52 protein-coding genes and 5 pseudogenes (2 of these 57 cut by a window edge) are annotated in these 57671 nt (G+C 52.9%); 45 read left to right on the forward strand and 12 right to left on the reverse strand.

Annotated elements, in window-relative coordinates:
• The 4 genes and pseudogenes from aspS to ACHHV8_RS06380 all read left to right on the forward strand — a co-directional run.
• Positions 1 to 1409: pseudogene (gene aspS, locus ACHHV8_RS06365) on the forward strand (aspartate--tRNA ligase); it begins 371 nt to the left of the window's first position.
• Positions 1410 to 1549: 140 nt separating this feature from the next.
• Positions 1550 to 2308: a tRNA threonylcarbamoyladenosine dehydratase gene (locus ACHHV8_RS06370; RefSeq protein WP_395157528.1), complete on the forward strand. Its 759-nt coding sequence runs from the start codon at positions 1550 to 1552 to the stop codon at positions 2306 to 2308.
• Positions 2309 to 2651: 343 nt separating this feature from the next.
• A complete protein-coding gene (locus tag ACHHV8_RS06375; RefSeq protein WP_395157529.1) occupies positions 2652 to 3983 on the forward strand; it encodes a replication-associated recombination protein A in 1332 nt (443 codons plus the stop codon).
• A gap of 257 nt (positions 3984 to 4240) precedes the next feature.
• Positions 4241 to 5562 (forward strand): annotated as a pseudogene (locus tag ACHHV8_RS06380) (hemolysin family protein).
• 143 nt (positions 5563 to 5705) lie between these two features.
• Here ACHHV8_RS06380 and mnmA read toward each other — a convergent pair.
• Complete coding sequence (mnmA, locus tag ACHHV8_RS06385) at positions 5706 to 6800, reverse strand: tRNA 2-thiouridine(34) synthase MnmA (protein ID WP_395157530.1); 1095 nt, start codon at positions 6798 to 6800, stop codon at positions 5706 to 5708.
• Between the two features lie 212 nt (positions 6801 to 7012).
• Between mnmA and cymR the strand changes: the two genes are divergently transcribed.
• The 19 genes and pseudogenes from cymR (at position 7013) to ACHHV8_RS06480 (ending at position 25566) form a co-directional block, all read left to right on the forward strand.
• Positions 7013 to 7432: a cysteine metabolism transcriptional regulator CymR gene (cymR, locus tag ACHHV8_RS06390; protein ID WP_395157531.1), complete on the forward strand. Its 420-nt coding sequence runs from the start codon at positions 7013 to 7015 to the stop codon at positions 7430 to 7432.
• A 19-nt stretch (positions 7433 to 7451) separates the two neighbouring features.
• Positions 7452 to 8600, forward strand: a complete 1149-nt coding sequence (locus tag ACHHV8_RS06395) for a cysteine desulfurase family protein (RefSeq protein WP_395157532.1) — start codon at positions 7452 to 7454, stop codon at positions 8598 to 8600.
• A 44-nt stretch (positions 8601 to 8644) separates the two neighbouring features.
• Entirely contained in the window at positions 8645 to 8905 is a 261-nt protein-coding gene (locus ACHHV8_RS06400) for a PRC-barrel domain-containing protein (protein ID WP_395157533.1), read from the forward strand.
• A 29-nt stretch (positions 8906 to 8934) separates the two neighbouring features.
• Positions 8935 to 9168: a PRC-barrel domain-containing protein gene (locus ACHHV8_RS06405; protein WP_395157534.1), complete on the forward strand. Its 234-nt coding sequence runs from the start codon at positions 8935 to 8937 to the stop codon at positions 9166 to 9168.
• An 11-nt stretch (positions 9169 to 9179) separates the two neighbouring features.
• A complete protein-coding gene (locus ACHHV8_RS06410) occupies positions 9180 to 9377 on the forward strand; it encodes a hypothetical protein (RefSeq protein WP_218093074.1) in 198 nt (65 codons plus the stop codon).
• 196 nt (positions 9378 to 9573) lie between these two features.
• Positions 9574 to 10644 carry an AI-2E family transporter gene (locus ACHHV8_RS06415; RefSeq protein ID WP_395157535.1) on the forward strand — a complete coding sequence of 357 codons (1071 nt, stop codon included), beginning with the start codon at positions 9574 to 9576 and terminating at the stop codon, positions 10642 to 10644.
• 228 nt (positions 10645 to 10872) lie between these two features.
• Positions 10873 to 12154 (forward strand): annotated as a pseudogene (locus ACHHV8_RS06420) (ArsB/NhaD family transporter).
• 45 nt (positions 12155 to 12199) lie between these two features.
• The gene (locus ACHHV8_RS06425; RefSeq protein ID WP_395157536.1) at positions 12200 to 12481 is read left to right on the forward strand and encodes a hypothetical protein; all 282 of its coding nucleotides are present in this window, start codon (positions 12200 to 12202) and stop codon (positions 12479 to 12481) included.
• 620 nt (positions 12482 to 13101) lie between these two features.
• The gene (gene alaS, locus ACHHV8_RS06430) at positions 13102 to 15732 is read left to right on the forward strand and encodes an alanine--tRNA ligase (protein WP_395157537.1); all 2631 of its coding nucleotides are present in this window, start codon (positions 13102 to 13104) and stop codon (positions 15730 to 15732) included.
• Between the two features lie 113 nt (positions 15733 to 15845).
• Positions 15846 to 16109, forward strand: a complete 264-nt coding sequence (locus ACHHV8_RS06435) for an IreB family regulatory phosphoprotein (protein WP_395157538.1) — start codon at positions 15846 to 15848, stop codon at positions 16107 to 16109.
• An 82-nt stretch (positions 16110 to 16191) separates the two neighbouring features.
• Positions 16192 to 16611, forward strand: coding sequence for a Holliday junction resolvase RuvX (ruvX, locus tag ACHHV8_RS06440; protein ID WP_395157539.1), 420 nt, complete (start codon positions 16192 to 16194; stop codon positions 16609 to 16611).
• Positions 16612 to 16616: 5 nt separating this feature from the next.
• On the forward strand, positions 16617 to 16922 hold the full coding sequence (locus ACHHV8_RS06445) for a DUF1292 domain-containing protein (RefSeq protein ID WP_395157540.1): 306 nt from the start codon (positions 16617 to 16619) through the stop codon (positions 16920 to 16922).
• Between the two features lie 39 nt (positions 16923 to 16961).
• Positions 16962 to 17252, forward strand: coding sequence for a DUF1292 domain-containing protein (locus tag ACHHV8_RS06450; RefSeq protein ID WP_395163436.1), 291 nt, complete (start codon positions 16962 to 16964; stop codon positions 17250 to 17252).
• 97 nt (positions 17253 to 17349) lie between these two features.
• The gene (mltG, locus tag ACHHV8_RS06455; protein ID WP_395157541.1) at positions 17350 to 18417 is read left to right on the forward strand and encodes an endolytic transglycosylase MltG; all 1068 of its coding nucleotides are present in this window, start codon (positions 17350 to 17352) and stop codon (positions 18415 to 18417) included.
• Positions 18418 to 18615: 198 nt separating this feature from the next.
• Positions 18616 to 19545 carry a peptidase U32 family protein gene (locus ACHHV8_RS06460; protein WP_395163437.1) on the forward strand — a complete coding sequence of 310 codons (930 nt, stop codon included), beginning with the start codon at positions 18616 to 18618 and terminating at the stop codon, positions 19543 to 19545.
• A 42-nt stretch (positions 19546 to 19587) separates the two neighbouring features.
• Positions 19588 to 20874, forward strand: coding sequence for a peptidase U32 family protein (locus ACHHV8_RS06465; protein ID WP_395163438.1), 1287 nt, complete (start codon positions 19588 to 19590; stop codon positions 20872 to 20874).
• A gap of 703 nt (positions 20875 to 21577) precedes the next feature.
• The gene (locus ACHHV8_RS06470; RefSeq protein ID WP_395157542.1) at positions 21578 to 23596 is read left to right on the forward strand and encodes a methyl-accepting chemotaxis protein; all 2019 of its coding nucleotides are present in this window, start codon (positions 21578 to 21580) and stop codon (positions 23594 to 23596) included.
• 166 nt (positions 23597 to 23762) lie between these two features.
• Positions 23763 to 25331, forward strand: a complete 1569-nt coding sequence (locus tag ACHHV8_RS06475) for a peptidoglycan D,D-transpeptidase FtsI family protein (protein WP_395157543.1) — start codon at positions 23763 to 23765, stop codon at positions 25329 to 25331.
• Positions 25324 to 25566 carry a penicillin-binding transpeptidase domain-containing protein gene (locus ACHHV8_RS06480; protein ID WP_395157544.1) on the forward strand — a complete coding sequence of 81 codons (243 nt, stop codon included), beginning with the start codon at positions 25324 to 25326 and terminating at the stop codon, positions 25564 to 25566. Before ACHHV8_RS06475 ends, ACHHV8_RS06480 begins: the two co-directional genes overlap by 8 nt.
• Here the strand turns inward: ACHHV8_RS06480 and ACHHV8_RS06485 are convergent.
• On the reverse strand, positions 25560 to 26849 hold the full coding sequence (locus ACHHV8_RS06485; RefSeq protein ID WP_395157545.1) for an ATP-binding protein: 1290 nt from the start codon (positions 26847 to 26849) through the stop codon (positions 25560 to 25562). The genes ACHHV8_RS06480 and ACHHV8_RS06485 overlap by 7 nt on opposite strands.
• A 116-nt stretch (positions 26850 to 26965) precedes the next feature.
• Positions 26966 to 28018: a metallophosphoesterase family protein gene (locus tag ACHHV8_RS06490; RefSeq protein WP_395157546.1), complete on the reverse strand. Its 1053-nt coding sequence runs from the start codon at positions 28016 to 28018 to the stop codon at positions 26966 to 26968.
• Positions 28019 to 28215: 197 nt separating this feature from the next.
• Between ACHHV8_RS06490 and ACHHV8_RS06495 the strand changes: the two genes are divergently transcribed.
• The 4 genes from ACHHV8_RS06495 to ACHHV8_RS06510 all read left to right on the forward strand — a co-directional run bounded on the left by ACHHV8_RS06495 (position 28216) and on the right by ACHHV8_RS06510 (position 30825).
• Positions 28216 to 28602 carry a DoxX family protein gene (locus tag ACHHV8_RS06495; RefSeq protein ID WP_395157547.1) on the forward strand — a complete coding sequence of 129 codons (387 nt, stop codon included), beginning with the start codon at positions 28216 to 28218 and terminating at the stop codon, positions 28600 to 28602.
• Between the two features lie 226 nt (positions 28603 to 28828).
• Positions 28829 to 30052 carry a DUF2157 domain-containing protein gene (locus tag ACHHV8_RS06500; protein WP_395157548.1) on the forward strand — a complete coding sequence of 408 codons (1224 nt, stop codon included), beginning with the start codon at positions 28829 to 28831 and terminating at the stop codon, positions 30050 to 30052.
• Positions 30049 to 30579 (forward strand): GDYXXLXY domain-containing protein, encoded by a 531-nt coding sequence (locus ACHHV8_RS06505; protein WP_395157549.1) that lies wholly within the window; start codon positions 30049 to 30051, stop codon positions 30577 to 30579. Before ACHHV8_RS06500 ends, ACHHV8_RS06505 begins: the two co-directional genes overlap by 4 nt.
• A gap of 96 nt (positions 30580 to 30675) precedes the next feature.
• Positions 30676 to 30825, forward strand: a complete 150-nt coding sequence (locus tag ACHHV8_RS06510) for a hypothetical protein (protein ID WP_395157550.1) — start codon at positions 30676 to 30678, stop codon at positions 30823 to 30825.
• A 102-nt stretch (positions 30826 to 30927) separates the two neighbouring features.
• Here ACHHV8_RS06510 and ACHHV8_RS06515 read toward each other — a convergent pair whose 3' ends face one another.
• The 6 genes from ACHHV8_RS06515 to ACHHV8_RS06540 are packed head-to-tail and all read right to left on the reverse strand — an operon-like array spanning position 30928 to position 36751.
• A complete protein-coding gene (locus ACHHV8_RS06515) occupies positions 30928 to 32682 on the reverse strand; it encodes a hypothetical protein (protein ID WP_395157551.1) in 1755 nt (584 codons plus the stop codon).
• Between the two features lie 39 nt (positions 32683 to 32721).
• On the reverse strand, positions 32722 to 32847 hold the full coding sequence (locus ACHHV8_RS06520; RefSeq protein ID WP_395157552.1) for a hypothetical protein: 126 nt from the start codon (positions 32845 to 32847) through the stop codon (positions 32722 to 32724).
• Positions 32844 to 33959, reverse strand: coding sequence for an efflux RND transporter periplasmic adaptor subunit (locus ACHHV8_RS06525; protein WP_395157553.1), 1116 nt, complete (start codon positions 33957 to 33959; stop codon positions 32844 to 32846). Before ACHHV8_RS06525 ends, ACHHV8_RS06520 begins: the two co-directional genes overlap by 4 nt.
• Before the next feature lie 44 nt (positions 33960 to 34003).
• The gene (locus ACHHV8_RS06530; RefSeq protein WP_395157554.1) at positions 34004 to 35587 is read right to left on the reverse strand and encodes a DHA2 family efflux MFS transporter permease subunit; all 1584 of its coding nucleotides are present in this window, start codon (positions 35585 to 35587) and stop codon (positions 34004 to 34006) included.
• 41 nt (positions 35588 to 35628) lie between these two features.
• Positions 35629 to 36282 carry an efflux RND transporter periplasmic adaptor subunit gene (locus tag ACHHV8_RS06535; protein WP_395157555.1) on the reverse strand — a complete coding sequence of 218 codons (654 nt, stop codon included), beginning with the start codon at positions 36280 to 36282 and terminating at the stop codon, positions 35629 to 35631.
• 37 nt (positions 36283 to 36319) lie between these two features.
• A complete protein-coding gene (locus ACHHV8_RS06540) occupies positions 36320 to 36751 on the reverse strand; it encodes a MarR family winged helix-turn-helix transcriptional regulator (RefSeq protein ID WP_395157556.1) in 432 nt (143 codons plus the stop codon).
• A gap of 232 nt (positions 36752 to 36983) precedes the next feature.
• On the opposite strand from ACHHV8_RS06540, the gene ACHHV8_RS06545 reads away from it, so the two are divergent.
• Positions 36984 to 37430, forward strand: coding sequence for a MarR family winged helix-turn-helix transcriptional regulator (locus ACHHV8_RS06545; protein ID WP_395157557.1), 447 nt, complete (start codon positions 36984 to 36986; stop codon positions 37428 to 37430).
• 16 nt (positions 37431 to 37446) lie between these two features.
• Positions 37447 to 38277, forward strand: a complete 831-nt coding sequence (locus ACHHV8_RS06550) for a lipoate--protein ligase family protein (protein WP_395157558.1) — start codon at positions 37447 to 37449, stop codon at positions 38275 to 38277.
• 80 nt (positions 38278 to 38357) lie between these two features.
• On the opposite strand, the gene ACHHV8_RS06555 is transcribed toward ACHHV8_RS06550, so the two are convergent.
• Complete coding sequence (locus ACHHV8_RS06555) at positions 38358 to 39083, reverse strand: alpha/beta hydrolase (RefSeq protein WP_395157559.1); 726 nt, start codon at positions 39081 to 39083, stop codon at positions 38358 to 38360.
• A gap of 210 nt (positions 39084 to 39293) precedes the next feature.
• Here ACHHV8_RS06555 and pdhA point away from each other — a divergent pair, with 210 nt between their 5' ends.
• From pdhA to ACHHV8_RS06580, 5 genes and pseudogenes are all read left to right on the forward strand, one after another.
• Positions 39294 to 40367 (forward strand): pyruvate dehydrogenase (acetyl-transferring) E1 component subunit alpha, encoded by a 1074-nt coding sequence (gene pdhA / locus ACHHV8_RS06560; RefSeq protein WP_395157560.1) that lies wholly within the window; start codon positions 39294 to 39296, stop codon positions 40365 to 40367.
• Positions 40368 to 40384: 17 nt separating this feature from the next.
• Positions 40385 to 41365, forward strand: coding sequence for an alpha-ketoacid dehydrogenase subunit beta (locus ACHHV8_RS06565; RefSeq protein ID WP_395157561.1), 981 nt, complete (start codon positions 40385 to 40387; stop codon positions 41363 to 41365).
• 561 nt (positions 41366 to 41926) lie between these two features.
• Positions 41927 to 43256: pseudogene (locus ACHHV8_RS06570) on the forward strand (dihydrolipoamide acetyltransferase family protein).
• 3 nt (positions 43257 to 43259) lie between these two features.
• Complete coding sequence (gene lpdA, locus ACHHV8_RS06575) at positions 43260 to 44675, forward strand: dihydrolipoyl dehydrogenase (protein ID WP_395157562.1); 1416 nt, start codon at positions 43260 to 43262, stop codon at positions 44673 to 44675.
• Positions 44676 to 44802: 127 nt separating this feature from the next.
• The gene (locus tag ACHHV8_RS06580) at positions 44803 to 44937 is read left to right on the forward strand and encodes a hypothetical protein (protein WP_395157563.1); all 135 of its coding nucleotides are present in this window, start codon (positions 44803 to 44805) and stop codon (positions 44935 to 44937) included.
• Positions 44938 to 45159: 222 nt separating this feature from the next.
• Here ACHHV8_RS06580 and ACHHV8_RS06585 read toward each other — a convergent pair whose 3' ends face one another.
• Complete coding sequence (locus ACHHV8_RS06585) at positions 45160 to 45927, reverse strand: IclR family transcriptional regulator (RefSeq protein WP_395157564.1); 768 nt, start codon at positions 45925 to 45927, stop codon at positions 45160 to 45162.
• Between the two features lie 306 nt (positions 45928 to 46233).
• Here ACHHV8_RS06585 and ACHHV8_RS06590 point away from each other — a divergent pair, with 306 nt between their 5' ends.
• The 5 genes and pseudogenes from ACHHV8_RS06590 (at position 46234) to ACHHV8_RS06610 (ending at position 51341) form a co-directional block, all read left to right on the forward strand.
• Entirely contained in the window at positions 46234 to 47349 is a 1116-nt protein-coding gene (locus ACHHV8_RS06590; RefSeq protein WP_395157565.1) for an ABC transporter substrate-binding protein, read from the forward strand.
• 22 nt (positions 47350 to 47371) lie between these two features.
• Positions 47372 to 48490, forward strand: coding sequence for an ABC transporter ATP-binding protein (locus tag ACHHV8_RS06595; protein ID WP_395157566.1), 1119 nt, complete (start codon positions 47372 to 47374; stop codon positions 48488 to 48490).
• A gap of 3 nt (positions 48491 to 48493) precedes the next feature.
• The gene (locus ACHHV8_RS06600; RefSeq protein WP_395157567.1) at positions 48494 to 49360 is read left to right on the forward strand and encodes an ABC transporter permease; all 867 of its coding nucleotides are present in this window, start codon (positions 48494 to 48496) and stop codon (positions 49358 to 49360) included.
• Complete coding sequence (locus ACHHV8_RS06605; protein WP_395163439.1) at positions 49360 to 50160, forward strand: ABC transporter permease; 801 nt, start codon at positions 49360 to 49362, stop codon at positions 50158 to 50160. Before ACHHV8_RS06600 ends, ACHHV8_RS06605 begins: the two co-directional genes overlap by 1 nt.
• Positions 50161 to 50203: 43 nt before the next feature.
• Positions 50204 to 51341: pseudogene (locus tag ACHHV8_RS06610) on the forward strand (M20 family metallopeptidase).
• A 197-nt stretch (positions 51342 to 51538) separates the two neighbouring features.
• Here the strand turns inward: ACHHV8_RS06610 and ACHHV8_RS06615 are convergent.
• Positions 51539 to 52204 (reverse strand): hypothetical protein, encoded by a 666-nt coding sequence (locus ACHHV8_RS06615; RefSeq protein ID WP_395157568.1) that lies wholly within the window; start codon positions 52202 to 52204, stop codon positions 51539 to 51541.
• A 184-nt stretch (positions 52205 to 52388) separates the two neighbouring features.
• Between ACHHV8_RS06615 and ACHHV8_RS06620 the strand changes: the two genes are divergently transcribed.
• From ACHHV8_RS06620 to ACHHV8_RS06645, 6 genes are all read left to right on the forward strand, one after another.
• Positions 52389 to 53090, forward strand: coding sequence for an HD domain-containing protein (locus ACHHV8_RS06620; RefSeq protein ID WP_395157569.1), 702 nt, complete (start codon positions 52389 to 52391; stop codon positions 53088 to 53090).
• Between the two features lie 55 nt (positions 53091 to 53145).
• A complete protein-coding gene (locus ACHHV8_RS06625; protein WP_395157570.1) occupies positions 53146 to 53931 on the forward strand; it encodes a DUF429 domain-containing protein in 786 nt (261 codons plus the stop codon).
• A gap of 272 nt (positions 53932 to 54203) precedes the next feature.
• Positions 54204 to 55229 (forward strand): MFS transporter, encoded by a 1026-nt coding sequence (locus ACHHV8_RS06630; RefSeq protein ID WP_395157571.1) that lies wholly within the window; start codon positions 54204 to 54206, stop codon positions 55227 to 55229.
• Positions 55112 to 55489, forward strand: coding sequence for an MFS transporter (locus ACHHV8_RS06635; RefSeq protein WP_395157572.1), 378 nt, complete (start codon positions 55112 to 55114; stop codon positions 55487 to 55489). The genes ACHHV8_RS06630 and ACHHV8_RS06635 overlap by 118 nt, the downstream gene beginning before the upstream one ends.
• Positions 55490 to 55955: 466 nt before the next feature.
• Positions 55956 to 57494: an extracellular solute-binding protein gene (locus ACHHV8_RS06640; protein WP_395157573.1), complete on the forward strand. Its 1539-nt coding sequence runs from the start codon at positions 55956 to 55958 to the stop codon at positions 57492 to 57494.
• Between the two features lie 92 nt (positions 57495 to 57586).
• Positions 57587 to 57671 carry the start of a helix-turn-helix domain-containing protein gene (locus tag ACHHV8_RS06645; protein WP_395157574.1) on the forward strand. Its footprint extends 2231 nt past the window's final position, so the window shows 85 of its 2316 coding nt (coding positions 1-85); it begins with the start codon at positions 57587 to 57589; its stop codon lies off the right edge, out of view.

Raw genomic sequence — 57671 nt, forward strand, 5'->3', positions numbered from 1 at the left:
GCTGCGTTTGAAATACCGCTATTTGGACCTGCGCCGTCCGGAAATGCAGCGCACGCTGTTCCTCCGCTCCAAAGCGGCCAAGATTTTCCGCGATTTCCTGGATGAGAACGGCTTCCTTGAAGTGGAAACGCCGATTTTGACCAAAAGCACGCCGGAAGGCGCACGGGATTACCTTGTGCCGAGCCGTGTGCATCCGGGCGAGTTTTTCGCGCTGCCGCAATCGCCGCAAATCTTCAAGCAGCTGCTTATGGTCGGCGGTGTAGAGCGTTATTATCAAATCGCCCGCTGCTTCCGCGACGAGGACCTTCGTGCCGGACCGTCAGCCTGAATTCACCCAGGTCGACATCGAGACCTCGTTCCTGTCCCAGGATCAGCTGCTGGACATGATGGAAGAGCTGGTTGTGAAGCTGATTAAGCAAACGACGGGCAATGACATCGCGCGTCCGTTCCAACGCATCAGCTATGCGGATGCTATGGGCAAATACGGCTCCGACAAGCCGGACCTTCGCTTCGGCCTGGAGCTGAGCGACGTCTCCGATATCGTAGCGAACTCCGGCGTCAAGGTATTCGCTTCCGTTGTTGAAAAAGGCGGTCAAGTCAAAGCTTTGAACGCAAAAGGCTGCGGCAGCTGGAGCCGCAAAGACATCGACGATCTGGGTACCTTCGCTTCCCGTTACGGAGCCAAAGGCTTGGCATGGGTTGTGCTCAAGGACGGCGAAATGAAAGGGCCGATCGTGAAGTTCTTCACGGAGCAGGAGCTGGAAGCGCTGAAGGAACGTCTCGGAGCGGAAGAAGGAGACCTGCTGCTGTTCTCGGCCGATACGAAAAAAGTCGTTGCCGACGTGCTGGGCAACCTGCGTCTCAAAATCGGACGCGATCTGGGCTTGATCAACGAGAAGGAATTCAAATTCGCATGGGTAGTTGACTTCCCGCTGCTTGGCTATGATGAGGAAGCCAAACGTTATGTTGCGGAGCATCATCCGTTTACCCGTCCGAAGGAAGAAGACCTCCACTTCTTCGACACCGATCCGGGCCAAATTCGCGCCCAGGCGTATGACCTTGTACTGAACGGGTACGAAGTCGGCGGCGGCTCGATGCGGATTTACAAGCGGGAAGTACAAGAGAAAATGTTTAACGCGCTGGGCTTCTCCCAGGAAGAATCGCAGGAGCAATTCGGCTTCCTGCTCGAAGCTTTCGAGTACGGCACGCCTCCGCACGGCGGCATCGCATTCGGCTTCGACCGTCTGGTTATGCTGATTGCAGGACGCACGAACCTGCGTGAAACGATTGCGTTCCCGAAAACAGCGAGCGCGACGGATCTTCTGATGGATGCGCCGAGCGAAGTGGATAACAAGCAGCTGGAGCAATTGTCGATCCGTTTGGCATTGAAGCAGCCTGCTTCCAAGTAAGCAGCCGGCAGGGCAAGGGGAAAAGCGGATTGAGCGGTCACTGGCAATACAAAAGTGGCGGCTTGATCCGCTTTTCCGGCACCAGCCGTCCCCGGCGGGGGAACGCGCTGATTCAGCTTATTTAAAGGAGGGCAGCCCGAATGCTGCATCAATTTTCAAGAACGGAGCTTGCCATCGGTCCGGAAGGACTGGAGGTTATGCGCAACAGCTGCGTAGCGGTGCTGGGCGTCGGGGGCGTCGGCTCCATCGCAGCGGAAGCGTTGGCCCGGACAGGCGTCGGACGCATTATACTGATCGATAAAGACGTGGTGGATATCACCAATATTAACCGGCAGGTGCATGCGCTGTTATCGACCGTGGGTCAGCCGAAATCGGATCTGATGCGCGATCGTATCAAAGAGATCAATCCCGAGTGCGATGCGGTGTCGCTGCGCATGTTTTATACCGAAGAAACGTATGAACAGCTGTTTGCGTATCCGCTGGACTATGTCATTGACGCCTCGGACACGGTCAGCTACAAAATCCATGTCATCAAGCAGTGCCTGCAGCGGAAAATCCCGATTATTTCGAGCATGGGGGCTGCCAATAAAATGGATCCGTCGAAGTTCCAGGTGGGCGACATTTCAAAAACGACGGTCGATCCGTTGGCCCGCGTCATCCGTCATAAGCTTCGCAAGGAAGGCATCAAGAAAGGCGTGAAAGTGGTGTTTTCCACGGAGGAGCCGCTGAAGCCGCGGCCGGATGTAACGCAAAAGATCGTCCCGGACAATGCGCCGGATATCCGCAAAGCCCAGCAGCCGCCTGCGAGCAACGCTTTCGTCCCGCCGGTGGCGGGTCTCATCGCGGTCAGCGTCGTAGTAAAGGATTTGCTGGATAAAGCGGCTAAAGCCGGATCGTAAGCGAGGTTCCGGATGCCGCCGGCCAACGGATGGCGTTCACGGCCTGGGGCCGAATCCCGAAGCGATAAGCTTTTATAAATAGCCAAAAAACATGACGTTAGGGCGCAGGCCTTCAGCGTCATGTTTTTTTGATTTATTTTCCAAACGGACTGCCGAAATTACCGCTTCGTATTTCCTCATAGGACCTGCCCGGAGCGTATTATGCAATTTGTCTGCAGGGAGCAGGCAGGGCCGCCGGAGCCCTCAAACTCGCAGCATATTGGTGTTTCGGGCGGGCGGGCCTTATAATATATAATGAAGTAACTGCAGCGCAGAAGTCTGCAGGATAAAGGTTGGGATTACGATGGCTTTCGATTTGTTTACATTTGCCGCGGAGGAGAGTCCGCAGGGAAAATTGCTGGCTGACCGGATGCGTCCGGTTGCGCTTCATGAATATATCGGGCAGGAGCATATCGTCGGACCGGGAAAGCTGCTGAGACGCGCGATCGAAGCGGATCAGGTGACCTCGATCTTGCTGTACGGCCCTCCGGGGACGGGCAAGACTACGCTTGCCAACATCATCTCCCGCGCGACGCAGGGGGAGTTCGTCAAGCTGAATGCAGTCGACGCGTCGGTCAAGGATGTGCGCGAGGTCATTGAACAGGCGAAGAACAATAAAGACCTGTACGGCCGCAAAACGATTCTGTTTCTCGACGAGGTGCACCGCTTTAACACCTCGCGCCAGGACGCGCTGCTGCCGGCGGTCGAGCAGGGCATCATCGTCTTTATCGGCGCGACGACGGAGAACCCGTTCCACCATGTGAACGGGGCCCTGCTGTCGCGCTCGACGCTTTTCGAGCTGCACGCGCTGACGCACGAGCATTCGCTTGTCGCGCTGCGCCGCGCGCTCACCGACCGCGACCGCGGCCTCGGCTTTATGCCGCTCGAGGCCGTGGACGAGGCGCTCGAGCACATTGCGCGCATGGCCGGCGGAGATATCCGCCGCGCGCTCAATGCGCTCGAGCTCGCCGCGCTGACCACCCCGCCGGATGCGGACGGGGTGGTGCGCGTAAACCTGGCCGTCGCCGAAGAGTCGATTCGGCGGCCGACCGTGAAGGCCGACGAGTCGACGCAGTACGACGTCTTGTCGGCCTTCCACAAGAGCGTGCGCGGCTCGAGCGACGCCGCGCTGTTCTGGTTCCTGTATGCCGTCGAGAAGCTCGGCATGGACCCGATGACCTTCCTGCGGCGGCTGATCGTTGCCTGCAGCGAGGATATCGGTCTGGCGAACCCTCAGGCCATGGTGCAGGCGGTGACGGCGATGGACGCCTACCACAAGATTGGCTGGCCGGAATCCAAATATGTTATCGCGCAGGCGATCTTGTTTGCGGTGGAGAGTCCCAAATCCAATGCGATTCCAACGGCGATTGCCTCGGTGATGGGCGCTTTCGATGCCATCGGGGAAGCTTCCGTTCCGCTGCATCTTCGCGATGCCCATTACAAGGGAGCGGAGAAGCTTGGTCACGTAGGATATCAGTATCCGCACAATTTTCCGGGGCACTATGTCGATCAGCAGTACCTTCCGGACAAGCTGGACGGCGCTCATTTTTACCAGGCCACAGAACAGGGGATGGAAGACAAGATTCGTCAAAATCAGCAGAGACGGAGAAGGAAATCGCACCCAAAACAGCCGTAACGGGGCGTGAGGGTCCGATTTTCGGCACGATAAAGGCGTTTTCGCTTGGTTTTGTCAAATAGTTCAAGCTTTTTAAGGGAATATTCCGTAATTTTGAGCATAGCACGAGCTTTGACTGTATAACTTATTAATATATAATTTATTTAATATAGTTTAAACTTCTTTTTTAATGCATCACAAATCGAAACCTAAGGGAGGTGTACCTATTCACCTAAACGAGGGGAATAGGAAATGTATTGGATAGTGACCCGTTACCGATGCTGTTGAATTTTGGTTTAGTATTGCTTTTGGTATTTTTGAACGGTTTTTTCGTGGCAGTCGAGTTTGCCATGGTCAAAGTCCGCAACAGCCGTCTTGAAGTGCTGGCGCAGGAAGGAAGCCGGAATGCCAAATTTGCCAAATTGATGATGAGTAACCTGAACGGCTACTTGTCAGCCTGCCAGCTCGGCATTACGCTTGCATCGCTTGCGTTAGGCTGGATTGGCGAACCAGCAATTGCTAAACTGCTTCAGCCGGTGCTTGAGCCGCTACAAATCCCTAATTCGGTTGAACATACGATTTCATTCGTTATCGCATTCACGCTGATTACCTCTTTTCATATTACGCTCGGCGAGCAGTTCCCCAAAACGTACGCCATTCGGATGTCGGAGCAAGTCGCATTGCTATCGGCCAGTTCGCCATGATCCTATTCTACAAAATCATGTACCCGTTTATTTGGTTCTTGAACGGGACTTCCAACTGGATGCTGCGCAAAGTGGGTATTGAACCGACGGCGGAGCATGACTCGGCGCATACCGAGGAAGAAATTCGCGTCTTCATGAAAGAAAGCAACAAGAGCGGTTTAATCGATAATACCGAGCTGACGCTGGTGGACAACATTTTTGAGTTTGCCGAAACGAATGCCAGGGAAATTATGATTCCGCGAACCGAGATGGAGTGTCTATACGCGAACTTAACCTATGAAGAAAACCGGCAAATTGCCGTTACTCAAATGCATACCCGCTATCCGGTCTGCGATCCGGACAAAGATAACATCATCGGATTCGTGCACATTAAAGACCTGCTGAAAGCGGACGGCAGCCTCGATACGATCAAGAACATCATGCGGCCGATCACGAAGGTGCCGGAATCGATGCAGATCAGCGCGCTGCTGAAGCTCATGCAGAAGAGAAAAACGCAGATGGCCCTGCTGATCGACGAATACGGAGGCACCTCCGGATTGGTTACGTTCGAGGACATCATTGAAGAAATTGTCGGTGAGGTGCAGGACGAATTCGATGAAGAGCGTCCGCAGATCGAGAAGAAGGATGAGGCGACGCATTCGATTGACGGCAGATTGTTGATCGAAGAGGTAAACAGTTATTTCGGTATTGAAATCGAATCGGACGACTACGATACGATCGGCGGGTGGATTTACTCCCAGGTGGAGATGCCGCCGAAGAAAAACCAGCGTATTCAATATAACGAGCAGTTTGAATTTATCATTGACGAGACCGATCATCTGCGTATCTCACGCATCGTGGTGCGCAAACGCACCCAAGGACAGCAGGCGGCAGGCTCTATAACCGCAAGCATGTAAGCTTGAGCAGTCATTGAACTCCTTTATTTCATACTCGACACGAAAATAAGAAGCGGACTTCCCTTCTGCCCGGACGGCAGCTGAGAAGTCCGCTTTATTTAGTTGATTTGCTACAATTCGGTACGGGCTTTGCCGGTATCTGTCTAAGCTTGAAGAACCGTATCGATCGTGGCGCCGCCCAGGCAGATTTCGCCGTCGTAGAACACAACCGCCTGCCCCGGCGTAATCGCCTTTTGCGGCTGGTCGAATGTCACCTCACAGGTGGTGCCGTCGGCTCCGAAGGCAACCGTAACGCCTTGATCCGGCTGGCGGTAACGGAATTTCGCCGTACAGCGGATCGGCTCTTGGGGCAGAAGCCCGCTGATCCAGTTGACATCGGTGGCCCGAAGGCCGGAGGTATATAGACTAGGATGCTTCTCGCCTTGGACGACGTACAAAATGTTCTTCTCCAGATCCTTGCCCGCCACGAACCAGGGCTCGCCGCTTCCTGAGCCGCCGATGCCAAGTCCTTGGCGCTGTCCAAGCGTATAGTACATCAGTCCGTCATGATGTCCTTTGACTTCGCCTTCAAGCGTGCGCATTTCACCGGATTTGGCGGGGAGATAGCCGCTAAGAAATTCTTTGAAATTACGCTCTCCGATGAAGCATACCCCGGTGCTGTCTTTCTTTTTCGCTGTGGCGAGTCCGGCTTTTTCAGCCAGGGCGCGTACCTCGGGCTTGGGCAGATGACCGATAGGGAACATCGCCTTGGACAGCTGATACTGGTTCAGTGCGTTAAGGAAGTAGGTCTGATCCTTATTGTTGTCCACGCCTCTCAACAGCTGGAATCGGCCATCGTCACCCTGTCTGACTTGGGCGTAATGGCCTGTAGCGATATAATCTGCGCCCAGGTCCAGCGCTTTTTGCAAAAATTCGCCGAACTTGATTTCGCGGTTGCACATGACGTCCGGATTCGGTGTTCTTCCTTTACGGTACTCGTCAAGGAAATACTGAAACACCTTGTCCATGTATTGTTTTTCAAAATTTACCGTATAATAGGGAATACCAATCTGCTCGCATACGCGGCGAACATCCTCGGCGTCGTCTTCAGCGGTACAGTGGCCGAATTCGTCGGTGTCATCCCAGTTTTTCATAAAAACCCCGATGACCTCGTAGCCCTGCTCTTTGAGCAGAAGCGCAGACACGGAGGAATCGACCCCGCCCGACATCCCGAGCACAACGCGTGTTTTTTTATTCATCCTGCAACCCTCGCTTTTACTGCTTGATCTATGCGGGTGTTCAACACATTGAATACAATCTGCTGGACAAGCTCATAGCATGTATTATACATAGGTTTGGTCAAGAATAAAATATTTCATCAATATGTCACGGTTTTACTCCCATAATACGGGGTTTTATGATAGGATATAATTGAAACAAAAATGTATGAAATGTGAACGAGGTGCTTTATTTGAAGATATCTACCAAAGGCCGATATGGTTTAACCATTATGATGGAACTGGCAACTAGATACGGAGAAGGCCCCACCTCTTTGAAAAGTATCGCGGAAAAGCATCAGCTTTCCGAGCATTACCTGGAGCAGCTGGTTGCTCCATTACGAAATGCAGGTATGGTCAAGAGTATTCGGGGAGCTTACGGAGGGTATATCTTATCCAAGGTTCCAGAGGATATTTCCGCCGGGGATGTGATCCGTGTATTGGAGGGGCCAATCAGTCCGGTGGACTTTACCGAGGAAGACGACCCGGCCAAGCGCGATTTATGGGTACGTATCCGCGACAGCATCGCAGAGGTGCTGGATTCCACCACATTGCAGGATTTGATCAATTTCAAGGATGATGGTTTGACAGACAATTACATGTTCTATATTTAAGTTCAGTGGAGTTTTGAAGATGACACACATTTACTTTGATCATGCAGCGACAACTCCGGTTCATCCGGAGGTTGTCCAGGCTATGCTGCCGTATTTCACACAAGTATTCGGGAACGCCTCCAGCACTCATAGCGCAGGAAGAGAAGCGCGTGCCGCTATCCATCAAGCAAGAGAGAGCATAGCTTCCTTTATTGGCTGCGCGCCTCCCCAGCTGCTGTTTACCAGCGGCGGAACGGAGAGCGACAACACGGCTATTTTCAGTACGGCCCAGACCGGGGCATCCAAAGGCCGGCATATCATTACTTCGCAGATCGAGCATCACGCCGTTCTTCATGCCTGCGAACACCTGGAGCAGCAGGGCTATGAAGTGACGTATTTGCCGGTAGATCAGACCGGTCGCGTAGATGTCGGACAGCTGGAGCAGTCCATCCGTCCCGACACGATATGTATCAGTATTATGTACGCCAACAACGAAGTGGGAACCATTCAACCTATACACGAGATTGGAACGATCGCGCGTGCGAAGGGCATTCCTTTTCATGTGGATGCTGTACAGGCGCTTGGACATATACCTATCGATTTGCATGTGCTGCCGGTGGATATGATGAGCTTTTCCGCCCACAAGGTGCAAGGCCCCAAAGGGATCGGAGCTCTCTACCTGGCGAAGCAGACCCCTCTTCAGCCGATGCTTCACGGAGGGAACCAAGAACGCAAACGCCGGCCCGGTACGGAAAATAACGCGGCTGTCGTCGGTTTTGCCAAAGCATTGCAAATCTTGGCTGCCAACGCGTATGAAACGCAACAAAAGTTGGAAAAACTACGTCTAGATATGGTGACAAGGCTTACTGAGCTTTTGGGAACGGAGCAGGTGGTCGTCAACGGACACGCTGTGGAGAGGCTTCCTCACATCCTGAACGTGAGCTTTCCCGGCGTCTCCACGGAAACGATGCTGATGAACTTGGACCTGGAAGGCATCGCCGCCGCGAGCGGATCAGCCTGCACCTCCGGTTCCTTGGAAGTATCGCATGTACTGAAGGCGATGCACCTGCCGGAGGAAGTTCTGAAATCGGCCGTGCGCTTCAGCTTCGGCGAAGGAAACACACCGGATGAGATCGAAATAGCCGCCGAAAAAATTGCAACCATAGTCAGACGTATCCGTAATAAATAGGAAGCAGCTTGAGATTGTTTAGCTGCTTTTGGGAGGCAGCACGATTGAAGAGAGCACGGGACGTCATCGGTTTGCCGGTTATCAGCGTGCAGTCGGGCAAACAGATCGGTACAGCGAAGGATATTCTGCTGGGGGAAGACTGGAAAATCAAAGCGGTGCTGCTGGAAACGAAGCATTGGTTTACTTCTCCGAGCTGTATTTTATGGCACGAACCTTGTAGCTATCGGCGACGATGCCATTACGATCGAGCAGGAAGAAGCGGTCACCCGGTTGGATGCATTGCAGGGCTGTACGTCCCTCGTTAACGGGGACCCGCAAGCTCAAGGGACTTCCGGTGCTGACGGCGAACGGACAGCAGTTAGGTATCGTGGATGACGTTTATTTTGACCAGAATTTGGGTATAAAAGTAATAGGATATGAGTTAACCGAAGGGTTTATATCGGATTTGAAAGAAGGCCGTAAATGGCTGCCCTTACCAGAATCAGTGACAGTGGGTGAAGATGCGATAATTGTGCCTGTGCATTGTCAGGATGCGTTGGAGGATAGCTTCATACCAAAAGAAGAATAGGGTGATAAATGATGTTACGTTGTCCAAATTGCAACTCCAAGGATATCGGGAAAATCGGTTCCCACCAATTTTATTGCTGGGGCTGCTTTATTGAATTAACCGTCAACGGCGAAAAAATGTCCGTCTACCAAGTGGAAGAAGACGGTACGCTCAGCTCGCTGGATGATTTGTTCTTTGAAGAGGAAATCCCTCAAGTTCATGCCAACTAATTGGATGCAGAACTTTCTATAAAGATACGAATAGTATCGCACCGGCTTTTTCCGTATTCATGCGGGAGGGGAGGGTGCGATTTTTTGTTGCTTTCCGGCGGCCGGGGCCCACAAGCTGAGTAATAATGACAAAGAGTACACATACTGTAAGTGGAAGTTGCGAGGCTTACCGAATGCTTAGGGCAGGTGAAACCGGATGGAGCCATTTTATAAAAAGCGGATGTTTACAGTCCTTATATATATTATCCTATGCTTGCTTATCTTGTTTATGCTGCTGCAGATCAAGCCGATGCTGCTGGGGATATACCGTTTTCTGAAAGAAATCTTGACCCCGTTTATCATTGCGATGATCATCTCCTACGTGCTGAACCCGGTCGTCTCGATTCTGAATGCGCGCAAGATGCCGCGGCCTGTCGCCGTGCTGACGATCTATACGGTGTTTATCGTTTCGGTTACCGTCGTTATGATGAATATCATTCCGATGTTCATGAAGCAGCTGCAGGAGCTGAATGCGCACCTTCCGCAGCTGGCGATGAAGGCGCAAAGCATCGTCGATGGCGTAAATCATGAGAAATCGATTCCCGACAGCATCCGTTCAGGGATTAACCAGGCGCTGGCCAAATTGGAGAACAGCATTACCGCCGCCATTTCCGAATATATCAACGAGATCGGCAGCACGATTAACATGCTGTTCGTTGCATTCATTGTCCCGTTCCTGGCCTTCTACATTTTGAAGGATTTTCAATTGATCGAGAAAACGGCGCTGGCCATCGTGCCCAAAACCCAGCGGAAGCAGGTCATCACCCTGCTGGTGGACATGGATACGGCGCTGGGCAACTACATCCGCGGCCAGTTTCTCGTCTGCGTCATCATCGGCGGGCTGGCTTACGCAGGGTACTGGCTGATCGGCATGCCTTATCCTCTGCTGCTGGCGAGCTTGGTTGCGGTCTTTAATATTATCCCTTATTTAGGGCCTTTCTTTGGCGCCGCGCCGGCCATTATTATGGCTTCCACCGTTTCACTGAAAATGGTGCTTCTCGTCGTGGTCGTCAATACGATTTGCCAGGTGCTCGAGGGGAATGTTATTTCTCCGCAGGTCGTCGGACGATCTTTGAAAATGCATCCCCTGGTCATCATCTTCGCCCTCCTGGTCGGGGGAGAAATAGCCGGTGTACCGGGGCTGATCCTGGCCGTTCCTTTTTTCGCGGTGATGAAAGTGATTTTGCAGCATGTATTTATGTACTATATTCACCGCCGGGCGGTCTAATCCGAAAAAAATGACGGACTGGCGAAACCGGACAGCGATTCCTGCGTATAAAAGGTGGACTGAAAACACGAGGAAAGAAAAAGTTCATAATAGCATTGGTATTTGGAGGAGCCTGTCACCAAGGGCTCTTTTTGTGTTTTTTCGGGGATACATGAAGCTTGTCCGCGGTGCGCCAGGGTTGTCTCGCTTTTTCTTGAACAAGTGCAGTGCAGACAAGGAGGGGTCCCTATGGATCAACAAGCATGGATGGCTATCGGTATTTTTTTAATTATTTATGCATTAATCGTTTCAGAGAAAATTCATCGGACGATTGTCGCCATGATCGGCGGCCTGCTAATGGTAGGGCTTGGCATCGTAAGCCAGGAAACAGCCGTGCATCATATCGATTTCAATACGCTGGGCCTGCTGATTGGGATGATGATTATCGTCGGCATTACCGCGGAAACCGGGCTGTTTAAGTACATTGCCATATGGGCCGCCAAAAAAGCGGGAGGGTATCCGGTACGCATTCTCGTAGTGTTGTGCCTGGTGACCGCCGTAGGCTCGGCGTTTCTCGATAACGTGACGACAGTGCTGCTGATGGTGCCTGTCACCTTCAGTATTACGCGGAAATTAAATGTAACGCCGATTCCGTTCCTGATCTCGCAGATTATGGTGTCCAATATCGGAGGGACTGCGACGCTGATCGGAGACCCGCCGAATATTATGATCGGCAGCGCTGTGAAGGAGCTTACCTTTATGGCTTTTATCAACAATTTAAGCTTGATCGTGCTCGTTATTTTAATCGTTACGATTCCGTTCTTCATTCTGATTTACCGCAAGCAAATTCAAACGACGGAAGAGCTGCGGCTCCGTATTCTGGATCTGGATGAGAAGGATGAAATCAAGTGACCCGGCGCTGCTGCGCAAATGTCTTGCCGTGCTGGGGCTGACCATCGGCGGTTTTTTCGTCCATCAGCTCGTTCATCTGGAGTCGGCAACGGTGGCGCTGGCAGGCGCATTTCTGCTTCTGCTGCTGACCGGAGAGCATTATTTGGAGGAAGCGTTCCGCCGTGTCGAGTGGGCTACGATTTTTTTCTTTGTCGGCTTATTCGTCCTTGTGGCGGGCCTGGTCGAGACGGAGGTTATCGCAGCGCTCGCGGATTATGCAATGGGCGTCACGGGAGGAGACGTCGCCAAGACGGCGATTCTGATTCTTTGGCTCAGCGCTGTAGCCTCGGCGTTTCTGGATAATATTCCGTTTGTGGCAACCATGATCCCGATGATTCAGGAAATGGGGACGATGGGGATAACAAACTTGGAGCCTTTATGGTGGAGCTTGGCTTTGGGCGCCTGCCTGGGCGGCAATGGCTCCCTGATCGGGGCAAGCGCGAACTTGATCGTTGCGGGCATTGCGGGCAAGGAGGGGTATCCCATTTCGTTTATGTCTTATTTCAAAATCGGATTCCCGCTTATGCTGCTGTCCGTTCTCATCGCTACCGTGTATATTTACTTCCGTTATTTAATATGAGAAGATGAAGTTGACCGGTAACGCGTTGAGGAGGATTTAAAGAGGATGTTGACTTACGAGTATGACCGTTCGCGGTTTACTATAACGGAATCGAAGCAGGAGCGGGATGTGGAGATTCATTTTCACTGCCACCAGGAGGAAGCGTCGGTGCATCAGGCTTTCCATCGGATGAGGCAGTATTTCGATGGGAATAATGAAATTACCGATGTGCTGCTGTACGCTCATGCCCATGAAGAATATCACTGGATAGTCCGGGACGACTTTTATGTCGAGTTTGTGATGAGCCTGTTCAAGCACAAGCTGATCACATCCGTAGCCTGGAGCTGAGTTCAGTTGACATGGCCTGCACATAACGTATATAATTTCCTATAACTAACATCATATCAGGTAACACGTTGATGAAATTAAGTACGCCATAGACCATAACCCAGAGAGAAGGTTCGGCATTCCGCTCTAAGCGGCTGCAGCTGGAAGAACCTTTATTATGAAGGATGGCGGAAAGCTCATTTCGGAGTGCGGATCAAATCCGCCGGATGGACTCGTTATAAGTCTGAATAAGGAGATTGTGCTGGCATTCTGCGCACGGAAGGCGCGGACAGCATAGTAACCAGGGTGGTACCGCGATCCATTCGTCCCTGTTATCAGGGGCGATTTTTTGTGTTTCAGGGATGTTTTTGCGTTGGCTTATGGAGCAAGAAGCATGGCAAACGACGTGTTCAAAAGGGGGCGCTGCAGGATAGAAATATGTCTCCGATCGCTGTTGAAATCGTGAATAGATTATTAGAAACAGCAAGGTATATTCACGATTTCAAAGGCGAACACTTCGTTTCTACGACATATTTCCATCCCTTCGCCGGCTTTTGAGTCAGAACTTTATTGCGCCAGCCGTTTGTTCCCAGCCATCCCAAAAACAGAAGCTAGAGTATAAGTAGGAGGAAGATGTAATCATGAAAGCTAGTGAAATCCGTTCCAAATGGCTGGCCTTCTTCGCCAGCAAAGGACATAAAATCGAGCAGAGCGCTCCGCTCGTTCCGCATAACGACCCGTCGTTGCTGTGGATCAATGCGGGCATGGCGCCGCTGAAGCCGTATTTCGACGGACGCGTCGTACCGGACAATCCGCGGATTGCCAACTCGCAGAAGTGTATCCGTACCAACGACATTGAAAATGTCGGAAAAACCCGCCGCCACCATACGTTCTTCGAGATGCTGGGTAACTTCTCCATCGGCGATTACTTCAAGGAAGAAGTCATCACCTGGGCATGGGAATTTCTGACCAGCCCGGAATGGATCGGCTTCGATCCGGAGAAATTGTCGGTGACCGTATATCCGGAGGACACCGAGGCATTTGAATATTGGAATAAAAAAATCGGCTTGCCGGAAGAACGCATCTACAAGCTGCAGGATAATTTCTGGGATATCGGCGAAGGCCCTTGCGGCCCTTGCACCGAGATTTTCTACGACCGCGGCGACGCTTACGGCGATCTGAGCGATCCGGAATGCTGGCCGGGCGGAGAGAACGAGCGCTTCCTGGAAGTATGGAACCTCGTATTCTCCCAGTTCAACCACAATAAGGACGGCAGCTACACGCCGCTTCCGAACAAGAACATCGATACCGGCGCGGGCTTGGAGCGTTTTGCTTCGATTCTGCAGAACGTGGATTCCAACTTCGATACCGACTTGTTCCAGCCACTCATTCAAAAAACATGCGAGCTGGCCGGCGTAAAATATCACGAGAACAACGAGCACGACGTTGCGCTAAAGGTGATTGCAGACCATATTCGTACGGTCGCTTTCTCCGTCGGCGACGGCGTGCTGCCTTCGAATGAAGGCCGCGGCTATGTCATTCGCCGTTTGCTCCGCCGCGCGGTTCGCTACGGCAAAGTGATCGGCATGGATAAACCGTTCCTGTATACATTGACGCCGATTGTCGGCGAGATCATGGGCGTCTACTACCCGGAAGTCGTAGAGAAACGCGAGTTTATCGAGAAAGTCATCCGCACCGAGGAGGAGCGCTTCCACGAGACGCTGTCCGACGGCTTGGCTATTTTAGGAGACATGACGGAGCAGGCCCGCAAGGAAGGCCGGACTGAAATCAGCGGTCCGGACGCGTTCAAGCTGTATGATACGTACGGCTTCCCGTTTGACCTGACGGAAGACTTTGCTGCGGAGAAGGGCATGACCGTCGACCGCGAAGGGTTCGACCGCTCGATGCAGGAGCAGCGCGACCGTGCAAGAGCGGCCCGCCAGGATTCGGACAGCATGAAGGTCCAAGGCGGCCCTTTGGCCGATTTAACGGTTAAAAGCGAGTTTGTTGGATATACTGATTTGGTAACAACTGCTAAAGTCGAAGCCATCGTACATGAAAATCAGCTGGTGGATCTGGTGGGCGTCGGCGAAACGGTTCAGGTTGTACTAGACCGGACTCCGTTCTATGCGGAAAGCGGCGGCCAAGTAAGCGATCACGGCTATATTACGGCAGGCGACCTTCGCTTGAAGGTGGAGGATGTGACGAAAGCTCCTCACGGCCAGCACGTGCATACGGGAGTGATCGAATCCGGCGTACTTCGCCTCGGAGAGCAAGTGCATGCTGTCGTAACGGAAGCCATGCGCGAGGACACGATCAAGAACCATACGGCCACGCATCTGCTTCATAAAGCGCTGAAGGAAGTGCTCGGCGAGCACGTAAACCAAGCCGGCTCCCTGGTTGCGCCGGAGCGTCTGCGCTTCGACTTCTCCCACTTCGGCAGCATCAGCTCCGAGGAGCTTCAGGACATCGAGCGCCGGGTGAACCAGCAGATCTGGAAAAGCACGGAGCTGAACATTTCCTTAAAGCCGATTGCGGAAGCGAAGGCGATGGGGGCGATGGCATTGTTCGGCGAGAAATACGGCGATGTCGTCCGCGTCGTACAGGTCGGCGGCTACAGCCTGGAGCTGTGCGGCGGCTGCCACGTCAAGAACACGAGCGAAATCGGGCTGTTCAAAATCGTCAGCGAATCGGGCATCGGCTCCGGCGTACGCCGGATCGAAGCGGTGACGGGACGCAACGCTTACGAATATTTGGATCAACAGCTGCAGCTGCTGCGTGACGCGTCGGCGCTGCTGAAATCGAACATCGCCGATGTGCCGAAGCGTATCGACGGCCTGTTCGGCCAGCTGAAGGAGCTGTCCCGCGAGAACGAGTCGCTGAAAGCGAAGCTCGGCAAGATCGAGGCGGGCTCTCTGACCGACCAGCTGAAGGACATCGGCGGCGTACCGGTGCTCGCGGCGCAAGTGAGCGCAGGCGATATGGAATCGCTGCGCAACATCGTGGACCAAATGAAGGCGAAGCTTAGCTCCGCGGTTATCGTACTGGGTGCCGCGGCCGAAGATAAGGTGAACCTTGTCGCTGCGGTGACGCCGGATCTGGTGGCCAAAGGCTACCATGCCGGCAAGCTGATCAAGGAAGCGGCAGCGGCAGCCGGAGGCAGCGGCGGCGGCCGTCCGGATATGGCGCAGGCCGGAGGCAAGGATGCCTCCAAGCTGGGCGATGCTTTACAAGCGGCTGAACAATGGGTTGCTGCTCAGGCAACCGTTTAAAATATTTTGCTTTCTCAACAGGAATTTTTCGACAGCTAGCGAATATGTAAGAAGATATCAGCTATTGCTATAACATAATGCTTTTCCATTTATGTTTCTAAGGGGGTGTTGGGATGAGTTCGATGGATAAAACGATGAAATTCAACGTAAAAGCGGAAGAAATCGAAACATCACCCAAGGAAGTCATGCTGGCGGTATATGATGCTCTTCAGGAGAAAGGCTACAATCCGATCAACCAGATTGTCGGATACCTTTTGTCCGGAGATCCGGCCTATATACCCCGCCATAACAACGCAAGAAGTATGATCCGCAAGCGGGAGCGCGACGAGCTGATTGAAGAGCTGGTTCGTGCTTACCTGCAGCAGCATAAATCTTAAATGAACGTAAACGGGCAGGCCGGGGCATAAGCTTCCTTTAGCGCCTGCCCGTACTTTAGGGCTTAGGGGCTAATTACAAACAATGAATCGTCTGATGGGCTTAGATTACGGAGATAAAACGATCGGTGTCGCGGTAAGCGATGAACTGGGATGGACGGCTCAAGGGCTCGAAGTGATCCGCCGTTCGACGGTAGAGCGGGATCTCTCCCGGCTTCGGGAGCTGATTGCCCAGTACCAGGTTCAGGAGATCGTCGTCGGCTTGCCGAAGAATATGAATAACACGATCGGGCCGCGTGGAGAAATTTGCATCGCATTTGCCCAATCCCTGCATGAAACACTAGAAATGCCCGTTCACTTATGGGATGAACGACTGACCACAGTCTCCGCGCAGCGGACGCTGATCGAAGCTGATGTGAGCCGCAAAAAACGCAAGCAGGTTATTGATAAAATGGCGGCTGCGCTTATTTTGCAAAATTATATGGATTCCAAAACGAAGAGGTGATGTTCATGTCTAAAGAAGAACAACTCCAGGATGAACCCGAAATTATTTTTATCCCGGACGAAGAAGGCAACGAAGAAGAGTTTGAGGTCATCATGAAATTTGAAGTGGACGGTTCGGATAAGAAATATATGATGGTTGTCCCGGTGGACGCCGAAGAGGAATCCGATGAAGTGTATGCTTTCCGTTACGAAGAAGACGGCGACGACCTTCAGCTGTACACTATTGAAGACGAAGAAGAATGGAATGTAGTGGAGGAAACCTTCAATACGCTGATGGATGAATTTTCCGAGGATGAGGAAGACTCCCGATAAACCGGCACAGGAGGCCCGCTTTTGTACGAATTCAAGGATATGAAACCGACGAATCAGTTGCGCGAAGCATACGGAGATGATATTATTTTGTATGATGACCGTGAACAATCCGTTGTTTATAAGCTGCTCGCGGAGTTTCGGCTGGGCGACCAAGGGTATGCGGTGCTGCAGCACGAACGCGCCAAGAAGGAGGATGAGCCTGAAATCTTCAGGGTCACTCCGGGTGAAGACGGCGAGCTTGAACTGGAAACGATAGATGATGACGACGAATGGGAGAACGTTTCTGAGCTGTATGATGAAATGACTTTCCCGCAAGACGATGTGTTGTAGACTACAACTTGTTTTGTAAACGGAAGCGAGCGGAGACGATCCGCTCTTTTCGTTGTTTATAAACAATGGGACGTAGCCATAGCAGGAAGGAGCTCCGGTGGAGGACAAAAAGCAAATGACGACGAAGAGCAAGCTCGTCATCGCAATATTCATTTTCTTAATAGCGGCGGGGAGCGCGGCCGTTCTATTCGTCAGGCAGACGCTTCAGCCCGTGCCTTCTTCCCCGGAGCCTCACCGGATAACTATCGCTCCGGGCACGGGCTCGGCGAAAATCGCCGCCATGCTGGAGCAGGCCGGTCTGATCCGCAATGCGCAGGCTTTCACCTATTATTTGAAATGGAAAGAGCAGGGAAGCAAATTTCAGGCAGGGGAATATGAGCTGCAACCCGGGATGACGCTGGATGAAATCATAGCTGCGTTTAACCAGGGGCTGGTCGTTAAGGAAGAGGGAACGAAGGTGACGATTCCCGAAGGCTTCACCGTCCGGCAGACGGCCGACAAGATTCATCAGCAGTTCGGTGTCGATCCGGCTGTGTTCCTGCAAACGGCGCAGCAGTATAGGCAGTTTACCGCCAAATCGTTTGCGCAAATTCCGAACGATGCCCAGCTGAAAAACCGGCTGGAGGGCTATCTGTTTCCGGAGACGTACGAATGGACGCCGGATACGAAGCCGGAGGACATGCTGGACCGGATGATGCTCGAGCTGGACAAGAAGCTGGAATCGCTGCCCGCTTCATGGCAGCAGACGCTGGCGGACAGGAAGCTGACTTTTCATCAGATGATGACCGTCGCTTCATTGATCGAGCGGGAGGTTGCCGTCGAGGAAGAGCGGACCCTCGTCTCCGGAGTCATTTATAATCGGCTGAAGAAAGGGATGCCGCTGCAGATCGATGCAACGGTTCAATATTTATTCGACAAACCGAAAGACCGGCTGTTTGAAAAAGATTTGCAGCTGGAAAGCCCTTATAATACTTATTTGCATACCGGCTTGCCTCCAGGTCCGATTGCAAGCCCGAGCTTTGCTTCCATTCAGGCGGCGATCTATCCTGCCGAGACGAAATATTTATTTTATGTAACGAAAAAGGACGGCAGCAAGGGGCATTTATTCGCTGAAACGTATGAACAGCACCAGCAAAATATAGCGGCCAGCAAGAAGAACCCGTAAGCCAAACGCGCTGAAGTAGAAGTGCGGTGAATGCACAGAGTCGAGGATATTGATGAAAAGCGCTGCGTTCGCTTTTGCACCCGATTCAATGGAGGAAGCGTTCTGCTTACTCGATCCTGGAAGCGGGTATCCATTTACAGCGGACTGTATTCACCGTTCTTCTACCTGAAATATTGCACAAGAAGGGACGAGCAAGGGATGAAAAAACCGGAGCTGTATATCACGGCAGGTTCAACGGAGCAGATCCGTAAATATATCGAGGCGGGAGCGGATGCGATCGCCGTAGGAGAGCATCGTTTCGGCATGCGTCTGCCCGGCGAGGTGACGCTGGATGAATTGGAGACGTGGATCCCTTGGGCCCACGAGCGCGGCGCCAAGGTTTATATCGTCATGAACAAGATCATGGATAACGAACAGCTGCCGCAGCTGCCCGATTATTTGCGGCGCGTGCAGGAGCTGAAAGCCGACGCCGTTATTTTCGGAGACCCGGGCGTTCTTATCGCGATCCGGCAGGCGGCGCCAGGCATGCCTCTGCATTGGAACGCCGAGATGACCTCGACGAACTATGAGACGGCAAGCTACTGGGGCTCGAAGGGAGCAACCCGCGTCGTTCTGGCGCGTGAGCTGAATCTGGAGGAAACGCTGGAGATCAAGAGCAAGCTCCCGGCGATGGAGGTTCAGGTTCAAGTACACGGCATTACCAACATCTATCACTCCAAGCGGAGCCTCGTTTCCAATTATCAAGCCCATCAAGGCCGCGAAGAAGCGGCGCTCAAAGGCTTGGAGGACGGTTTGTTCCTGATTGAGCAGGAACGTAAGGATGAGCGTTACCCTGTGTATGAGGATCAGAACGGGACGCATATTATGAGCTCGGACGACATCTGCATGCTGGAGAACCTGCATGAGCTGATGGAAGGGCATATCGACAGCTTCCGCATCGAAAGCCTGCTGAAGCCGGTTGAATATAACGAGACGGTGCTGCGCGGCTACCGCCAAGCAATTGATGCTTACTGCGCAGATCCCGAGCAGTATGAATTTCAGGAAGAGTGGCTTGATGCGATTCGTGAACAACAAGATCCGCGGCGCGAGCTGACGTTCGGATTCTTCTTTAAAGAGCAAGTCTATTAATCATTACACATTAAAAAGAGGATAGGGGTGGAACTTGTGACCATGTTACAACAGGATTTACTCGGCAAGCGCGTTCGCCTGGAGAAGCCGGAGCTGCTGGCGCCTGCGGGAAGTCTGGAGAAGCTGAAATTTGCCGTTCATTACGGGGCGGACGCTGTCTATATCGGCGGGCAGCAGTACGGGCTTCGCTCGAATGCGGATAACTTTACGTTCGAGGAAATGCGCGAAGGCGTGGAGTTCGCAGCACGTTACGGTGCCAAAGTTTTCGTCGCTACGAACATTTATGCGCATAACGAAGATATCGCCGGGCTGGAGGCCTATTTGCGCGGGATTGAAGCGACGGGAGTGGCAGCCATTATCGTGGCGGACCCGATCATTATTGAGACGTGCAAGCGGGTGGCGCCGAAGCTGGAAATCCATCTGAGCACGCAGCAGTCAACAATGAACTGGCAGGCCGTCCAATTCTGGAAGGAAGAAGGCGTGGACCGGGTCGTGCTTGCGCGCGAAGCCAGCATGCAGGAAATCGTCGACATCAAGCAGAACGTCGATATGGAAATCGAAGTGTTCGTGCATGGAGCTATGTGCAGCTCCTGGTCCGGACGCTGCGTATTGTCCAACCACTTCACGGACCGGGACTCCAACCGCGGCGGCTGCTCGCAGTCCTGTCGCTGGAAGTACGATCTGTTTACGACGGAGGAAGACCGGTCCGGCTCTCAGATCGGGATAAAAGAGCTGCCGTTGTTTAACGACAACGACGATGCTTTCTCTATGAGCTCGAAGGATCTTTGCATGATCGAGCATTTGCCTGAGCTGATCCGCTCGGGAGTGGACAGTTTCAAAATCGAGGGACGGATGAAAAGCGTTCACTACGTGGCTACAGTAGTCAATGCTTACCGGCAGGCAATCGACGCTTATTTTGCCGATCCGGTAAATTACGAATTGAAGCCGGAGTGGCTCTATGAAGTGCAAAAAGCGGCCAACCGCCCGCTCAACACCGGCTTTTTCTTTGATACGCCGGATCATGAGGATCATATTTTCGAACCGGAAGATAAAGCCGCTCCTTATGATTTCGTCGGGGTGGTCATGGAGTATGACGAAGCGACAGGCACCGCAATCATTCAACAGCGGAATCACTTCAAGCCGGGACAGGAAATTGAATTTTTCGGTCCGCAGGGCACCTTCTTTAAACAAACGGTCGTCGACATTTTCGACGAGGCGGGTATTCAGCTGGATGCCGCGCGCCATCCGCTGCAGCGGATCCGCATGAAGGTGGAGCAGCCTGTGAAGCCGTTCGATATGATGCGCAAGAAAATGGGCAAAGCCAAGTAATGAATCGAAAATGACCAAAAGAGCCGCCCTTCGGGGGGCTTTTAGGCTGTCGAGAAAGCCGTACGAAGTGAACCATGCGTAGCAACGGAGGCGGGGGATCTTCCGGAAGAGTTTACGTCCGCCTTTGAAATTCGTGAAAATACCTTCAAATCTAATTCAATTCACGGATTTCAACAGCGGCTGGAGGAGGATACCCCACCGGAGTCCCACCGGAGTTTCACACATATTCGCGGTTTCTCGACAAGCTCAGAGCCTCCCTTCGGGGGCTTTTTTGCGTTTCCTGCCAGAGAGCTGCCGCGCATATTCAGTTAATCCGGGCGGCGGAAGCGATGGCTGGGACATTTGGCCCATGGACAAAACTGGAAAAAACAATTAAGATGCTACGTGTCGAAAAAGAAAAGAAATGGAATGGAATTCTAAGGCGATGGTACTATATTTTTGCAATGTAAGCGATTAAACAAGAGGAAATGGAAAAATCGTGTCGAATAGTACTAGAGCAAGAAGAATCGTCCTTCAAGCAGCAATCTAACAAATTAGGGTGGTGATTCCTTTGAAAGGAAAACTGTCTAAACTTCAAGAGTGGACAGCTAAGGTTGGTCAATGGTTCTCAGCGAAGACGGCCAATGGAAAAGCATCAGGTAAAGGAATGGGACTCGCGAATGCCTCGGGCGGTTCCGTAGAAGGATTCAAGCTGGAAAATCCCATGAAATCAGTGGGCATGAAGCTGTTTCTTATTTTTCTGATCAGCATCCTGTTCTTCGTATTGACGGTAGGTTTTACTTCTTACAGCATTTCTAAAGGGGTCGTTCAGAAAAAAGTTGCCGATGCCTCGGAGCAGACGATTACGCAGGCCGGGCAAAAGCTGGATTTGCTTTATGCAGTTTATGAAGACTTGTCCATGCAAATTTTGCTGGACGAAGACATGAAGAGAATGCTATCTGATATCGATACGCTCAATAGAGGGGGCTATGATTATTTACAAACGAGGCAAAAAATCGGGGATAAATTAAATGTTTATTCTTATTCCAACAAAACGATCAAAGCACTTCACCTGATCAATGCCAAGGGAGAGCCGATCAGCTCGTCCGGCAACCCGCTGAACAAAGATAACGTATCCCAGGAAGACTGGTACAAGACCGTTATGGACAACAACGGCCGCGCTACCTGGCTTGAAGCAAGAGCCAAAGGCTTCTCGGAAGGATCGGGCAGCGGAGCGGCAACCTTCGGATTGGGACGCGTGCTGAAGAATACTTCGACTAATACCCAGCAGGCCGTTCTCCTTATCGAAATCAGTCTGGATGCGGTATCGAAGGAGCTCGCCGATATTCAGATGGGCGAAGGCGGACAGACGCTGATTCTTTCGCCGGATTTAAACGTAGTCTATGCCAAAGACCTGAATACGATCGGACAGAAAACATCGATTGCTATTACCAAAGAAGGGCTTCCGGACGAGAACAAAAGCACGCTCAGTACGGATAAAGCAATGCAGCTCGTCTATTTCAAATCGGCCAAAACCAGCTGGTACCTGATGGGGGCAATGCCGATTGCAGAGCTGGTAAAAGACGCGAAGGTCATTTCCAACATTACCTGGGTTATGGCAGGGATTGCCGCGCTGATCGCTATCGTGATCGGTATTGTCGTTGCTCGCATGATCGGTACGCCGGTTATCAAGCTCCGCAATCTGATGAAGGAAGGCGAGCAAGGGAACCTTACCGTACGGATGAACGTATCTTCCCAGGATGAAATCGGCCAGTTGGGCCAAAGCTTTAATCAAATGATGGAAAAAATTACGGCACTGGTACAACAGACGAACCGTTCGGCCCAGGAAGTTCTGGAGACGGCGGCCGAGCTGACCGATGCCTCGAAGAAAACGGCGATTTCCGCCAAAGAAATTGCGGTCGCAACCGAAGAAATCGCAGGGGGCGCTTCCAGCCTGGCGGTTGAATCGGAACGCGGGAACGAGCTGACACATAATATCGGGATGCAAATGAAATCGGTGATCGATTCCAATGTAGTCATGGGAACTGCCGCTTCCGATGTGCAAAAGTCCAGTGAGCAAGGGATCGAGTACATGTCCGAATTGATACATAAGACGAATGCTACGGAAGCGATGACCCGGGATATGGTAGAAAAGGTCGATAAGCTGAAGGAAAGCACACGTTCGATCCGCAAAATTCTGGATGTACTGAACAATATTTCGAAGCAAACGAACATCTTGTCCCTGAACGCTACGATTGAGGCGGCCCGCGCAGGCGCGGCAGGTAAAGGCTTCATGGTCGTTGCCGACGAGATTCGCAAGCTGGCGGATCAGTCCCGCCAATCGATCGAAATTGTCGGTCAATTTACGGAAACCATTCAAAAGGAAATCGACGAGACTGTTTCCGTACTGTCCAATGCGTATCCGATTTTCCAAGAGCAGATCGTTTCCGTCAAGGAAGCCGATTCGATCTTTAAAGAGGTTCAGAACCACATGGGCGGCTTTATCGGCAGATTGTCGGAGGTAACCGAATCGATCAGCAATCTGAATACGTCGCAGCTGGTTCTTTCCGATGCGATGTCCAACGTAAGCGCCGTTGCCGAAGAGTCCTCCGCAACTTCCCAAGAAGTCGCTTCGCTCAGCGCAGAGCAATTGAACATCAGCTCCGGCCTGGTTCGCTTGTCCGATAAGCTGGAGCAATTATCTACATCGCTGCAGGAATCGTTATCCAAGTTCGATGTATAATCGATCTCTATAAATATAATATTCGAACGAAAGAATCGTTTTCATGGTGTATCCGCACTATGAAATACGATTCTTTTTTTGTTTGAGCTGACGTATGGAAGCCAATACTGTTTACTATTCACATCATCTTACATCTTAGCGAAAGATAAGGGGATGTCAGCAGCCGATGAAGTCACCCAGTTTGAAGAAGCATCGCCTATTTTATATTCTGCTGTGCTTTATTGCAGCTTTGGTCCTGCTGAATGTAAGACTGTTCTGGATTCAGGTTGCGGCCAGCCGGAATTGGTCCTCCCATGGCGTGGATCTGGTTCAAAACTCTGTAATCCAGCGCGAGCAGGGAATTGTATTGGATAGCGGAAGAGGCGATTTCTACGACCGTAACGGCGTGCCGCTAACCGGCAGTGAGCGGAATGTATTGACGGTATTCCCGTTTCCCGCCGAAGAGCCGGAGGATCATTTCCCGGAAAATAATCCGGCCGCGGCAATCGCCTCTATTCTAGGCGTATCGGAGCCGGAGTGGGAGCGGTTCACAGCGTCTTTAAAGGCTCCTGAGGTGTGGAAGCAAGCAGGTAAGCCTGTGGATCTCAGCGATGCTCAAATTGCTCAAATTCGAGCCTTGCAGACACCGCAGCTGGCGGTGACCAAGCTGAAGCAAAGATATGCCGATGAGCAGCCGGCCAGCCATCTTATCGGGTATATCGGCCAAAATCCGGAGCGTATTACCCGGCAGTTTACGGATCAGTTTCACCGCGGAGAGCTTCAGCTGACGAGCAAAATCGGCGGAGCCGGCCTGGAAAAAACGTTCGAGCCTTGGCTCCAGGGGATTGGAGCGACTACTTTGTCGTTGTTTATGGATGCCGCCAAACATCCGCTGCCCGGTCTGGATGCCCGGACCGTCCTGCCGTCCAATGCCTACTATCCCTTGAAGGTCATCACCACGCTGGATGCGTCTGTTCAAAGCAAGGTTGAGCAGGCAATGCGAAAACTGCAGGTTAAGGAGGGGGCGGTGGTCGTGCTGGATGCCGCCAACGCGGATGTCGTTGCCATGGCAAGCCAGCCCGGATTTAACCCGGAGCATATCGATTTGGCAGGAGGCACCTGGACGAATAAGGCGCTCAAAGCGACGGCGCCGGGGTCCATCTTCAAGACGGTTACCGCAGCGGCTGCGTTGGACGAACACGTTGCCCGTCCGGACGAGACGTTCCAATGCGATGGAGAACTGGGTAAGTATGGGTTAACGTGCTGGAAGAAGGATGGGCATGGCATGCTTACTTTCGAGGAAGGATACGCGCAGTCGTGCAATATTGTATTTGCCAAGCTGTCCGAACGCTTAAGCGGAGCGCAGCTGGAGAGCTATGCGGAGCGGCTGGGGCTCGGCGTGCAGGTTGGCTGGGCGGATGCCTTCATGGAGCAGCCGGATTTTCACCAATGGGACGGAGAGGAGACGGGGCAGGTGTTCGCTGCGGCGACACCGAAGGAGGACGGAGGCGTGAAGGCACAGTCTTCGATCGGGCAGCGCGATGTCCAGGTTACGCCGCTGCAGGCGGCTAACCTGGTCGTTACTTTGCTGAACGGAGGAAAGGTTGAAGCGCCGCGGGTTGTGAAAGAGGTGCGCTATCGGAACGGCAGATTGCTGGAGGCATTAAAGCCGGAGGAGGTACGCGGCTTGCCGGAGCGAATAACGGACCTGGACCGCGAAGCGGCTTGTGACCTGGATGCAGGATGTGGTGCATGAAGGAACGGGCACGGCGCTGCAGCAAGCCCGCTGGCCCGTCGCCGGTAAATCCGGTACGGCTCAGGTGACGGATGCGCGCGGGAGCAAGCTGGTCAATCAATGGTTTATCGGCTACGGCCCTGTAGAGAAGCCGAAGTATGCCGTCGCCGTCCTCGTACAAAATGTCCCGGAAACGGACAAAAATAAATCCATCCCTCTCTTTCGTGAGGTGATGGATCAATTGGCCGATCAATGATAAGACTTGACGGGCAGCGAAGGAATGAGCAGGGAAAAGCAGGTTCCTTTACCGACCTCGCTGGTGACGTCGATTTTGCCTTGGATCATCTGGATGACACGGTAGGTGACCATCATGCCGAGTCCGGTTCCCTTATCGCGCGTCGTGTAAAACGGCGTTCCCAGCCTGCGGATTTCCTCCTGCGTCATGCCGACTCCATGATCGATAATGTCGATGCAGACACTCTGGTTCTGGACGGTGCCGATGATTTGCAGCTTGCCGCCGTCCGGCATCGCCTCGATGCCGTTTTTGAACAGATGCGTCATGCATTGAATAAACTTATCGCGGTTTGCGCTGATGATAAGCTTATCGTCAAGCTGGGTCTCCACCTCGACATGGTACAGGTCGGCAAACGGCTTGATGCTCTGCACCGCCTTTTGAATTAAAGGCTTGGCGTCAAGCAGCTCGATCGCTTCGAGCTGAGGTTTGGCAAACGTTAAATAATCGTTGACGATCGTCTGGGCTTTATCGATTTCTTCGACGACCATGCTTGTATAAATTTGGCGTTTGTCCTCGGAAATGCCGGGCTGCTTTAAAATCTGCATAAAGCCTCTGGCTACCGTCATCGGGTTGCGGATTTCGTGCGCGAAGGAAGCGGCCAGTCCGCTCAGCACGTTGATTTTATCCGTATCCTGCGATTGCTTGCGGAGCAGCATGTTTTCTTTAATCTGCTCGACGATTCGAATGACAAAGCCGAACGTAACGCCTTGCAGCAAACTGTAGACCAAGTAATAAAGAGGATAAACCGGCAGCATGGTGACATCGACCCATACCTGGATACAGTAGGTCAGGATGGAGGTGACGACGCCCAGCATAAATCCGATGGCAGTGGCATTCACCACATTGCGAGTCCGATTGTCCAGAAGCATCCATGGCTTGCAGCATAACACCAGAACGCCGCAGCAAATACAGGACAAGAGATTGCCGTACAGCACGACTGTGCTGCCTCCAATATAGAACAGATAGACGGCGATGAAGGCAGCTACAATAAGCGCAGGTCTCAAATGGAGATAGAGTAAACAGAGCGCTAACGGAATGATGCGAAAATCAAACTGCAGGCCTTCCGTTAGTTTCATCGGATGGGACATGCAGAATAAGGCGGCTAATGAACAGAGTACGGCAAAAATAACCTGATTCAGCAAAGCGTCCATGTTCTGCTTTCGGTTGATCCAAAAAATTTGAAAAAGCGTGATGGCAGAAATGATGATAAGCATGTTGAGCAGAAGCTGATTAATAAAGTTCATACAATCACCTTGGATACAAAATGAAGTTCATAATGGATCTTCTTCATCATGTATTCGACAATATTTTTTTATTTCCTCTACTTTTTTAGCCCGGACATGCATTCTTTTTTCGACAATCAGACGATGGGGATGTTCCAATCGGCGGAATCAATCCAGGTGCGGTCGCTGAATTCTCTGCCCCGAAGCACGACTTCCTGCGGGTACACCTGAATGAATAACCCTTGCGCGGCTGTGCTGGCCTGGCCGGGAAGAACACTCCGGGTTCTGCCGACAGAAGCATTGTTAAACCAGTGAAACGAGTTTTGCCGGTTATAATGATTTTCGTTGACGAAGCTTCTATGGGTATGTCCGGACAAGACAAACACGTTGCGGTAAGGCTCCAATATTTCGCGGAACGCCTTGGCGCGGATCAATTGATGGGTCCGCCCGTCGCTGCCCGGTTCAGGCAAAGGCTGATGAATAAATACGAACGCAGGCTTGCCGTCCTCATGTGCCTTCATCGTCTCCCGCAGCCAATCGAGCTGCTCATCGGAATACCAGGCCCCTTCGCCCACATCGGGCTTCTCTTCCACATAGGCCTCCTGTGACACCATGATCAGATGAACACCGTTTACCCACACATCCTTATAAGGCTTACCGCTATAACCGATGAAGCTCATAAACCGTTCCCTGGACATGGCATCCGTTTTGCCGTTCGGAACGGTGTCTGTTGAAAAAGCCCCCCGCTCATTAAGCCAAATATCGTAATAATCATGATTACCCATATTGCCGTACATTGGCGGCAGCGGATATTGATCGAGAATCCGTTTCAGCAGCTTATAGTCGCTATCGCGCCCGAAATCCGTCAAATCGCCGCCGAGCACAATCGTATCCAGCTTGGTTTCCCATTCGCTGATATCTTTCAGCGCCAGATGAAGCTTATCCGACATGGAGGATTCGCCGACTGAAATGTGCAGGTCGCTCAGCAGGAACATCGTTAACAGAGGCGGCTTGGGCAGCGAAGCCTCCTCCTGCAGCTGGAGAGGGGGAGGTTCGATTTCATTCATTGCCTTCTCGGGCTCCGCTTCAGCGAACCAGCGCCGTACGAAAGGAATGGAAGCCGCGGCGCCTGCGGTAAGCAAGCCGAGAGAGAGCAGCATTTTTTTAATAAAACGTCTTCGTGACATCATGACCAATCACCCAATTCCAGGAGTACTTTCATAGTTAAGTATACCTAGGAAGCAGGCGGACATAAAGATAGATCTTGGATTGCAGCCCTTAAAAAGGATATATTTTTTTCGAAAAAAAAGATTGACTTAAGGCATGTACAACATGTAATATACTAACATAAAGTAAGTTGTTGAATAAACTTAAGGGAGTGTTGAATGTGGTTAGTACAGGACTTTTAATTATTCGTTTGGTTGTGGGGTTGTTATTTGCGGGGCACGGCGCACAGAAGCTGTTTGGCTGGTTTGGAGGTCACGGGTTGAAAGGAACCGGCGGCTGGTTCGATTCCATCGGTTTAAAGCCAGGCTTCCTGGTGGCTCTGCTGGCAGGCTTGGCTGAGCTGATCGGCGGACTGCTGTTCGCCGCGGGAGTGTGGACTTCGGTAGGAGGCATTTTGATTGCGCTGACTATGATCGGGGCGATTATTACCGTTCACGGGAAAAATGGCCTATGGGTGACCTCGAACGGAATTGAGTACAACCTGGTGCTGCTAGCGGTCGCGATCGGCGTCGCATTGATCGGCCCTGGGGCTTATGTTCTATTCTGATCCAACCACAGCCTTGAATCGGAATTGGAGCAGGATATTCCGCGGGGGTACCGCTTAAATCCATCGGTTTCTCAACAAGTTCGAGCTTCCAGCTTTTTAGCTGGAGGCTTTTTTGTGTAATAAGTTGTATGGAAGCCGACCGGTACTAGAGAAAGATAGTACTTCTTTTTATGAAAGGAAAGGCTATACTGAAAACAAAGGTACTGGAAGAAAGAGGTGTTCTGCAATGAGTCGGAAGTGGGTTGAAAAGGAAGGACTGGGATGGGTAGAGAAAAACATCATCTCGCGCGAGCAGTATGACCAGATCGTTCAATTATACGCGGAGCAAAAGCATGCGATCGGCATGCTCCCTTTACTCGGCAGCGTTTTGCTGGGACTGGGCATTCTGAGCTTCATCGCCGCCAACTGGCAGGAAATTCCGCAGCTGCTCCGTTTGTTGATGATCGTTGTGGTAATGGTCGGATTTTATGCCGGCGGCGAGCAGTTTTTGCGTAAGGGGCACGGCAAGCTGGGAATAGCGCTGACGGCGCTGGGGCTAGTATCGTTCGGCGCTGGAATCATTCTGGTCGGACAAATGTTTCATCTGGTTGCCTATGACCTGACCTCGTTCACTGTGTGGGGGCTGGCAGGAATTGTTCTAACCTATATGTACCGGAGCCGGTTCCTATACCTGATCAGCCTGCTTATCTTCACAGGGGCTCAATGGTACAGCACGCTCGAGCTGCATCAATTCAGCTATGCCGCTCTGGTCATCATGGCCGTCGGCCTCGGTTATTTCACATGGCAGCGTCAAAGCACGCTGTTGACCTGGTGCTACAGTCTCAGCTTTGTACTGCAATGCCTGATGCTGGTTTTTGTCAAGGACTGGCCGCTGCTGTGGCTGTTCATTCCGGTGATGGCGCTGTACGCCGCAGGCGATTGGATTCGGGATCGCAGCAGCGGCTATGCGGTACAGACGGTGCCATTGATTGCGGCGTATGTATTCGCTGTCTCTATGGTGCTGCTATGGGATATTAGATCTTCTTCCGATCTGGATGAAATTCTCGCCCAGCCAGCCTATTATTTGATTGCATTGGTGGTGCTGTTCGCTATTTCGGTATTGGGCAAGCTGCGGCAGGCAAGGGGCTCCAGTGCTTTTGAATGGATCCTGCTTGCGCCGTTCGTTTATTTGCCGGGCGGGATTGAAGTGCTGTACCTGCTGGCCTTGTTCTTCTTCTCGTTCTATGTGCTGTGGCGCGGCTATATGGAGCAGTGGCGGTTTAAAATTAACTTCGGTACCGTCTTGTTCCTCTGCAGCACGATGGTTGCCTACGGAAAGCTGACGTGGGATTTCATGGACAAATCGTTGTTCTTTATTATAGGCGGGCTGCTGCTGCTTGCTCTCAGCTGGGTGTTGAACCGGCGCAAAAAACAAGTGCTGGAGGATACCAAGGGAGGGAAAACGTCATGAGCCAAAAAACAATCGGCCGCTGGACTCAGCTGATCATCCTGCTTGTTCTCCAGGTGCTGTTTCTAGGCGGGATAGCGGGATCTTATTACGCCGTTGGCTGGTTCGGTCAAGAAATCCGGATCAAGACAGCGCCCGTAGACCCGAGGGATCTGCTGTATGGCGATTATGTCACCTTAAGCTATGAAATCAGCCAGCTGCGTCCTGAGCTGTGGAAGGATCAGGCGCCGGTTCCTGCGCGGGGAAGCAAAGTTTATGTTCTGTTGAAGCAGGGAAGCGGGAATCCCGCTGTTTATGAGGCGGCAGGGCTGTACGGCTCCAAACCGTCTGCACAGCCTGGAGAGGTCATCCTGCAAGGACAGGTGGACAGCAGCTGGGATCAGGCGATCCGGGTAACATACGGAATTGAGAAATATTATGTGCCGGAAGGCACGGGAAAAGAGCTGGAGAAGGAAGCCGGAAACATGATTGCCAAGGTGAAAATCGCATCCTGGGGGCAGAAGAAGCTCGAAGGCTTGGAAAATTTTTAGAGCGGGGCGGCCGCGTTTCTTAACGTTGTTTTAAGGTTCCTTTCATGCTTCTATGCCACAATAAAGGCAACGGCAAAGGGAAGGGATGGGACGACAATGGAACTAAAGAAACGAAGCATACGCTTGGTTATGGCCGCTTTTATCTTATTCGGGGCGACAGTCGGTATTTATGAATGCCACGAGGCAGTTGCGTCGCACGCGGCTAACTCGGATCTGCTGCTGAAGCAGGAGGTTCCGTCCCGATAATGCGCGCGATGAATTCCCGTTACTATAAGAAAATAAACCAAAAAACTGGCTTGTGACCACCCGGGTAGAGGTCTCGCCAGTCTTTTTGGATTTTAGCTGAAATTATTTTGCTTGATTAAGCGTTCCGACGAGTCTTCTGGCCGGTTCGCTCGGCGTATCGATCACTTCATACATATTCAGCGTTAACGGATATTCCAGCTGATCGGATTGCGTATCTTTGAAGTAGATCAGCTGCTGGCCGGTCGTCAACCGGTTTTCTCCGTTCAAGTCGAGCGTTGTAGACGCTATCGTGCGGCCGCTTGCATTCTCAAGCTCCATCAGAAGCTTGCTGTACTTCGCGTCCACCATTACAGAATCATTGCTGATTAAGTCCATGTTAATACTCAGCTTGTAGTTGTATGCATAGGATTGCGTCGTTTGGTTGATCCCGGCAATGGTGCTCAGAGCCCAGTCATGAATGTTCAACTCGTAAGGATACATGACCAGATGCAGAGGCTCCTGCGAAGGGTGGGAAACATTCAAGATCGCTTGCGAGAAGGTGACCTTGTAAGGTGCCGCCGTTTTATCGTCGATAAGCTTCAGCACATACTGCTCTTTGGCGTCTTTCAAAGGAAGAACGAACGCATACGTCACGACATAATCGGTGCCGGGCACGACCAAGGCTGCGGCTGCATTCGTGCGAACGCCGGCATAGGAGAAGCCGCTGCCCACCAGTTCAGCCGCGAATTGCGGAACCGGGAGCGGCTTATCGCTGCGATTCGAAAACTTCAGCTTGACGACGCCGGTCTGGTAGCCCATGCCTTTGTTTTCATACATTTGCAGATCAACGACAGACACGGAAATATTCGGATTGACCACATTGTTGATCGGATCAATAGGCAATGGAGTATTCATCGTATAAGAAACCGGCTGCGTGCTGTCATTCGTCGTTTGCTCGGCGGTTGGAAGTCCGATGCTGAGACGGCCGATAGTATAGCTGACATTGGCGGCAGCATCCGTGCGGTTAGGCGAAATATAGGACTCCGTGGTCGACAAAGTAAAGCTGTTCAGCTGCGTATCCAAATCGGTCGGTATCGAGAAGTAAATGTACTTTTTCCCGCCGGGATCCAGCGAACTGACATTCTGATCGGACGGGCTGCCTTTGTAAATCTGAGAAGCCGATTTGCCGTTCAAAGTAATGGCCGGGATCGTCTCGGTCTGAATCCCCGGATTTTGTACGAGCAGCTTGACCAGCTGTACAGGATTCTGCCCCTTGAAGTCGGTTGTCAAGCTTACCGGAGTGTAGGTTAAAGCTGAGTCGACGGAAGGAATCGTAAACGTTTCGCCCCAGGCTTTAACAGCCGATGGGTCGGTCACAGCCGAATTATCGCCGTACCAGACCAGGTTGCTTACCGGCAGGTCCAGCATCGTCGTCTCTACTTTCGGGTAAACGTCCTTGTTGACGTCAATCCAGATAAGATCCGTGGGCTTCACGTCCACGGGCAGATCCACCTGCGCCAAATAACTCAGCGTGCTGTTGGACATCGGCGGAACGGAAACCGGGTTGTCGGCACTGCCCCGCAGCACATATTTCGCGCCGTTTTCCGTCAGGACACGAACTTCAAAGTCCGGGACGCGGACCGTGTCGTTGGATACATTATACATTTTGACCTGTACGCCGATACGGGTGCCGCTTAGTGTATGCTCGCTCAGCAGACCGTTGATTTTGACCTGCAGCGGTCCTTGCAGCGTAGCGGGATACCGGTTGTCGATCGCGATTTCCTGAGCGCCGTCCGCGAAGACGGCTGCGCCTTGGAACGTCAGCAGCGCGGATGAAATAAGAGCGGCCGTCACGGCCTTTTTCAACATGATTTTCATGGTTCTCCTCCAATGATATGCTTACGGCTCCAGCAAGTCTTACTTGCGAACCTCGACTTTATCCTGATCCTTCAGATCCTGCACGCCGGAGACGACGATCTGTTCGCCATCCTTCACGCCGCTCAGCACTTCCTTGGCGGAATCGACGCTGCGTCCCAAAGTCACTTTTCTTTCTCGGCCTGCTCGCCGTTTACCACATAGACATAGCTGTCGTTGCCTTCTTTTACGATGCCGGCGGTAGGTACGGTCACGATATCCTGAACCGTATCCTCGCCGAGCTGCAGCTTGACGCGCATCCCGCTTTTCAGCTTCAGGTCGGGATTCGCCGTACTCAGCTCAAGCACGAAGGTTTTGCTCTGCGGACTCATCACGTCCGCCAAATAACTGACGGTCCTGGTCCATGTATCGCTGCTTCCCGGTACGGTAAATGTCAGCTCTTTCTTGCCGCGGACAAGCTTGACCGCAGTTTCCGTCAAATCGGCATGGATTTTGATCGGATTTTGCTGCTGGATAACCCCAACGACGGAGTTCGCCTGCACGGTAACGCCTTGCTCGGGACTCAGCTCAGTCAAGATGCCGCTGATCGGCGCTTTAACCTCGAAGTCGGAGAGCGTCTTGTCGATATCCTGCAGCGATACGTCCGCGGCTTCCAGCTGAATTCTCAGTGAGGCCAAGGGATCGGTGGCATCGAGATTGGCCAGCTGCTTCTGGGCCGTATCAAGATCAAGACGAGCGGTTTTCAGCTGGGTCTCCACTTTCTCCATCTGATTCTTGGTAGCAAGACCGGCGTCGTAATCGTTGCGCGTGTTATTGTAGGTCTTTTCCATATCGGCGATACTCAGCTTCAGCTTCTCGACCGTATTCTGAAGAACGCCGCGGTTCGTGGCGAGATCCTCTCGGGTTTTATCGATTTGCGCCTGCAGGTTTTGCTTGGACAGCTCCGTCTTGGTCCGGGCTCTTTCCGTATCCTCCGTGTCGAGCGAGAACAGCACCTCGCCCTGCTGGACGGCATCCCCGCGTTTTTTCAGCATGTTTTTCACGTCGCCGCCGGCTTTGGCTATGACGTTGACTTGAGAGGAAGACACGACATCCGCATCAATCTCCTGCTTTTCATTGACTTTCTGCTTCGCGGCCAGAGCCGTTTTGACGGATTTGACGCCGCTGCCGCTTGCTCCGCTGACGGAGCAGCCCGCTGCGACCATGCCGCTCAAAGCGACAATCATACCGGTGAGAAGCATGTGGTTCAAGCGGTTACGTTTGGAAATCCTACTCATCATTTGGATATGTACCCCTTTACAATAAAATCGTTGCGTAAATCGGTTTATTCACCCATCACATGGGCTTTAGGTCCGCCTGCGGACTTTGTATTTTTCAAGAAGATGGAAAGCACAGCCGCTGCAAAAGAGAGCAGGGAGGTGATAACAAATACGTCCTGCAAGCCCATAATGGTCGACTGCAGCTGCACCTGACCGCCTAAATAGCTCAGTGCGCTGACGTGTGCCTGGGCGGCGGACTGCCCCATGCCCATATACTGATTCTGCAGCTGGGCAAAATGCGTGGACACACTCGTTGAAAACATATTTAACTGACTGGATAAATCGGCGCTGTGAAACGTCGTCCGCTGCGAGAACATCAGTCCCAGCCAAGCGATGCCGAAGGAGGCGCTGATTTGGCGGATCGTATTGGAGAGCGCGGTGCCCTGGCCCATCTTGTGCATCGGCACCTGGTTCATCCCGGCCGTTTGAATCGGCATCATCATCAGCCCCATGCCGACGGCGCGCAGCACCAGCCAGAAAATGAGCGTCGAGAAGGCGGTCGTGATATCGAGCGCCGAGGAAAGGTACAGCGAGATGCCCGTAATCGTCAAGCCGATGACAGCAATCAGCCGCGCGCCGATTTTATCGAACAAAGCGCCGGCAATCGGCATCATGATGCCTGACATGACAGCCTGCGGCAGCAGGATCAGACCGGTCTGAATCGCCGACAGACCCGATAAATTTTGCAGAAACACCGGGAGCAGGAACAGAACCCCCATCATAATCAGCGTAGCGATACTTGAAATAATAAGCGAGAGCGTATAAGTCAAATTTTTAAGCAGCGACAAATCCAGCAGAGGATGATCGATCGTCAGCTCGATGACGACGAAAATGACAAGACAGACCAAGCCGATCGTAATAAAAGTGACGACCTCCGAATCGGACCAGCCCTTCTCCGTTACTTTGCCTACCCCGTACAGCAGTGAGGCGAGGCCTCCGCTGGAGGTGATAAAGCCCCACAAGTCAAATTTCTGAATGACGGGCGCTTTGAATTCTTTGAGCACGGCTAGCGCCAGGAAAAAATCGATAATACCGATAGGAACATTGATCGTATAAATCAGGCGCCAATCCAAATATTCAACGATATAGCCGCTGAGCGTCGGGCCCGTTGCAGGCGCGAACATGATGGCGATCCCGAACAAGCCCATGGCCATACCCCGCTTCTCGGGAGGGAACATGCGGAAAATCATCGCCATGCTGATCGGCATCAAAGCGCCGCCGCCCAAAGCTTGAACAATGCGGAACAAGATCATGCTGTTGTTGCTCCATGCGACTCCGCACAGACCGGAGCCAATGGTGAATACGACCATCGAGATGAGAAACATGCGTTTATAGCCGAAGCGGTCGCCTAAATAGCCTGTGGCTGGGACGAGGGCGCCGCTCACAAGCGCGTAGGCTGTAACGACCCACTCAATCTGGGACTGGTTTACGCCGAACACCGACATCATCTTGGGAATGGCCACATTGACGATACTCGTATCGAGAATGGCCATGAATACGGCAAGGATGACAGCCAGCATAGGCAGAGCGACGCCGCCGGATTTAGCCGTTTGCGGCACGCCGGCCGCAGGGGCAGCAGTAGAAGCCAAGCAAGCTCCTCCTTCCTGTAAGTGCATTTACTTGCGAAGCGTTATTTTTCAATCTTGACGGTGACGTTTAAGCCCGGTACGAGACGCTGCCCTTGATAGCTGTCCAAGGCGATGCGGACCGGGATACGCTGGATCACTTTGGTGAAGTTTCCGCTGGCGTTGGAAGAAGGCAGCAGGGAGAAGGACGCGTTCGTGCCCAGCCCCAGACGCTCCACATGGCCGGTAAGGACGGCGCCCGGATAGGCGTCAACCGTAATGGTTACGGGATTGCCCACCTTGGCATCGGCAATTTCCGTTTCCTGGAGATTGGCGGATATGTACAGCTGGTCCAGGTTCGCGCTCATTGCGATAGCGCTGCTGGAGGATACCATCTGATCCTGGATCCCGTTAAACTGCAGAATCGTACCTTCCTCCGGAGCAATAATGTCCTGCGTCTGCGCAGGCGTATTTCCGTGTGCAGGAACGGTCTCGACAATACCGAGCACGTCGCCTTTCTTGAAGGAGTCGCCTTCCTTGTAATTCCATTCGATTAATTTACCGGCTCCCGGCGGGTAGATGGCGCGCAAATCCCCCTGGATGCGGGCATCCTCCGTGCTGATGTATTTGCTGGCAATCGCGTAATAATAAGTGCCTCCGGCCCCGCCTCCGAGTAGAATCAACACGAGTACCGTCAATAAAATGACCTTTTTCTTCATTGCTTGTGATGCTCCTTTCCTGTCCGGAAAAATAAAATTATTCTGGATCTTTAATGCGGCTCAGCATTTTGCAGGTGATGGCAAGAAACTGATCTACCTCGGCCTCCGTCAAATTGCTGAACATACGCAGCAGCAGCGACCTGCGGAAGCTTCTCAGCTCATTGAGCATCCCTGTCCCCTGTTCTGTCAGTTCAACCCAAACCACTCTTCGGTCCGAGACGTCCCTTGTGCGCAGTATGTAGCTGTCGCGGACAAGCCGGTTGACGGCAATCGTTGTGGCGCTCGGTGAGAGGTACAGCTGTTCGGCCAAATCGCTGATGGTCATGCGGCGGTGATGGTTCAGGGTAAACATCAATAGAAACTGCTGCTTCGAGAGCGTATGCTCAGGCATGCTCCATTTGTTGGTTTGGCACATTGCCCGTTGAACAAGCTGCTCGAACTCGTCCAGTTTGTCCTCCAAGTGCCCCAAGTCGGCTCCCCCCTTTCAATAGGCATGGAACATTTTTACCTTTAAAAAAATAAAAGACAAAAACATTCATACTTATAAATTTTTATGTTAAAACTATTTATGGAAAAAATATCATGCGAACAGGAGAATCGTCAATATATTTTTGTGTGAAAAATTCGTGAAACAATTTCGGGACATCTTCGTATTACATGTTAAAATAGTTCTAAGCCCATTACAGAAAGGAGGCAGCCTCTTGACAGATCACCGCCATCTATTTGAATTCGAAGAGATCTTCCGGCAGTTTTTCCGGACAATGACCAGCTCGTGGAACAAATTCAGCGAAAACGGAATGACCGCGGCCCAAGGCTTTTTTCTTGAAAAGCTGGAATTGGAAGGACCGCAGAAGGTGTCACAGATTGCGGAAGCGCTGTGCTATACTTCAGGAGCCATTACGGCGCTGACGGATAAGCTTATTGCTTCGGGTTATGTGGAAAGAGAACGTAACGAGGAAGACCGGAGAGTGGTTTATTTGACCATAACGGAGGAAGGCCGCAAAATGCTGGGCTCCATCCGTTCGAGACGCAAAGCTAACGTTGAAAAATATTTCGGCGATTTGCCCGATGAAGATATAGATCACTTAATCCGTATTTTTAAACAAGTGCTGTACAATAATGAAATGAGAAACGAGAACAAAGAGTAGGGAACAGAGGAGCACGATGGTGGAAGAGGAAGCATGGTCGTTACCCGGCAATATTTTAATTTGGGACCGGACGCAGCACTTGGAGCAGGAAGAGGTTTTGTATTCGTTTGCGCTTGAAGAGCTGCTCTGCCGTCAGGTCGGAGAAGGCGGAGCGCCGCTGATTCATCTATGGAGACACCCCAGGGCTCTGGTGATGGGCTTAAGAGACAGCCGCCTGCCGCAAGCTGCAGACGCCAGACATTGGCTGGAGGCGCAAGGCTACTCGGTAGCGGTAAGAAATTCCGGCGGCGCAGCCGTTCCGCTTGACTTAGGCGTAGTGAACGTATCGCTCATTCTCCCGAAGAAGCAGGGGCAGATCGATTTTCGGAGCGATTTTGAAACGATGTACCGCCTGATTCAAGCGTCGCTGCTGTCTGCAGCGTCGGATGTGGCCAAGGGGGAAATCGCAGGCTCTTATTGTCCGGGAGATTATGATCTCAGCATCCGCGGGAAAAAGTTTTGCGGCATTGCCCAGCGCCGGCAGGCGAAGGCGATCGTCGTGCAGGCTTTTGTCGTGATTACGGGCAGCGGCGCCTCGAAGGCTGAGCTTGCGCGGGAGTTTTACCGCCGAGCGGCGCAAGGAGCCGAAAGCGGCAGCTATCCTCATGTAACCGAGGATAGTATGGCGAGTTTGGAGGAGCTTGCGGGGATTTCGGATCCCGTGCGGTTTATCGATGCGGTGAAGCAGACGGTCAGAAGGCATAAGCTGCCGGCTGCGGATGACCGGCCTGTGCAGGCGCCGGAGCTGCCGGCGGAAGAGCAGGTTTTGGAAATGATCGACGCTATGAAGACCAGATATGGCATTTAAATAAAAAACTCTCCTGTTAGGGCCGGCGGCCTTCTGCAGGAGAGTTTTCTTCGTTTCGGGGCGAAATAGCGCGTGCCCTTTTATAGAAAAAGCTTCATGGCGGCAGGCAGCTCATTCTGCCAGAAGCCCCACAAATGCTTGCCGGGCTTTTCCTCATAGGTCATGCGGCAGCTTTTGGCTTCCAGAATCGTCCGGGTCTGCCGGTTGGCATCGAGAAAATCGAAGGTTCCCCTCTCGGTGGTGACCTCCAGTTCGTCGAGACCGATCAGCATATACAGGCGCAGCCAGGATAAATCCGCCTCCCGGCCGATCCGCTCCCGGGTCGACTGCAAAAATGCGCCGGACAAGGATATAACGTTCGAAAATAGGCTAGGATAATCTAAGGCAAGGTGCAGCGAAACCGTTCCGCCCAAGGAATCGCCGGCCAGAATCCGCTCGGCGGGCTCGGTGCGTACGGAATATTTGCTCTCGATAAAAGGAAGCAGCTCCTCGGCGAAAAATTGGCAGTAAGCTTTAAATCGTGACCCCTCAGGCGCATATTCCGATGTACGGACGGCGGTATTCACATCTACGCCTACGATAATGGCGGGCTGGACATCCTCATCGAATATGAGCCGGTTCATATGGGTAACGATCCGGCCGAAGTTAAAGAACTGTTCTCCGTCCTGACAATAGATGACAGGATATGACACGATTTCCTGATAGCCGGGCGGAAGAAACACGCGAACCGCTCTTTCTTCTCCCAGGGCCTGAGAGGGAACCAGCTCTTTGACCACGGTCCTTTTATAATAAATACTGTCGTCCATACGGGCTTACCTCCAAGTGTATTATAATAGTTTGCTCGCTTTTTGTTATCTGTACCATATGTTTTTTATAACTGTTATATACGTTGTTATTGGGAAAGTTCATATTTTTCAAGTAAGTAGTTGTGTTATTAGAGAAAACAGGTTTATAATACTACTATAACAGAAACAATGCTTTCAAGGCATCAAAATCTATCGTTGAGGTGAATGTACATGAGTAAGCCATATGAAGTGGCAGTGTCCAAGGTGCAGCCTTTATCTGTTTTAGCACCGGACGGTACCGTGGTAAACGAACAAGAAATGCCGAATTTGTCGGATGATCAGCTAAAAGAACTTATGAGACGTATGGTGTTCACACGTACGTGGGACCAGCGCGCAGTTAACTTGACTCGTCAAGGACGTCTTGGTTTCTACGCTCCGGTATCCGGACAAGAGGCTTCCATGGTCGGCAGCGAGTTCGCTTTGAATAAAGATGATTTCATTTGCCCGGGATACCGCGACATGCCTCAAATCGTATGGCACGGTCTTCCTATGTACCAAGCCTTCTTATATTCCCGCGGTCATCAGCACGGCGGTCAAATTCCTGAAGATGTACATGTATTGATGCCGCAAATCATCATCGGCGCACAAATTCTGCACGCGATGGGCGTTGCAATGGCATTCAAAAAACGCGGACAAAAGCGCGTAGCGATCACATATACAGGCGACGGCGGTTCCTCCGAGGGCGACTTCTACGAAGGCTTGAACTTCGCAGGCGCATTCAAATTGCCGGCCATTTTCGTAGTACAAAACAACGGCTATGCCATCACGACTCCTTTCGCTAAACAAACGGCTGCGGAATCCGTTGCGCACAAAGCGGTTGCTGCCGGCGTAAAAGGCGTTCAGGTAGACGGTATGGACGTATTGGCTGTAGTCAAAGCAGTTCAAGACGCAGCAGAGCGCGGCCGCAACGGCGAAGGCGCTACACTGATCGAAGCTATTACTTACCGTTTCCTGCCTCACTCGATGTCCGGTGACGATCCGTCCAAATACCGTACGAAAGAAGAAACGGCAGAGTGGGAAGCGACGAGAGATCCGTTGACCCGTTTCCGTACGTACTTGACGGCAAAAGGCCTATGGTCCGAAGAAGAAGAGAACAAAGTAGTGGAAGAAGCAAAAGCGACTGTAGCTGAGCAAATCAAAAAAGCGGAAGAAACCGAGAAAATGACGGTTCCAGGCTTGATCGATAGCATGTTCGAAACGACACCGGCACATTTGGAAGAGCAAAAAGCCGATTATATCGGGTAAAGGAGAGGAACGTACCAATGGCTCAAATGACAATGATTCAAGCGATTAAGGACGCCATGCGCGTAGAGTTAGAGCGCGATCCTAACGTTGTTGTATTCGGGGAAGACGTAGGTAAAGTAGGCGGCGTGTTCCGTGCGACGGAAGGCCTGCAAGCAGAGTTCGGCGAAGAGCGCGTATTCGATACGCCGCTGGCGGAGTCCGCTATCGGCGGTATGGCCGTAGGGATGGGGATTCAAGGCTTCCGTCCGGTAGCCGAGATCCAATTCGTCGGTTTTATTTATGAAGCGTTAGACCAAATCTGTGTTCAAGCAGCCCGTATGCGTTACCGTTCCGGCGGACGCTACAATGCTCCTATTACTTTCCGTACGCCTTTTGGCGGCGGCGTAAAAGCGGCTGAGCTTCACACGGACCCGTTGGAAGGCTTGCTGGTTCAAACGCCTGGTATTAAAGTGATTGTTCCTTCGAACCCTTACGATGCCAAAGGCCTGCTGATCTCCGCGATCCGCGATAACGATCCGGTGTTCTTCATGGAACATTTGAACTTGTACCGTTCTTTCCGTGCGGAAGTGCCGGAAGGTGAGTACACGGTGCCTATCGGTAAAGCGAATGTCGTTCGTGAAGGCTCCGATGTAACGATCATCACGTACGGCGCGATGGTTCATACTTCCCTGAAAGCTGCAGAAGAAATCGAAAAAACTCGTGGCGCCAAAGTCGAGGTTATCGACCTGCGTACGCTGATTCCTTTGGATATCGACACCATTGTTGAATCCGTGAAGAAAACAAACCGCGTCATTATCGTACAAGAAGCGCAAAAAACATCCGGCGTTGCCGCTGAGGTTATCGCGCAGATCAACGAAAAAGCGATTCTGCACCTGGAAGCTCCGGTGCTTCGCGTTACGCCTCCGGATACAGTATATCCGTTCGCGCAAGTCGAAGATCAATGGCTGCCTAACCCTGCCCGCATCGTAGCCGGTTTGAATAAAGTACTGGATTTCTAGGAGGGCGCTCCTGATAGGGAGCGGCCTGCTGACAAAAGCCCGGAGGACTGCGAGCGGGCTGCGTGGTTGGAACATATTTGCCTCCGGCCGCTGTTGAAATGGTGAATCATTTATTGCATTGTTCTATTGTGGATTCACCATTTCAAAGGCGGACGCTTTGCTCCTGCGGCAAATATGTTCCACCCCTCCACGCTTCGCGGCCGGTTTTGTCAAAAACGCTCCCCTTATCAGGGAGCGTTGATATATAGGTAACGTTTGCGGAGACAAGCAAACGGGTATTTTAACTAAAAGCGTAGCGGGAGCTGACGCGTGGCTTTTGCAGTGAGCTAAAACCTTGCGATGAGCGAAGGTGGAGGCATGTGTAACCGCCGGAGAGTTTACGCGCCGCCTTTGAAAACGGGCTTTACCCCTTAAAGGGGCGTACATATTCAAGAAGCCCGTTTTCAACAGCGGCCGGAGGCGGTTTACACATGGCGGAACCGCAGTTTCTCATCGCATACCGGTTTAAACTTGCTGCAACCCCACCTCCTCCCGGTACGCCATCCCTTAGGAGGTTGTATCGTGGCGATTTTTGAATATAAGTTCCCAGAGCTGGGCGAGGGGATTCACGAGGGCGAGATCGTCAAATGGCTTGTCAAGCCAGGCGATGTTGTAGATGACGAAACAATCATCATGGAAGTTCAAAACGATAAATCCACAGTAGAAGTACCTTCTCCGGTAGCAGGTAAAATTGTGGAAATCAAAGTGGCCGAAGGCACCATGTGCACCATCGGCGACCTGATCGCAACGATGGAAGTCGAAGGCGCCGTGCCGCAGCAAGCGGGCCACGGCCACAGCGAGAGCGCAGCTCCGGCGGCACCTGCTGCTCCTGCAGCGGCGGCGGCGGCTCCAGCTGCGCCGGAAGCAGCTCCAGCGGCACCTGCGGCCGCAGCACCGGCACCGACAGCGGCAAGCGGCGCGGGTCCTGGCAACCCCTAGCGTGCGCAAGCTGGCACGCGAAAAGGGCGTCAACATCGCGCAAGTCACAGCTACCGGCCGCAACGGCCGCGTGACGAAGGAAGATGTACTCGCTTTTGCCGCAGGCGGCGCACCGGCGGCGGCAGCTCCAGCAGCGGCGGGCGAAGCTCCGGCATCCGCAGCGGCACCTGCAGCAGCGCCATCGACGGCGGCAGCGGCTGTAGGCGGCGACCGCGTCGAAGAGCGCGTGCCGCTCAAAGGCATCCGCAAAGCGATCGCCAACGCGATGGTGAAATCGGCTTACACGGCTCCGCACGTGACGCTGATGGACGAAGTCGACGTAACGCAGCTCGTCGCCCTGCGCGGCAGAGCGAAAGCAGCGGCAGAGAAGAAAGGCGTCAAGCTGACGTACCTGCCTTTCATCGTGAAGGCCCTGGTAGCGGCTGCGCGTCAATTCCCTGCAATGAACGCGATGATCGACGAAGAGAAAAACGAGATCGTCTACAAAAAGTACTATAACATCGGTATCGCAACGGATACGGACAACGGCTTGATCGTTCCTGTAATCCAGGATGCGGATCGTAAAAATATTTGGACCATCGCCGAAGCGATCAAAGACCTTGCTACACGCGGACGCGACGGCAAGCTGAGCGGCAGCGAAATGAAAGGCAGCACCATCTCCATTACGAACATCGGTTCCGCAGGCGGCATGTTCTTTACACCGATCATCAACTTCCCTGAAGTGGCGATCCTGGGTACAGGCCGCATTACCGAGAAGCCGGTTGTGAAGAACGGTGAGATTGTCGTAGCGCCTGTCATGGCATTGTCCTTGAGCTTCGACCACCGTATTATCGACGGAGCTACGGCTCAAAACTTCATGAACTATATCAAACAGCTGCTGGCTGATCCAGAGCTGCTCATTTTGGAGGTGTAAGCAATGGTAGTAGGAGACGCTTCCGTTGAGATAGACGTTCTCGTCATTGGTGCAGGTCCCGGCGGATATGTGGCGGCCATTCGTGCCGCCCAGCTGGGCAAAAGCGTACTGGTCGTAGATAAATCGGAATTGGGCGGCGTGTGCTTGAACCGCGGATGTATCCCTTCCAAAACGCTGATTACGGCTGCGCACCATTATGAGCAAGCCAAGCATGGCGAATCTATCGGGATTTCGGCTGAAAACGTAAAAGTTGATTTCACGAAAGTCCAGGAATGGAAAAGCAGCATCATCAAGAAGCAAACCGGCGGCGTATCCGGATTGCTGAAAGGCAACAAGATCCAAGTGTTCAACGGTGAAGCTTTGTTCATCAACGATCACGAAGCGCGTTTGTTTAACGACAACGAAACGGCCCGCTACCGCTTCAACCACTGCATCATCGCGACAGGCTCCCGTCCGATCGAGCTGAAAGCATTCCCGTATGGCGGCCGCATCCTGTCTTCGACCGAAGCATTGGATCTGCCGGAAATTCCGGAAAGCCTGATCGTCATCGGCGGCGGCTATATCGGTATCGAGCTCGGCCAAACGTACGCGAAATTCGGTACGAAGGTTACGGTGCTGGAAGGCTCCGACACCGTGCTTCCTGGCTTTGAGAAGGAAATGTCGCAGCTGGTTGCGCGCAACCTTAAGAAACTTGAAGTGGACGTGCACACCGAAGCTCTGGCTCAAGGCTGCGAGCAAACGGACAAAGACGTGACAGTAACGTTCACGGTTAAAGGCGAAGAGAAGAAAGTAACGGCACAATACGTGCTCGTAACTGTCGGACGCCGGCCGAACACCGATGGCGATCTGTCGCTTGAGCTGGCTGGCATTGAAGTTGGCGAGCGCGGTATGATTAAAGTGAACGAGCAAGGCCAAACGAACGTTCCGCATATTTATGCGATCGGCGATATCGTACCGGGTCTGGCTCTGGCGCACAAGGCATCCTATGAAGGAAAAGTCGCTGCCGAAGCGATTGCCGGACTGCCTAGCGTTGTGGATTACAAATGTATTCCTGCGGTTGTGTTCTCCGATCCGGAAATCGCAAGCGTAGGCTTGAACGAAACCGAAGCCAAAGCGAAAGGCATCAACGTGGTAACAGGTAAGTTCTCTTACGGCGCCAACGGACGCGCGCAATCGATGAACCTGAAGGAAGGCTTCGTGAAGCTGGTCGGCGATAAAGATTCCGGCTTGCTGTTAGGCGCTCAAATCGTTGGCGCGGAAGCATCCAACTTGATCGCCGAAATGGCGCTTGCTATCGAAATGGCCGCTACATTGGAAGATATCGCATTGACGATTCATGCGCATCCGACATTGGGCGAAATTACGATGGAAGCGGCGGAAGTCGCTTTGGGCCACCCGATTCATATTTTGGGCAAGTAATAAAGGCGCATAGCCTATGAATAATTAAAAGCTTGGGGCTGCAGACTGCTGCGGCTTCAGGCTTTTTTGCCGTTATCGGCAGGCCAAGGGGCCAGCCCTCAGCGGAGATAGAGCGGGAGGACAGGGGATGAGGAAAGGCAGCATCATTGAGTCCCGCGAGAACGGGAGCTGGGGACGAGGCGTCCTTGGACGCTGCGCAAGGGGAAGTGAGGCGTCTTTGAGCATGGGGGACGGGAGACAAGGAGATGAAGGCGCGTTATGAGTGTTGCAGGAGAGGAGAGCCGAGGAAGAAGGCGTTATCGAGCGTGCAGAGGACTGGGGTGAGGAAGAGGCATCCTCGAACGTTGTAGTAGACGAGAAAAACGAGGAAGGATGCGTCCTCGAGTGCTTCTTGGGATAAGGGCCGAGGAAGAAATCGACTGGATGCAAAGAACCCAAGCCGCCGCTGCAGAAATGAATGCAGCGGCAGCTTGGGCGGCTGCGATTACGATAAGCCGGCTTTATAGCCGAGCTCGGAGGAGATGGAGCGGGTCGTGAATAGAACCGCTTCGATCCACTCCTTCTCGGATACGAGCATCCGGTCGGTCGGGCCGATCGTGCTGACGGCGGCAATAGCCTGTCCAGCCGTATCAAATATCGGCGCGGCGATCCCGGTGACGCCGACGTTCCGCAGATTGGAGCTGACCTCGTAGCCGCGCTCGCGAATCGTCTGCAGCCGCTGCTTGATCTCGGCAGGCTGCTTCAAGGAATGCGGCGTAAAGGTGCGCAGCTCCTCGCTCAGCACGACGGAATCGATCCACTCCTCCGGCTGGAAGGCAAGGATGGAGCGGGAGGCCGAGGTGGCGTACAGCGGGAAACGGCGGTACACCTCGATATCGAAGCGAATCGGATACTGCGAGTCGATCTTATCGACATAGATGGCATCCTTCCCGTCTATCACGCAGAGGCAGACCAGCTCTCTGGTTGTAGCGGCAAGCGTCTTCAGATGGGGACGCGCAAATTCGACCATATTATGATCGACCAGTACTTTATTACCTAACTCCAGCAGCGTGTAACCGAGCGAATACTGCTTGTTGGCCGGATTTTGGCGAATCAGCCCTTCACTTTCCAAGGTGATAAGCAGCTTATGGACGGCGCCTTTGGACAACCCTAATCGTTTGCTGATATCCGTCACCCCGAGCTCCTTGGACGTGCCCAAGAAGAGCTTCAGCAGGTGGCAGCTGTTTTTAACCGATGACAAGTAGGTTTCCATAAATAATCCCTTCTCCCCTTGGGACGAGTACGAAAATATTGGTATTTTAACATACCTAACCCTTTTTTACTAGTTGGAAACTTGGATATTTTTCGTTGTAATCAGAACCAAATCATGCTAAAATTTGTTTATGTTTTTCACGTATAGAAAACATTGTTCGTATATAGTGAACAATAAAGAGATTTATCGGTATATCATTCCATCCGTATTGTATTGGAGCGCGTTGAAACAGTCAGGTTTTTCTATCAAGCAAGCTTGAACGGGCGCGGTTTCTGATCAAGAATATTATTTTTGGGAGGTCACATCATGTTGAAAAAGGCAACCTCGGCATTATCTGTAGCAGTATTACTCGGAAGTTTGTTGGCAGGCTGTGGAACGTCGGGAGACAAGGCTCCGGCATCCTCGGCGCCCGCTGCAGGCGGAACGTCCGATGCGGCGTTGAAGCCGGAGAAGCAGCTGATCGTTGCAGGCAACGGGGCAACCGTTGAGCAGCTGATGAAGGACGAAATTTTCAAACGGTTTAACGAGAAATATCCCGATGTAAAGCTAACCTACGTATCCGGCGTATCGACGGAGATTGTAGCGAAGGCTAAAGCGCAGAAGGCTTCTCCGCAAATGGACGTTACCATTGTGGAAGGTGGCGAGCAGGAGGCCGGCCGTGTCGAAGGGCTGTGGGAAACGCTTAGCGAGAAGGATATTCCGAGCATGAGCAAAATTTCGGACGATCTGAAGACGAAGGATAACAGCGGCGTTGCCGTTAACTTCACTCCGATGGGGATTTCCTATAACGAAGCCCTCGTGAAGGAGAAAAATCTTCCGGTGCCTACGTCATGGAACGATTTGACCCGTCCCGAAATGAAAGGTAACTTGACCCTGTCTGAAATCTCCAGCAACTTCGGGCGCTCGACGCTGATTATGCTGGCTTATGCCAACGGCGGCTCCGAGAAAAATATGGATGCAGGCTTTGAGAAAATGAAAACTATTGCCGGTTATATGCCTACCTTTGCGAAGAGCGCAGCCCAGCTGCAGCAAAATCTTCAAAACAAATCGGCAGTCTACACGACCTGGACGATGGCGCGCAGTCTTGTTCAGAAGGATGCAGGTCTGGATATGAAGTTCGTCGTGCCGCAGGAAGGCGCGAATCTGGTACCGAATGTAGCGACGATGATTAAAGGCGCGAAAAATCCGAACGCAGCGAAGCTGTTCATCGAGTTCCTGCTGTCCGACGACGTTCAACAGCTTTATGCGACCAAGCTTTATTATAATCCGGTAACCAAAGTGAACCTGCCGATGGAAACCGCCAAAATGCTCAGTTTTGACAATAGCAAAATCGTCAAATTCGATCTGGAAACCGTAGGCAGCAAGACGCCGGAGTGGATTGACCGTTTCAATAAAGAGATTGCACCTAAAGTCGGCAAGTAGAAAGGTAGAAGGGTGATCGGGCGTGGCAAAAACATTTGATGTTGAACTTCATGGGATACGAAAGACCTTCGGCTCGAACGTGGTTGTAGACCGATTCGATCTGCAGATTGAACGGGGAGAATGCATTTCCTTCCTCGGCCCGTCCGGGTGCGGCAAGACGACAACATTAAATATGATTGCAGGGTTTCTGGACCCTGATCAGGGCGAGCTGTGGATCAAGGGCAAGCGGATGAACGGCGTACCGGCGAACCGCAGAGATCTCGGGATGGTGTTTCAGACATATTCGCTGTTTCCGCATATGAGTGTGGCCGATAATGTAGGCTACGGCTTGAAGCTCCGCAAGGCAGCCAAAGAGGAAATCAAGACGCGCGTAGCCCAGGCGCTGGAGCTGGTTAAGCTGCCCCACGTGGCCGACCGGTATCCGAAGCAGTTGTCCGGCGGCCAGCGGCAGCGGATCGCCATTGCTCGTGCGCTCGTGACGGAGCCGTCCTTGCTCCTGCTCGACGAACCGCTGAGCAACCTGGATGCGAAGCTCCGCGAGGAGCTGCGGGAGGAGCTTAAGCGGCTGCACAAGGAAACGGGCGTTACCACGATTTTTGTCACGCATGACCAGGAAGAGGCGCTCTACCTGTCGGACCGGATCGTTGTTCTCGACCACGGGAAGGTGGAGCAGATCGGTACGCCGTACGAGATTTACAATGAGCCTGCTTCGGAATTCGTGCATACCTTTATCGGCAAATCCAACCGTTTGACCGGCCATGTAACAGGGCTGCGCGGGGAGCACGTTGAGCTTCTCGCCGGCCAGGGAGAGCAGGTATTTACACTGACGGCAAGCCCGAGAGGCCGCGCTTTCGCTTCGGGTCAGCCGGTGTCCATTTATTTGCGCCCGGAGAAAATTTATCTGGAGCCGGCGGGACAAGCGGAAGCATCCGTAACACAAGAGCGCGTGTCGGTTGCCGGGCAGATCAGGCAGCTGGCCTTTCTCGGCTCCTTCATCGAGTGCGAGGTCGCGGTCGGCAGCGAGACGATGATGGTCCGCGTTCCGGCCGGGCTGCAGCCTCAGTCTTTGACTGCAGGACAGCAGGTAAGCTTATCGTGGCATCCGGCGGATGTATTCGTTTTTCCGGGAAAGGGGCAATAAGCGATGGCTGGAGCGGTTCAAAGCAATAAAGGATCACTGCGGACGGCTCTCTTGCTGCTGACTCCCGGTCTTGTCCTGTTGATCGTCGCTTTTTTACTGCCGATGCTGTATATCTTTTTGCAGAGCGTTCAGGATGAGCATCAGCAATTTACGATGAAGCAATACCTGCTGTTCGTGCAGGACCCTTATTATGCGCAGGTGCTGTGGCGTACGATCAAGCTGAGCCTGTATACGGTAGCCGCGTCTTTGCTGCTGGCTTATCCGGTTGCCATGTTTATGGCAAGAACGACGGGGAAATTACGCGGCATCGTGACCTTCCTCATTATTTCGCCCCACCTGATCAGCGTCGTCATCCGTAATTTCGGCTGGGTCGTTATTCTCGGAGACAAGGGATGGATCAATACGACGCTGCTCAATCTGGGCCTTATCGATGAGCCGCTTCGGCTGCTCTACAATGAATTGGGGGTCGTTATCGGTCTGGTCGATTCGTTCGTCGTTTATATGGTCTTGTCGATTGCAACGAGCCTGTACGCTATCGACACCTCTTTGTATAAAGCGGCGGGAATTTTGGGGGCATCCCGGCTGCGCGCTTTTCTCACGATTACCCTTCCGCTTAGTCTTCCAGGCATGATTGCGGGCATTACACTGGTGTTCAGCTTATCCATGAGCGCCTTCGTGACGCCTGCATTGATGGGGGGCACCTCCGTCAAGGTGATGCCGGTTATTGCGTACGAGAAAATTATGGCTACGCTCAATTGGCCGCTCGGGGCGGCGCTGTCCTTCCTGCTGCTCGCATCCACCTACGCGCTGGTCGCCTTGTTTACGCGCCTGATCGAAACGAAACGGTATAAAGAGGTGTTCTCATCATGATGCGGCGCATTCCTTGGTTAGGCATGATTACGTTTGCCGTCATTTTGTTCGTGATTTCGCCTTTGCTGGTGGTCATCCCGGTTTCGCTCACGTCCAACAACGTGCTGTCGTTTCCGCCGCAGGGCTTTTCTTTTAAATGGTATGAAAAAATAGCGGATCGGCCGGAGTTTATCGATTCCTTCATCTTTAGCATCGAGCTTGCGGTCATCACCGCGGTGTTTGCGACCTTGATCGGCACGATCGCGGCGCTGGCGCTGCATAAGTACGATTTTCGCGGCCGGAGGCTCATCAACGCACTGCTGCTGTCGCCTTTGACGATCCCTTCGCTCATTATCGGGATTGCGGCGCTGCTCTTCTTCACCCGCATCTCGCTTGCCGGGACGTTCTGGGGACTGCTCGCCACGCATCTGCTGATCTCGGTGCCTTTTGTCGTCAGGCTGACGCTGACCGGACTCAGCTCTTACGATTATACGCTGGAGCGGGCGGCTTATATTTTGGGGGCCAAGCCAGGGCATGTGTTTCGCGACATTACGCTGCCCCTGCTGAAGCCGGCGCTCATTTCCGGATTTATTTTCTCTTTCTTGACCTCGTTCGATAACGTGACGGTGTCTCTGTTTATGGTGTCGCCCTCGATGACGACGCTGCCGCTGGCAATTTTCAGCTATATGCAGGAAACGTTGGACCCGCTGGTCGCTTCGATTTCATCGGTGGTCATTTTGTTAAGCCTTGTATTTATTCTTATTCTTGAATTTGTTTTCGGATTGGACCGGTTGTTCGGCTCCAATTCCCAGTCACATTAACCCTTCGACGGTGATTCTGAAGCGGAAAGGTTTGGAAAGCGTTATGTCACTACTTGCTCAGATTGAAACTTACATGCCCCGGCTGCTTCAGCAGCTGGAAGCCTGTGTCAACATGGACTCGCCTTCCGCCAGCAAAAAGCACAATGACCTGATGGCCGATTGGTTCACGGCTCTAGCGATAGAACTGCTCGGCGCCCGCGTACAGCGTCTGGTTCATCCGGAGGCCGGAGACCGGCTGGCGATAGAGATCGGGACAGGCAGCCGCCGGGTCATGCTGGTTGGCCATTACGATACCGTGTGGCCCGAAGGGGAAGCGGCCCGGAGGCCTTTTACCGTCAAGGACGGAAAGGCTTACGGCCCGGGGGTTTATGATATGAAAGCGGGCGTGCTGCAGGCGCTGTATGCAATGAAAGCCCTCCAGGACACGGGTGCCTGGCCGGAGGACAAAACAATCGTGCTGTTTCTCAACAGCGACGAGGAAATCGGCAGCCCGACATCGCGCGGGCTGATCGAGGAGCTGGCGCGCACTGCGAGCGCCGCCCTCGTCCTGGAGCCGCCCATGGCCCCGCTGGGCGCGCTGAAAACCGCCCGCAAGGGGAGCGGGCGTTACAAGCTGGAAGTGCGCGGCATCTCCGCGCACGCCGGAGTCGCCCCGGACCGGGGCGTGTCCGCGATCCAGGAGCTGGCGCTCCAGATCCAGCGTCTGCACGCGATGTCCGACGCGGCCGTCGGCACGCACGTGAACGTCGGCATGGTCCGGGGAGGCATCGGCACCAACGTGGTGGCCGATTACGCCGAGGCGGACATCGACGTTCGCGTGCCGACGCAGGCGGAGGCCGAGCGCGTGCATGCGGCGCTGCTTGCGCTGCAGGCGCAGCACCCGCAGGCGCAGGTCGCCGTGCGCGGGCGGATGATGCGGCCGCCGATGGAGCGCACGGCGGAGAGCGCAAGGCTGTTCGCGCTGGCGCAGCGCATCGCGGAGGCGGAGCTCGGTCTGCCGCTCGGCGAGACGGCGACCGGCGGGGTGAGCGACGGCAACTTCACCGCAGCCTGCGGGGTGCCGACGCTCGACGGGCTTGGCGCAAGCGGGGACTTCGCGCACTCGCCCGAGGAGTACATTACGCTGGCGGAGCTGCCGGTGCCGCACAGCCCTGCTGGCCCGCATTCTTGCAGCCTGCTGATAGAAATAACAAAGAGTTTGCCTGCCGATTCGACGGCGGGCAAACTCTTTTATTTAGGTTTACGAGCGGAGGGCTGCTGCAAGGTTTTAAGTGATTTCTCGAAGCGGGCTCCAGCCTCGGCGGCAGCGCCTATTTAATAGGAAGGAAAATGGTTGAAGAAGCGTGAAGCTCAGCTATTCGATAGACGGACCTTCGTCCTAACGTTTCACGCGGTTTACTTTTACGGCCGGCTTGCTTTTTTGTTTGGCCGATGCTACGGAAGCCTGGCTGAAGATCCGCAGCGTCTTGGTCGCTTGATTATATTCAAGCTTATGCCGCTTGCGCGGAAGGAGGCCGAACGCTCTCAAATTGGCCGGAGACAGACGGAAATCGTCGTCGAGCTCATTTTCCGGAATGGTCAGCTTCATCTTTTTGGTGCGGGAGCCTTTCGTTATAGTAATGGAGGGCTCCGAGCTGCTGATGCCGAGCCAGCTTAACAACGCATAGCCGATGGAAATGCGGTCATCGCGCTTTTTCCCCGGATCGGCGAGCAGCAGCCCTAACGCTCTGCTGGACGTAATACGGCGCATGGTCAGTGTCTTTCCGTTATCCTCTTGGGACAGCACAAACCGCATCCCGTCCCGGATGCCGAATCGTTTGGCGTTGTCCGGGCTCATCTCCATATAGTTATAGCCGCTTTCTTTGTCGCTGTCCTGAACGAGCCGGACCTCGGCCTTGACGCTCTCACGCTGCAGAACGACCGGGGTTCCGGTTCGGATCGTATTCAAATTGTGGGGGATGCCTGTTGCACAATCTACGAAAAGGACAATGGTACTATCATCCAAATCCTTTGAGACATATACGTCGACGACGCCTTTTGCCACAATGTTCACTCCTTAATTCTTGGTTTTGTTTGCATCGGGTGACCCTAGCAACCCTTCTACGGGATATAAGTCATGTATATGAAAATATCACGAGTATTGATTGTATAGTTGTACCGAATATAGCGGAGAGGTATACTCATTAAGAAAAAAATAGATGGATGAGTATCGGAAAGGCAGGCTCCTTATGCTAGACATAGACAAAAGAGAGAGACAATTGGACGAAGCGAGGCATTATGTCCGGGAGCAGCTGGGACAGGACTCCAGCGGCCACGACTGGTGGCATATTGTCCGGGTGACGAATACCGCCAAACGGCTTGCGGCGGAGGAGCAGGCGGACGGCTTCGTATGCGAGCTGGCGGCACTGCTGCATGATGTGGCCGATGAGAAGCTGAACGACTCCGCTGAAGCAGGCCTGGACAAAGTGAGGACCTGGATGACGGGGCAGCAAATTGAACCGGTTGTGCTTGAGCACGTGATGGAGATTATTGGCACGATTTCATTTAAAGGCGGGAATCAGCCGCCGGTAACGACCAAAGAAGCCCAGGTGGTGCAGGATGCCGACCGTCTTGACGCGCTGGGCGCGATAGGGATTGCCCGGACGTTCGCCTATGCAGGCTGGAAAGGGCATGCGATCTATGATCCGGAGCTGCCTTACCGCGAGCAGCTGACGCCGGAATCGTACCGGAGCGGAGCGACTTCGGCAGTCAATCATTTTTATGAGAAGCTGCTGCTGCTGAAGGGCCGGATGAATACCCGAAGCGGAAAAGCGCTCGCCGAGAGCAGGCATCGGGTGATGGAAGCTTATTTGAAGCAGTTTTATGCGGAGTGGGAAGGAACGGACGGAGACTGGGCTGTGCCTTCTGATACAGCCGGCGCTCCCTTATAACCTGCCCGAACCATAGCGGGTAACGGGTTACCTGATCACGGAAGGAGCGGTATCATTGACCTCTGCGCGCAAATTCGTAGGAGTAGACGGCTGCCGGGGCGGCTGGATAGCGGTCGCGCTTGAGACGGACGGGAGCTGGGCTGCGGAGATTTATCCGAAGCTGCTGTCCGTATGGGAACGGAACCGGGATGCGGCCCTCTTTCTGGTCGATATGCCCATCGGGCTGGCGAGCGGGAGTCATGGCGGCAAGCGGCGCTGTGACGGGGAGGCAAGACAGCGGCTGAAGCCGTTTCGCGCGTCCAGCATTTTTTCTGCGCCGATCCGCGAGGCGCTGGCTGCGGGCAGCTATGCCGAGGCTAATGCACTGAGCCGGCAGTTGACCGGGGCGGGCTTATCGAAGCAAGCCTGGAATCTGGCGCCCAAAATCCGCGAAGCGGATGCGCTGGCCCGCTTGCTGCTTGAGGGCAGCGGCTCGCCGCTGTTCGAGTCCCACCCGGAGCTGTGCCTGGCGGAGCTGTTCGGCGGTCCGATGCGCCATAACAAAAAGACGCCGCAGGGCTTCGACGAGCGGCTTAGCCATATATCCCGGCTGTTTCCGGAGGCGCCGGAGGTTGTTGCTTGTGCAATGGAGCGCTTCCGCCGCAAGGATGCGGCGCGGGACGATATCGTCGACGCGCTCGTGCTGGCCGCAGCCGCATGGAGCGGCGGAGGGAGGCTTGAGCAGGTGCCTGCCGAGCCGGAGTACGACGCCTGCGGGCTTCCCATGCGGATTGTTTTTGCGCCGCCAGGCCCGCGAAGCGCATTTGACCAAGCGGATGTACGCAGCCATACCGAGCAATGAAGGGCTGGATGGCTGCCCATGCTTCAGCTTGCTGAGCAGCTCAATAATCTGCTCGGTACTCCGGTGAGCCGGTGAGTGGCTCTTCTATAGCCGTTGTTGAAGCTTTTTCGACTTACCGAGAGAATATGGAAAAGCGGGATAGTCCATGTTTCAGAGCAGGTATATCCATGGTTTCTTATGTTCATTCGGAGTAATCTATCTATAGTCATTGAGCGGATAGTGCAATCTATGCATTCATCGTACATTATTACTAATAAGGAAGGTTACTCTGGATGGAAGCATGGAAACGCAATTTATTCATTTTATGGTTCGGCACGTTTTTTAGCTCGGCGGGGATTGGGATGATCATTCCGTTTCTGCCGCTGTATGTTCAGGAGCTGGGCATTCATGATGTGCAGCAGGCGGCGCTGTGGGCCGCAATGATTTTTGGCATCAATCATCTGATGATTGCGCTGGTTTCTCCTTTCTGGGGACGATTCTCCGATAAGTACGGGCAGAAGGTGATGATGGTCCGCGCAGGTCTCGGATCTGCCGTCATTATTGCTGCCATGGGGCTTGTCCATACGCCGCTCGAGCTGCTGCTGCTTCGGGGCGTTTTCGGGACGGTGGGTGGCGGCTTCGGTGTCAGCGCCGTCGCTTTGATGGCGATTGAGGCTCCGAAGGAACAAGTGGGGAAAGCGCTGGGTACGCTGCAGACCGGACAGGTTACGGGTCAGCTGCTGGGGCCTTTGCTGGGCGGGCTGCTCGCAGAGTGGCTCGGGATGCGCAACTCGTTTTTTTTCACGGGCTTTTTTATTTTCGTTGCCGGCCTTCTGGTCTGGCTCGGTGTCAGAGAGACGAGGAAGTATCCGAAATTCCGCTTTCAATGGCCGCACAAGCGGGAAGCGCTGGCTGTTGTAAGCAGCCAAGGCCAAGGCGGAGTTTCTGTCAAGCCTGAGAAAGCGGAGCTTAGAGCTGTCATCAAGGGCGCGCCGGTTATTATGACGCTGTTCGTTTCGACATTTCTGATTTCGATCAGCTTTCAAAGCATCAGCCCGATCATTACGTTATACGTGAAAAGTATGCATGTAGAGCATCATGTGGAGCTGATGGCCGGTCTGATTTTCGCTTCGAGCGCATTAGGCACGATGATTTCCGCGCCGATGCTGGGGCGAATCGGGGCCGTTACGGTCATCTGCCGGTGCTGCTGTGCAGTCTGCTGCTCATTTCCATACTATATATTCCGCAGGCCCGAATCACGGATCCGTGGATGCTCATGGGAGCCCGGTTCTTGTCCGGCCTGTGTGTGGGCGGCCTGATTCCGTCGATCAGCGCTCTGCTTCGCAGCTTGACGCCGACGGCGATCCAGGGGAGCGTCTTTTCCTATAATGCCAGCGCCAGCTCGCTCGGGAACGTTTCCGGTTCCTTGTTCGGCGGGGTCGTTGCAAGCCATATGGGAATCCCGGTCGTGTTCTATATTATTTCAGGCGTGTTTTTGCTTCATTTTATGATGCTGGCGTTTCAAGCCAAACGAATCCACCGGACGCAGCAAACCTCTCAGTCGGCTGTGAACGGTTAACGCAGCGTTCTTTTTCTTTCTATACAAGGCGGCAGCTATCTGCTGTCTGATTTGCAGCCCGGGCGGGTTTATCGTCCGGGCTTCTGCGCGTTTTCAGCTTAACAGCAAAATCGCAGAAGGCGTAACCTATCTGCCACGACAGGAAGCGAGAGCGGTCAGTACAGGCATGCGGCAGGATCGCACAAGGAAAAGGGCGTTTTTTGTCGAACTACTACAAACACAGGTCTGTCCTGAAGGAGGATGATCCCGAACTGCGGATTAGCCCTGCTGTATTGCGATTTACTTGGAAACGATGGGCCCGATGGATGACAATCCTTGATCTATCGCTGTTTTTGCGGTGCTGGTCAAGAAATGTCACTTACCTGCAGTCGGTATAGATCCTATAATAAACCCGAAAACGTTGTCTTGTCCGCTGTATTGGACTCCGGCAAGGTTGAAAAGAAGCAAAGAAAACAGGGAGGTTATTATGAAGGTTCTAACGACAAAAACGGTCAGCTTAACGATGCTGACAGCGCTTTCGCTGGGAGTGATGGCAGGCTGCAGCAGCGAGACCCAAAAACCGCAGGCAGGAAGCGCCCCAGCGGCCTCGGATTTGAAGGTGCAATTTATGGTTCCGTCCTATGCCGATATTCCGGATATGAAGGATGAATATTGGACTAAATTCCAAAAGGACAATAAAGTCCAATTGAACGTAGAATGGATTCCTTCAGGCGATTACGACACAAAGTTTGACCTGGTGCTGGCCTCAGGCAATATTCCGGAAGTCATTGTAGCTAACAGCATTACACGCCCGACGCTGCAAAATGCAGTGAAGCAGGGGGCTTTCTGGGATTTGACTCCGTTTCTCGGAGACTTCAGCAAATTCCCGAATTTAAAAAATAACAGCTATAAAGAAGTTTGGAACTATGTGAGAATGGACGGCAAAATATTCGGTATCCCGAGAAACCGGCCGCAGATTGACCTCAGCATTAAGATGAGAAAAGATTGGCTGGATAAATTCAATCTGCCTGTGCCGACCACGTTGGATGAATATACGGCGGCTATGAAAACGATCGTCAACGGCGATCCGGACGGCAACGGCAAGAAAGATACGGTTGGCTTGACGGGACAGAGCAACTCGGGCAGCTTTATTGCCGACAGCGACGGCAGCTTCCTGGCTGCTTTCGGCGGGCTGGATCCAATCTATAACAAGGACGGCGGGCTTGTTAATAAATTTTTGACACCGAATTACACGAGCATGGTCGATTATTTCCGCCAATTATATGCAGATGGTATTCTCGCCAAGGATTTCTCGGCGGTGAAGCAGACGCAGGCGGAGGAAATCTTCACCACAGGACGAGCCGCTTCTTATGGCCGGAATGTATGGCGGGACTACACCTTCGAACAGAGCATCAAGAAGGTGCAGCCGGATGCCCAAGTCATTTCGCTGCCTCCGATGAAAGGTCCTGGCGGTAACAGCGTTCAATTATCGGTTCCGTTCTCGGGCGCATTCTTTATCTCGAAGCAGGTACCAGAGGAGAAAGTCAAGCAGATCCTGGATTTCTTCGAAAGAACGACGACGATGGAGCAAACCGATTATAACTACTATGGCATTGAGGGTGTCGATTACACGATGGTTGACGGACAGCAACAGCTGACCGAGGTCGGCAAAAAGCAGGTCACTGCGAACGGTACAGGCGCCATCTTCCCGCTTGCCTATAACAACAAAATGAAAGTGATCAACCCTGCCGCGCCGAAGGCGTATAACGATGCCAAAGAAAAATCGGTGGAATCGTATGCGCAAGCAGGCAAAATCGATCCTTTCTCTATCATTAACTCGAACACGTGGATATCCATTTGGCCGAAATACCAATCCGAATGGCAGTCTATGGTGGTGAAAGCCATAGTCGGACAAATTTCAATGGATGAGTACAAAGCCTATATCGACAAGCTGAACGGGAATGCTGATTTCCAAACGGCCTACCAGGAGTTTGCGAAGGACTATAAAGAAAAGTTTCCTAAATAAACAGCAAGCGCTGCGGTCAGCGTGTCTTCAAATTAAAGATGCCGCTGTGCGCGCGGCTGTATGAACTAGAGCGTTAAAGACAGGGAGGACCTATGGCGAACTGGAGCGGCTTTCTGAAATACCTGGGCATCAAGCGGCAGACGAATCCGCGAAAATATTTATACAGACTGATCTGGC

Origin of the sequence: Paenibacillus sp. TAB_01, assembly GCF_043945595.1 — a bacterium.
In the GTDB taxonomy this organism is placed as follows: domain Bacteria; phylum Bacillota; class Bacilli; order Paenibacillales; family NBRC-103111; genus Paenibacillus_S.

Excerpts from the sequence above, each read along its gene's own strand:
- ACHHV8_RS06590 (WP_395157565.1), top strand. The coding sequence starts at position 46,234 with ATGTTGAAAAAGGCAACCTCGGCATTATCTGTAGCAGTATTACTCGGA.
- ACHHV8_RS06395 (WP_395157532.1), top strand. The coding sequence starts at position 7,452 with ATGACACACATTTACTTTGATCATGCAGCGACAACTCCGGTTCATCCG.
- ACHHV8_RS06535 (WP_395157555.1), bottom strand. The coding sequence starts at position 36,282 with ATGAAGAAAAAGGTCATTTTATTGACGGTACTCGTGTTGATTCTACTC.
- ACHHV8_RS06460 (WP_395163437.1), top strand. The coding sequence starts at position 18,616 with ATGAAAAAACCGGAGCTGTATATCACGGCAGGTTCAACGGAGCAGATC.
- ACHHV8_RS06445 (WP_395157540.1), top strand. The coding sequence starts at position 16,617 with ATGTCTAAAGAAGAACAACTCCAGGATGAACCCGAAATTATTTTTATC.
- ACHHV8_RS06415 (WP_395157535.1), top strand. The coding sequence starts at position 9,574 with ATGGAGCCATTTTATAAAAAGCGGATGTTTACAGTCCTTATATATATT.
- alaS (WP_395157537.1), top strand. The coding sequence starts at position 13,102 with ATGAAAGCTAGTGAAATCCGTTCCAAATGGCTGGCCTTCTTCGCCAGC.
- ACHHV8_RS06585 (WP_395157564.1), bottom strand. The coding sequence starts at position 45,927 with ATGGAAACCTACTTGTCATCGGTTAAAAACAGCTGCCACCTGCTGAAG.
- ACHHV8_RS06555 (WP_395157559.1), bottom strand. The coding sequence starts at position 39,083 with ATGGACGACAGTATTTATTATAAAAGGACCGTGGTCAAAGAGCTGGTT.
- ACHHV8_RS06640 (WP_395157573.1), top strand. The coding sequence starts at position 55,956 with ATGAAGGTTCTAACGACAAAAACGGTCAGCTTAACGATGCTGACAGCG.
- ACHHV8_RS06450 (WP_395163436.1), top strand. The coding sequence starts at position 16,962 with ATGAAACCGACGAATCAGTTGCGCGAAGCATACGGAGATGATATTATT.
- ACHHV8_RS06465 (WP_395163438.1), top strand. The coding sequence starts at position 19,588 with ATGTTACAACAGGATTTACTCGGCAAGCGCGTTCGCCTGGAGAAGCCG.
- ACHHV8_RS06370 (WP_395157528.1), top strand. The coding sequence starts at position 1,550 with ATGCTGCATCAATTTTCAAGAACGGAGCTTGCCATCGGTCCGGAAGGA.
- ACHHV8_RS06425 (WP_395157536.1), top strand. The coding sequence starts at position 12,200 with ATGTTGACTTACGAGTATGACCGTTCGCGGTTTACTATAACGGAATCG.
- ACHHV8_RS06470 (WP_395157542.1), top strand. The coding sequence starts at position 21,578 with ATGAAATCAGTGGGCATGAAGCTGTTTCTTATTTTTCTGATCAGCATC.
- ACHHV8_RS06620 (WP_395157569.1), top strand. The coding sequence starts at position 52,389 with ATGCTAGACATAGACAAAAGAGAGAGACAATTGGACGAAGCGAGGCAT.
- ACHHV8_RS06475 (WP_395157543.1), top strand. The coding sequence starts at position 23,763 with ATGAAGTCACCCAGTTTGAAGAAGCATCGCCTATTTTATATTCTGCTG.
- ACHHV8_RS06600 (WP_395157567.1), top strand. The coding sequence starts at position 48,494 with ATGGCTGGAGCGGTTCAAAGCAATAAAGGATCACTGCGGACGGCTCTC.
- ACHHV8_RS06550 (WP_395157558.1), top strand. The coding sequence starts at position 37,447 with ATGGTGGAAGAGGAAGCATGGTCGTTACCCGGCAATATTTTAATTTGG.
- ACHHV8_RS06510 (WP_395157550.1), top strand. The coding sequence starts at position 30,676 with ATGGAACTAAAGAAACGAAGCATACGCTTGGTTATGGCCGCTTTTATC.
- ACHHV8_RS06580 (WP_395157563.1), top strand. The coding sequence starts at position 44,803 with ATGAGGAAAGGCAGCATCATTGAGTCCCGCGAGAACGGGAGCTGGGGA.
- ACHHV8_RS06500 (WP_395157548.1), top strand. The coding sequence starts at position 28,829 with ATGAGTCGGAAGTGGGTTGAAAAGGAAGGACTGGGATGGGTAGAGAAA.
- lpdA (WP_395157562.1), top strand. The coding sequence starts at position 43,260 with ATGGTAGTAGGAGACGCTTCCGTTGAGATAGACGTTCTCGTCATTGGT.
- ACHHV8_RS06515 (WP_395157551.1), bottom strand. The coding sequence starts at position 32,682 with ATGAAAATCATGTTGAAAAAGGCCGTGACGGCCGCTCTTATTTCATCC.
- ACHHV8_RS06485 (WP_395157545.1), bottom strand. The coding sequence starts at position 26,849 with ATGAACTTTATTAATCAGCTTCTGCTCAACATGCTTATCATCATTTCT.
- ACHHV8_RS06565 (WP_395157561.1), top strand. The coding sequence starts at position 40,385 with ATGGCTCAAATGACAATGATTCAAGCGATTAAGGACGCCATGCGCGTA.
- ACHHV8_RS06505 (WP_395157549.1), top strand. The coding sequence starts at position 30,049 with ATGAGCCAAAAAACAATCGGCCGCTGGACTCAGCTGATCATCCTGCTT.
- pdhA (WP_395157560.1), top strand. The coding sequence starts at position 39,294 with ATGAGTAAGCCATATGAAGTGGCAGTGTCCAAGGTGCAGCCTTTATCT.
- ACHHV8_RS06410 (WP_218093074.1), top strand. The coding sequence starts at position 9,180 with ATGTTACGTTGTCCAAATTGCAACTCCAAGGATATCGGGAAAATCGGT.
- ACHHV8_RS06375 (WP_395157529.1), top strand. The coding sequence starts at position 2,652 with ATGGCTTTCGATTTGTTTACATTTGCCGCGGAGGAGAGTCCGCAGGGA.
- ACHHV8_RS06605 (WP_395163439.1), top strand. The coding sequence starts at position 49,360 with ATGCGGCGCATTCCTTGGTTAGGCATGATTACGTTTGCCGTCATTTTG.
- ACHHV8_RS06630 (WP_395157571.1), top strand. The coding sequence starts at position 54,204 with ATGGAAGCATGGAAACGCAATTTATTCATTTTATGGTTCGGCACGTTT.
- ACHHV8_RS06435 (WP_395157538.1), top strand. The coding sequence starts at position 15,846 with ATGAGTTCGATGGATAAAACGATGAAATTCAACGTAAAAGCGGAAGAA.
- ACHHV8_RS06525 (WP_395157553.1), bottom strand. The coding sequence starts at position 33,959 with ATGATGAGTAGGATTTCCAAACGTAACCGCTTGAACCACATGCTTCTC.
- mnmA (WP_395157530.1), bottom strand. The coding sequence starts at position 6,800 with ATGAATAAAAAAACACGCGTTGTGCTCGGGATGTCGGGCGGGGTCGAT.
- ruvX (WP_395157539.1), top strand. The coding sequence starts at position 16,192 with ATGAATCGTCTGATGGGCTTAGATTACGGAGATAAAACGATCGGTGTC.
- ACHHV8_RS06490 (WP_395157546.1), bottom strand. The coding sequence starts at position 28,018 with ATGATGTCACGAAGACGTTTTATTAAAAAAATGCTGCTCTCTCTCGGC.